The sequence below is a fragment of the Ruegeria sp. BHSC276 genome (assembly GCF_059612945.1).
The window spans coordinates 344,120-397,324 of record NZ_JBXWRP010000004.1; the positions used below are offsets into that span (position 1 = coordinate 344,120).

Sequence of the window (53,205 nt, forward strand, 5' to 3'; positions counted from 1 at the left end):
GATTCGATCATGATCTTTATGGAGGATCATTTTTCCCACCCCGAGGCCTATGACCTGTATCTCGAGATCAAGGACGGGCGCATTGACGGGGTTTCTCGGGCGGCCCTGCCGGTCGAGGAAGGCGCTTCGGATGACTTCACCCGCAAGCTGAAGGTGATTGCCGCCACCGAACTGTTCTCACGGCTGGATGGCCGCAACCAGCGGCTCTTGGCCTTTTCGGCAAAATGGTACGACGCGGCGGCCGGGCAGGTCATCTTCTCGCGCGGGCAGACGCCCGATGCGGCCTATCTGTGCGTGTCCGGCCAGGCCAGCCTGGAATGGTCGATGCCCGACGGCGAAAAGCGCCGCATCTCGACCGTCGAGCCCGGCCGCCTGATTGGAGATCTGTCGATCATTACCGGCGCGCCTCGGCAACTGGATCTTGTCGCCCTGACCGATTGTTCGTTCCTGCGCATCGGCGCCGAGGAACTGAGGGCTGTCATCGAAAGCGATCCCACGGTTGCGGTCAGCCTGCTGGAAACGGTTGCGGGCTATCTGACCTCGGTATCCGAACGGTTCCTGGCGGCGAATATCGAGCTTCCCCCCGAGGTCGAAACCGGGGCTGGCGGATGACCGAGCCCGGCGAAGTGACACGCGCCTATGCGGCACACGAGGCGCTGGTCGCCCCGGTGCGCGCCCATGCGGCCTTGTGGCGGCTGTTCGGCGGGGTGGCCCTGGTGGTCGCGACCGTCGTCGCGTTGAACCTAGTGCTGTTCGCCGCCGTGGTCGGCCTGGCCCCGCCAGACCAGGTGGCCGGGTTCCAAAGCGGCGCGTCGCCGATGGCGGTGTTGATCCTGCTGTTCAGTTTCGGCTTTGTCACGCTGGCCGTGGCGCTTGCCGTCCGCCAGTTCCAGAATCGCAGCCTGTGGTCCGTCATCGGGCCCCGGCGCAAGGCGGTGGCGCAGTTCTGGCGCGTTCTGCGCGCGCTGCTGGTCCTGGGGGTCGTGCTGTTCCTGCTGCCACCCTATGGCATGGGCGTTTCGTTCGAACCCAACCTGCCGGTCGGTCTGTGGCTGGGTCTGCTGCCGCTGTCTCTGGCCGCAGTACTGATCCAGACCAGCGCCGAGGAGATTCTGTTCCGCGGCTACCTGCAACAGTCATTGGCGGCACGGTTTCGTTCACCCGTGATCTGGATCGGCGTTCCCGCGGTTCTGTTCGCGGCCGGCCACTATGCGCCCAATGCCGCCGGCGAAAACGCGGCGCTGGTTGCGGTCTGGGCCTGCGTGTTCGGTGTGCTCAGCGCCGATCTGACCGCCCGCGCCGGAACCTTGGGGCCGGCCATCGCCCTGCATTTCGCCAACAATGTCACGGCATTGCTGATCGTGTCCCTGCCCGACAGCCTTGGGGGGCTGGCGTTGTTTCACCTGCCGTTCGACATGTCCGATACCGGGTTTCTCCGGCAATGGCTGTTTGTCGACTTCGGCGTGATGATCGTCGGGTGGCTGACGGCTCGACTTGCGCTCAGGCGCTGATTGCATTTCCTTCCGTAGCGTCTTATTTGACTGCAACCCGCATCAGCAAGGTTCCGACATGAACTGGATCACGAACTACGTCCGCCCCCGGATCAACTCGATTTTCTCCCGCCGTGAGGTGCCCGAGAATCTCTGGCACAAATGCGACGAGTGCGGAACGATGCTGTTCCACCGCGAACTGGCGGACAACCAGAATGTCTGTACCCAGTGTGGACACCATATGCTGATCACCCCGCGCGAACGGTTCAAGCATCTGTTCGACGGTGGCATTTTCTCCGAGGTCGCGGTGCCCGCGCCCAAGGATGACCCGCTGCAGTTCCGCGATCAGAAGAAATACCCCGACCGCATGAAGGCGGCGCAGAAAAAGACCGGCGAGAAAGAAGCGATGCTGGTCGCCACCGGCGAGATCGGCCGCACCCCCATCGTGGCCGCGGCGCAGGATTTCTCGTTCATGGGCGGGTCGATGGGGATGTATGTCGGCAACGCCATCATCGCTGCCGCGCAAGAGGCGGTAAAGCTCAAGCGCCCGCTGATCCTGTTTTCCGCCGCCGGCGGCGCCCGGATGCAGGAGGGCATCCTCAGCCTGATGCAGATGCCGCGCACCACGGTCGCGGTAGAGATGCTGAAAGAAGCCGACCTGCCCTACATCGTGGTTCTGACCCATCCCACCACCGGCGGCGTGACGGCCTCCTACGCGATGCTGGGTGACGTGCATATTGCCGAGCCGAACGCGTTGATCTGTTTCGCCGGCCCCCGCGTGATCGAGCAGACGATCCGCGAGAAACTGCCCGAAGGCTTCCAGCGCGCCGAATACCTGCTGGATCACGGCATGCTGGACCGCGTCACCAAACGGACCGAGCTGCGGGACGAGCTGATCACGATCACCCGGATGCTGATGGGGCTTCCCCCGGCGGTCAAAGGCGATCTGCCCGCACCGAAAGAGGGCGCAACCGAACAGCCCGATGCGCAGGCAAAGCCTGCCGAAGACAAGCCCAAGAAATGACCGCGCCCACATCCGACGTCATCCTCGACCGGATGATGGCGCTGCACCCCAAGATCATCGACCTGACCCTGGACCGCGTCTGGCGTCTGCTCGAGGCCTTGGGCAACCCGCAGGACAGGCTGCCGCCGGTGATCCACATCGCCGGCACCAACGGCAAGGGCTCGACCCAGGCGATGATACGCGCCGGGCTGGAAGGGGCCGGGCTGACGGCCCATGCCTATACCTCGCCGCACTTGGCGCGCTTTCACGAGCGCATCCGCTTGGCGGGCGAGCTGATCTCGGAGCCCGACCTGACCGCCGTTCTGGATGAGTGCTACACCGCGAATGGCGGCGAGAACATCACCTATTTCGAGATCACCACCTGCGCAGCCCTGCTGGCGTTTTCCCGCGTACCCGCCGACTACACGCTGCTCGAAGTCGGGCTTGGCGGACGGCTCGACGCCACCAACGTGATCGAAAATCCCGCCGTCACGGTCATCACCCCAGTCTCGATCGACCACGAACAGTTCCTGGGCAACACGCTGGCCAAGATCGCCGCCGAAAAGGCCGGCATCATCAAACGTGGCGTGCCCTGCATCGTCGGCCCGCAGCCGGACGAAGCGATGGAGGTCATCGAGGCTACTGCCGCCCGCCTCGGCGCACCGCTTCTGGCTTACGGACAGCACTGGCACGCTCACGAGGAACATGGCCGCCTGATCTATCAGGACGAAACCGGGCTGCGCGACCTGCCGCTGCCGAACCTGCTGGGTGCCCACCAGATCCAGAACGCCGGCGCCGCACTGGCGGTCCTGCGCCACCTCGACCTGGGCGACGAGGCCTACGAGGCAGCGGTCACCCGGGCCGAATGGCCGGCCCGGATGCAGCGCCTGAAGACCGGCCCGCTGGTGGAACAGGCGCCCCGGGCCGAACTCTGGCTAGACGGCGGCCATAACGCCGCCGCCGGGCAAGCGCTGGCGGATGTCCTGGCCAAACTGCCGCCGCGCCCGACGCACCTGATCTGCGGCATGCTCAACACCAAGGACGTAACCGGCTACCTCGCGCCTCTGGCCGAAAGGGCAAGCTCCCTGACGGCCGTGTCCATCCCCGGCGAAGCCAATACGCTCCCTGCCGCGGAAACCGCCGCCGCCGCGACTGCCGTGAACCTGCCCGCCACCACCGCCGACAGCGTGGCCGAGGCGCTGGCCGCGATCACCGCCCGCGATCCACAGGCCCGGGTTTTGATCTGCGGCTCGCTCTATCTCGCGGGGAACATCCTGCGCGAAAACGGCTAAGGCTTCATCTGGCTGAAAATATCCCGGGGGAGTCGCGGCCCCGCCGCGACGGGGGCAGCGCCCCTATTTCCCCCAATCCTTGTCTTGCATTTCCCGCAGACGCGAAGCCGTGCGCTCGAACTCGAACGTTCCCTCGCCCTCGACGTACAGCATCTCGGGCTCCGCCGCCGCGGAACAGATCAACCGCACTTCCGCCTCGTACAGCGCGTCGATCAGCGTCACGAACCGCTTGGCCTCGTTGAAATTGTTGCGCGACAGGCGTGGAATGTCCTCGAGCACCAGCACCTTGACCGCCTCGGCAACTGCCAGGTAATCCCCCGGCCCCAGCATCCGACCGCACAGATCATAGAATGAGGCGCGTGCCACACCATTGCGAAACGCGGGCAACACCACCTCGCGCCCCTTGACGTGCAGGGTCAATGGTTCGGCCGGTCCACCTGACAGGTCGGCCCATACGGCCCGGATCTTCTCCCGCGCCTCGGGTCCGATGGGTGTGAAATAGACCGGCGAGCCTTCGAGCCGGTTTTGCCGGTAATCCGTGGGCGACGTCAGCTCCCACACTTCGAGCTGCTGCTTGATGTGGTGGATGAAAGGCAGGAACAGCTGCCGGTTCAGGCCATCCTTGTACAGATCGTCGGGATGACGGTTCGAGGTGGTCACAACGACGACGCCCCCCGCATGCAGCAGGTCGAACAGCCGCCCGACGATCATCGCGTCGGTGATGTCGGTGATCTGCATCTCGTCAAAGGCCAGCAGCCGCACGGATTTCACGACCGAAGCCGCCACCGGCGCCAGCGCATCCTGCACGCCGGTTTCGCGCGCCTGGTGCATGCCGGCGTGGATTTCCTGCATGAAGGCATGGAAATGGACGCGCCGGGCCGGAACATCGCCCAGCGTTTCGACGAACATGTCCATCAACATGGACTTGCCGCGCCCCACCCCGCCCCACAGGTACAAGCCCTTGGGCGCCGGCAGTGCCTTGCGGAACAGCCCGCGTTTCACCGGCGCGGCCAGTGCTGCCCGGATACGCTCGAACTGAGGCAGAACGGCCTCTTGCGCGTCGTCGCGATTCAGGGTGCCATCGGCAACGCGGGCCTCGTACAACGAGATCATGTCGGTCATGGCCCGAGCCATAGCGCCCGCCCGCGCCGTTGAAAAGAAGGCATCCTCCGGCACGCATCAATTTTGGTTTATCGTGACCGCAAAACTCCTGAATTGACGAGCGGGCCCAAGCGGATACTGTCGGCGGGTTGAACCCGGAGGCCCCATGACCCCAACCGCCCGTCTGCTCAACCCGGTGCTGATCGTCGGATGCGTGATCATCACGGTCAGCTTTGCCGTGCGCGCTTCGTTCGGCGTGTTCCAGATTCCGATCGCCGAGGAGTTCGGCTGGCTGCGCACCGATTTCTCGCTGGCCATCGCGATCCAGAACCTGGCCTGGGGCATCGGCCAGCCGATTTTTGCCGCCATCGCAGAGAAGACTGGCGACCGGCGGGCGATCATTCTTGGTGCGCTGACCTATGCGGCGGGGATGGTCCTGTCGGCCTGGTCCGTCACGCCCTTCGGGCATCAACTCTATGCCTGGCTGGTGGGCTTCGGTATCGCGGGCACAGGCTTTGGCGTCGTGCTGGCGGTGGTCGGGCGGGCCTCGACGGACCAGAACCGCTCGATGTCGCTGGCGATCGTGACCGCGGCGGGCAGCTTCGGGCAGGTGATCGGCGCGCCCACGGCTGAATGGATGCTGACCTTCCTGCCCTGGCAGCAGGTGTTCATCATCTTTGCCATTGCAATTCTGGCCCTTGTGCTGACGCTGCCTTTCATGCGCGCGCCCGCGCAGGTCAGCAAGGCCGAATTGGAAGAAAGCATGGGCCAGATCCTGGGCCGTGCCTTCCGCGATCCGTCCTATGCGCTGATATTCCTGGGTTTTTTCAGCTGCGGGTATCAGCTGGCCTTCATCACCGCGCATTTCCCGGCCTTCGTGACCGAGATGTGCGGCCCGATCCAGCCCGGTGGCGTGCTGCATTCGATGGGCATCACCACCACCTCGGCGTTGGGGGCGGTGGCGATCTCGCTGGTCGGGTTGGCCAATATCGGCGGCACCCTGTTGGCCGGGTGGGCGGGTAACCACTTCCCCAAGAAATACCTGCTGGCTGCGATCTATTCGGCGCGTACCGTCGCGGCCGCTGCTTTCATCCTGCTGCCGATCACGCCCATGTCGGTGATCGTGTTCTCGATCGTGATGGGCTCGCTTTGGCTGGCGACGGTGCCGCTGACATCGGGGCTGGTGGCGCATCTTTACGGCCTGCGTTACATGGGCACGCTTTACGGCGTGGTGTTCCTCAGCCATCAGATCGGAGGCTTCCTGGGCGTGTGGCTGGGCGGCCGGATGTATGACATCTACGGCGATTACACCGTCGTCTGGTGGATCGGGGTCGCGGTCGGCGCCTTCAGCGCGATCGTGCACCTGCCGATCCGCGAAAACCGCCCCGCGCAGCCCGCGGCCGCCTAGGATCAGGCGGCCTCGTCCGGGGTCAGCAGACCTTCGGCCACCAGCCTTTCGGCCCAGCCCTGCGGGCCGTTGAAATGGTGGGTCTGCCATCCACGGCCACGGGCGGTTTCGATGTTGTCAATCCGGTCGTCCGTGAACAGCAGCGTCTCGGGCGGCAGGCCGCAATCCTGTTCGACCATCTGGTAGATCGGGACATGCGGTTTCACCATCTTCATCCGCCCCGAGACATAGTGCCGGTCGAACTCGTTCAGGAACGGATAGACGGTGGTGGCATAGTCGAAATTCTGCACCCCGAAATTGGTCAGCGCAAAGACCGGCACGCCTTTGGCCCGCAGCGCGCGCTGCAGCCGGACCGAATGCGGGATCTCGGGCGCGGCCAGTTCGATCCAGTTGTCGTGCCACATGCGGATCTCGTCGCGCCATTCTGGGTGTTTCTCGGCCCAGGCATAGATCGTTTCGGTGAAATGATGCCCCTGATCGACCAGGTCGTTCATCTCGTGCAGGTCGACGGCCGAGAACATCTCGCGGCGCCGGTCCTCGCCGATCACGCGGTCATAATACCGCTCGGGCTGCCATTCGATCAGAACGTTGCCGATGTCAAAAACGACCGCTTCTACGGGCATGGGATTTCCTGTTCGCTTGTGTTGCGCTTTCGGCCGACTGAACCAACCCGCCGGGCGGGATGCAAGGCCAAACTCAGCCGCGCAGGGCGGCGCGCATCTCGCGCTCGAGTGCGTCCAGAAACCGCGACCGGTCGGTTTTGGAAAACGGTTTGCCACCGCCCCCGGCCCCCAGCGGGTTGGCGGCGCGCAGATCCGCCATCAGATCGCGCATCGCCAGTTGCTGGCCGATATTGGCGGCGGTGAAGGCTTCGCCATTGGGGCGCAGCACCCGCGCGCCGGCCTCGACGCATTTGGCGGCCAACGGGATGTCCGAGGTGATGACGATGTCGCCCGCGCCGCACCGCTCGGCGATCCACTTGTCGGCCTCGTCCGCGCCTTGCGCCACGGTGACGATCTGAATCAGCGGGTTGGCCGACGGGCGCAGCCCGCCATTCGCAACCACGACCATCGGCACCTTGTGCCGCGTAGCGACGCGCTCGGCCTCGGCCTTCACCGGGCAGGCGTCGCCATCGACATACAAGGTCGTCACGCCTGCTTGGCCTTTTTGGGCGCCAACTTTGCGGGTTCGGGCGTGTCCGATTTGCGGACCTTGAACTCGTCCGGGATCGGCATCCGGTTGAAGGCGTCGAGCCCGGCGATCTTGTAGGCCTCGGCCAGGGTCGGATAGTTGAAGGTGTTCTGCACGAAATAGTCCACCGTGCCCTTCAGGTTCAGCACCGCTTGGGCGATGTGGATCAGCTCGGTCGCGCCCTCGCCGACGATCTGCACGCCCAGCACCCGGCGGGTTTTCAGCGAGAACAGCATCTTCAGCATCCCGTGCTCGAGCCCCATGATATGCCCGCGCGAGGTTTCGCGGAATCGGGCGACGCCCACCTCGTAGGGAATGCCGCGTTCCTGCAGCTCTTCCTCGGACATGCCGCAGGTCGAGATTTCGGGCACCGAGTAGATGCCATAGGGGAACCACGGGCTTTCGGGCAGGGTGGGGGTGTCCAGCGCGTGGCATGCGGCCACGCGGCCCTGCTGCATCGAGGTCGAGGCCAGCGAGGGATGGCCGATCACGTCACCGGTGGCATAGATATGCGGCACCGAGGTCTGATAGGTCTTGCGGTCGACCGAAATGCGGTTGCGGTGATCGGTCTCGATTCCAACCGCTTCGAGGTTCAGCGCTGAGGTGTTGCCCATGCGGCCCGCCGCAAACAGCAGCATCTCGGCCCGGACATGGCGGCCATTGGCCATGGTGACCTCGACATGCTTGCCGGCGTCCTCGATCTTCTCCACGGCCGAGCCCAGGCGCAGGTCCACCCCGTTTTCGCGGATCTGGTGGGTGAATTCTTGGATGAGGGTCTTGTCGATGAAATCCAGGAAGGTCTCGCGCGGTTCGATCAACGTCACCCGCACGTCGAGCGCCGAGAACATCGTGGCGTATTCCACCCCGATGACGCCTGCGCCGATCACGCAGAGCGAGCGCGGGATCTCGGCCATTTCCAGGAACTCGTCGCCATCAACGATGGTCTTGCCGTTGAAGGGCACGTAATCGGGGCGATAGGTCTTGGTGCCGGTGGCGATCAGGAATTTCGCGGCCGTCAGGCGGGTGGTGTCGCCCGCATCGGCGGTGACCTCGATCTCGTGCGGGCCGACAAAACGGGCCACGCCGTCCATGGTTTCAACGTGGTTGCGGTTGAACTGGTGTTCCAGCACGTCAACCTCGTAGTCCAACGTCATGTGCAGCCGGGCCTTGAGGTCCTCGGCGCGGATCTGGTCCTTGACCCGGTACGAACGGCCGTAAAAGCTGCGCTCGCGCCAGCCAGACAGGTTCAGTACCGTTTCGCGGAGTGTCTTCGACGGGATCGTGCCCGTGTGAACCGACACGCCGCCCAAACGGTCACGACGGTCAACCACCAGAACCTTGCGTTTCAGCTTGCCCGCCTGAATCGCCGCCGCGCGGCCCGATGGGCCCGAGCCGATGATGATCAGATCATAGTCGTATTCGCTCATCCCTTAGTCTCCGTACAGGGCTTCGGCGTGGAAGGTGACGTGGTCCTCCATGAAGGTGGACACGAAAAAGTAGGAATGATCATAGCCCGGCTGCAGCCGGACCGTCGCCTGTTGACGGCGTTCGGCGATGGCTTGGGCCAGGGCCTCGGGGCGCAGCAGGTCGATGAACTGGTCGTGGGTGCCGGTGTCGATCAGGATTGGGCCGTCAAAGCCCTTTTCCTTCATCATCAGCGCCGCGTCATGTTTGGCCCAGGCGGCCGGGTCGTCGCCCAGATAGGCGCTCAACTGCTTGCGGCCCCAGTCGCTGGCCGTGGGGTTCGAGATCGGCGCGAAGGCCGAGACCGACCGAAACCGGCCCGGCAGGTTCATCGCCAGCGTCAGCGCGCCGTGGCCGCCCATGGAATGTCCGGTGATGGCCTGGCGGTCGCCGTCTATGGCGAAGTTTTCGACCAGCAGCGCGGGCAACTCTTCGGCCACATAGCCCCACATGTTGAAATGCGGGGCCCAGGGGGTCTGGGTGGCGTTCACATAGAACCCGGCACCCTGGCCCAGATCGTAATCCTCGTGGTCGGCGACCCCCTCGCCGCGCGGCGAGGTGTCGGGGAAGACCAGTGCGATGCCCTGTTCTGCGGCCCAGCCCTGCGCGCCCGCCTTGACCATCGCGTTTTCATGGGTGCAGGTCAGGCCCGACAGATACCACAGGACCGGAACCGGGCCGTCCTTGGCCTCGGCCGGTAGGAACAGGCCAAAAGTCATGTCGCACTGGCACGCCGCTGAGGCGTGGCGGTACACACCCTGCACGCCACCGAAACAGGCGTTTTCGGAAAGGGTTTCCATCTGGCATCATCCTTACGTTGGCTTTGCGCCATGGCTAACGGGCAAGGGACGCCGCGTAAAGTGCAGCGGGCCGGGAACGCGGCTTTTTTGTCCTGCTTCAGGGGGTCCCGACCCAGGCGATCACCAAGGGAATGGTCAAAATGCTGACCAGGGTCGACAAGAAGATTGCCGCCGAGGCCCGGTGCGGCGCCACCCCGTAGTGCGCTGCCAGCATGTAGACGTTCCCGGCCACGGGCAGGGCGGCAGCGGAAATGGCCACGGCGGCGGCAAAAGGATCGGTCGGCAGCAGCCACAGCAGCACCACGGCCACACAGGCCGGATGCACGGCCAGTTTGCAAACGCTGAGCCATAACGCGATTTGAACCCGCTCGGCCGATTTGGTGGCCAGCGAGGCGCCGATGGCGAACAGCGCGCCCGGCGTGGCGGCGCCGCCCAGAATGGTCAGAAAATCGTTCAATGGGGCCGGCACCGGCATCTGCAGGGCCGACCAGATCAACCCGGCCGAGATCGAGACGATCATGGGGTTCTTCAGCAAACCGAGCCCGATCAATCGCAATGTCCCGACGCTCAGCCGACCATCCCGCCCGCCATTGATCAGGATCACGATCAGCGAGGAAAACACCACCAGATCGACCGTCAGAACCAGCATGACCGGCCCGATGGCGGCCTCGGAAAACAGCATGGCCAGCATCGGCAGACCCAGAAAGCCCACATTGCCGATGGCCGCGCATTGCGCTTCGACCGCCGCGGTGGGGATGTCGAGCCCGCGCAGCCAGGCCACCAGCGTCGCCAGCGCGTAAACGCCCGCCGTGCCTATCAGATAGCCCAGCATCAGCCGCGCATTGAAGATTTCGGCAAAGGGCAGCGTGGCGGCAAAGCGGAACAGCATCGCCGACAGCGCGAAGTAGAACACGAACTTGGTCAGATAGGCCGTGGCGTCCTCGGTGAAGAACCGGCTTCGCCCGGCCCAGTATCCCAGGCCGATGATCGCAAAGAAGGGCAGGGTGCGCAGAAAGATATCGACCATGGGCGAAGTGGTAACATGATTTGACCGCTTCGCAAGTCGCGTGTCACCCGCTGCCGATCAATATCCCCGCCGCCAGTACCATCGCCCCGCCTAGAACCACTTGGAAGGCCGCACGGAAGAACGGCGTTTCCATGTACCGGTTCTGAATCCATGCGATGGCCCACAATTCGACGAACACGATGAAGAAGGCGATGATCGTCGCGGTCCAGAAGTCCGGAATCAGATAGGGCAGGGCATGGCCCAGCCCGCCCAGCGTGGTCATCACCCCCGAGGCCAGCCCGCGCTTGACCGGCGAGCCACGGCCCGACAACTCGCCATCGTCCGAGGCGGCCTCGGTGAAGCCCATCGAGATGCCCGCCCCGACCGAGGCGGCAAGACCCACCAGAAAGGTCGTCCACGGATCATGGGTGGCAAAGGCGGTGGCAAAGATTGGCGCCAGGGTCGACACCGATCCGTCCATCAGCCCCGCCAGCCCCGGCTGCACCCAGGTCAGAATGAATTGCCGATGCGCGATGGCCTTCTCGGCCTCTTTCTCGTCATGGCCCAGATGGGCCTGTTCCAATTCGTTTGCCGTGGCCTGATGCCCGGCCTCGGCCGCCGCCAGATCGCCCAGCAACTGACGGGTCGCGGCGTCGGTCGTGCGCGCGGCGGCGGCCAGATAGAACCGCTCGGCGTCGCGCTCCATCATCTCGGCCTCTTCGCGGATGCGCTCGATACCGAGGTTCTCGACCAGCCATATGGGGCGGCGGGCATAGAACCCGGCGACGTGTTCGCGACGGATCAGGGGAATGACCGGGCCGAATCGCTTTTCATGCAACGCGATCAGGCGACGGCGGTGCTCGTCCTCTTCGGCGGCCATGCCGTCGAAGATCTTCGCCGTCGCCGGATAGTCCTGGCGCAGCATTTCCGCATAGGACCGATAGATTCGCGCGTCGTCCTCTTCGGACGAAATCGCAAGCGCGAGGATTTCCTGCTCGGTCAGATCCTTGAAGTGTTTGCGTTGGGTGAAAAACCGCATCTCTGCCCCATTTTTAGAATGGTTCTAATATATCCGGTGCGATCGGGCATTCAACCCTTGTCGAAAACCGTTGAAACTGAACTGTACGGTTTATAGATTTGCAGCACCACCCAGCCAAGGAGACACCATGACCCAAGCCGCCACCATCGTGCGTACCGGACGGAAATTCGACCAGGTTCTGAAAGGCGCCCGTGAGGTTTTCATGGCGGACGGGTTCGAAGGCGCCAGCGTCGATGACATCGCACGCGCGGCGGGCGTATCGAAGGCCACGCTCTACAGCTATTTCCCCGACAAGCGGCTTCTGTTTTCCGAGGTGGCGCAGACCGAGTGCTGCCGTATGGCTGAAAACGTGTTGGCCATGATCGATGAGACCAAGCCCGTGCGCGAGGCGTTGATGATCACGGCAACCCATCTGACCCGGTTTCTGGTGTCGGATTTCGCGCAGCAGGTGTTCCGCATCTGCGTGGCCGAGCGCGACCGGTTTCCCGAACTGGGCAAGGCGTTCTACGAGGCAGGCCCCGCCAACGGCCAGCGCCAGATGGCCGAATACCTGGAAAAAGCCGTGGCCAAGGGCGAACTGGCGATTGATGACGTGCATTTTGCCGCCGAACAATTCGCCGAACTGTGCAAGGTGCGCCTGTGGACGCTGGCGGCCTTGGGGATCCAGACCCGGTTCTCGGACGAGGAAATCGACGAAGTGGCCAGGAACGCGGTCGAGATGTTCATGGCGCGGTACGGCACCTGACGGATCGGCTCAACCCGACAGCCCAACCAGCGCCACACCGCCCGCCATCAGAACTGCGGCCCCCAGCCTGCGCACCCAATAGCCTTCGTGCAGGAAGACGAAGCCGATCAGGGCCGCAAAAATCACCGAGGTTTCCCGCAACGCCGAGACCGCCCCCAGCGGTGCGAAATTCTTGGCATAGAGCACCAGCCCATAGGCCAGCATCGATACGAAACCGCCCAGGATGCCGATCGCCCAGGTGCGCACCGGAAGCTGTGCCAGAACCTGGCGCCGTCGAAGGCCCACAAATCCGGCGATGAACAGATGAAAAAACGCTCCCCAAGCCCAGTAGCTGAGCGTGTTTCCAGACAGCCGCACCCCGATGCCATCCACAACCGAATAGACCGAGATGCAAAGTCCGGTACCCACCGCAAACCCCAGCGCTGCGCCGCCGACCCCTTGCCGGAGCGAGCTCCAACTGCTGAGCTGGATGCCGACCGCGATCAGGCCGATGCCGATCCAGGCTTGCAGGGGCAGAACCTCATCCAGCAAAAGATAGGCCCACAGCGCCACCAACGCAGGAACGATGCCCCGCGCGATCGGGTAGACGACGCTGAGGTCCCCATGCTGATAGGCTTTGCCCAGCATGTAGTAATAGCCGAAATGCACCACCGTGGACAAAAGGATGTAGACAAAGCTTTCGCCGCCCGGAAAGGGCAGGATAAGGATCATGACGCTGGCCGGGATCACATGCCCGAAGGCCACAAGGCCCAGCGTGGTCGTCCGGTCGCCCGCGGTTTTGACGATGGCGTTCCAGACGGCGTGCAGGATGGCAGCCGACAGAATGATTGCAACGACGAATGGGCTCACCGGCGGTCCTCAGGTGATGGGGCGGCCCCAAGCAGGATCGGCCCGGCTGCAACTTTCTCCCACCGGGCTGTCAGCGGGGCCGCGCCGGTGGTCGATTCCGGTTACATCGGATTGGCCTTCGCGCGCAAGGTTCCTAAGTCTGGAACAGCAAGAGTCCAAAGGCGCGTTGCTGGTCTTAAGCCGTTGCACGCCGTCCGGCGTCGATGCCGGCGATCTTGTCCAACAGGTCGATGATTTCACTCGTTCCGCTACCGCTCCGCAGGTTGGTGAATACGAATGGCCGATCACCGCGCATCCGGGCCGCATCGCGCTGCATCACCGACAGATCCGCTCCGACATGCGGGGCAAGGTCGATCTTGTTGATGATCAGGATGTCCGACCGGGTGATCGCGGGGCCACCCTTGCGGGGGATCTCTTCGCCCGCGGCCACATCGATCACATAGATCGTCACATCGGCCAGTTCCGGGCTGAAGGTGGCCGACAGGTTGTCACCGCCGGATTCGATCAGGACGATCTCGACCTCGGGGTGACGGCGCACCATCTCGGACACCGCGGCCAGATTGATCGAGGCATCCTCGCGGATCGCCGTATGCGGGCAGCCTCCGGTTTCCACCCCGATCACCCGGTCCTGCGGCAGGATCTGCATGCGCATCAGCGCCTCGGCGTCTTCTTGCGTGTAGATGTCATTGGTGATCACCCCGATCGAGTGGGTGTCGCGCAGCGCGCGGGCGAGGGCGGCGGTCAGGCTGGTCTTGCCCGCACCGACCGGGCCGCCGATGCCCACCCGCAGAGGGCCGTTCATGCTGCTCATGTGCGGAATATCCTCGGTTGTTGAGTTTCATGTTGCATGGCCGCGATCTCGGCCAGAAAGGCGGTGCCGGACAGGGCGGACAGATCGGCCTCCATCGCCGCGTGCGCCTGATGTGCGCACAAGGGCGCCATGTCTCGGACTACCCCTTGCGCAGCGGTCTGGCCGAGGGGCATCAGCCGCTGCGCGGCCGAAACAAGATTGCTGATGAACGCATGCAAATACAGCCGCGCGGTCGGTTCCACCGGCAAACCGGCGTAGCGCGCGGCGCAGCCGACGGCGACGGGATAGGTCAGATCCGTCAGTTCGATGTCCCAGACCGCTGCCGTCACACCGCAGAAGGCAGCGCCCTGTTGCGCGGTCTCGAACCTGCGCTCGAAGGGGCCGGCGAAGGCGCGGGCCATATCGTCAAGTTCGGCCACGGCCAGCTCGGATTTGGCGCGCCAAGCGGCGGTCAGAAACAGGGCATCCGACCATCCGGCACCGTATTCCAGCACGTCGTGCAGCCAATCCCGCAGGCTGGCCGCATCGTGCACCGCGCCCGATTGAACCAGACGTTCCAGACCGTGCGAATAGGCAAAAGCCCCGACTGGGTAGGCGGGTGACAGCCACTGCGTCAGCGTCAGCAGATCAAGGTCAGTGGCTGTGGCCATGCGTCCGCCCGTGCCCATATGCGCCGCCTTCGGGGCTGAAGGGTGCGCGGATGTCCTGGACCGTCGCGCCAAGCTTCAGCAGCATGTCGCGGATCACGTGGTCGCGGCGGATCATGAGGCGGTCGGGCTCGATCTGGCAAGGGGTGTGGCGGTTACCGATATGCCAGGCAAGCCGAGTCAGATCGGGGCCGGTGACGGCGAACAGGTCCTCTTCGGCGGCAACCACCTCGATCAGGCGGCCATCGGCCAGTTCGAACGCGTCCCCCCCGTCCAGCGAGGTCGTCTGCGACAGATCCACCAGGAACTCCTCGTTCTGGGTGGTGCGTAGCATCCGGCGGCGCAGAAAGCGGTCTTCGTAGTTCAGCGTCACGGTGCCATGGGTTTCGTCCCACTGACCGTTGCGGCGGATTTTCTGTGATGTGGCAAGCATCGAGGGCATCCCTTTTCAGAACAGGAAATAGCGTTGCGCCATGGGCAGGGTTTCGGCGGGTTGGCAAGTCAGCAATTCACCGTCGGCGCGTACCTCGTAGGTTTCGGGGTTCACGTCGATTTCGGGCAAGGCATCGTTCAGTCGCAGATCGCGCTTGCCGATCGCGCGGGTGTTGCGCACGGCGACGGTCTGCTTGGCTAGGCCCAGACGCGCGGCGATGCCGTCCTCTTGCGCGGCTTCCGACACGAAGGTCACCGCGCCCTGCTCGACCGAGCGGCCATAAGCCCCCCACATCGGCCGGGAATAGACCGGCTGAGGCGTGGGGATCGAGGCGTTCGGATCGCCCATCTGCGCACAGGCGATGGTGCCGCCCAGCAAAACCATCTCGGGCTTCACGCCGAAAAAGGCGGGGTTCCACAGCACCAGATCGGCGCGTTTGCCCTCCTCGATGCTGCCGATATGGGTACCCAGCCCGTGCGCGATGGCCGGGTTGATCGTGTATTTCGCGATATAGCGGCGCACGCGGAAATTGTCGTTTTCGCCCGTTTCTTCAGGCAGGCGCCCGCGTTGTTTCTTCATCTTGTCGGCGGTCTGCCATGTGCGGATCAGCACCTCACCCACGCGGCCCATCGCCTGACTGTCGGACGCGATGATGCTGAAGGCGCCCATGTCGTGCAGAATGTCCTCGGCCGCGATGGTCTCGCGCCGGATGCGGCTCTCGGCAAAGGCCACGTCCTCGGGGATGGATTTGTCGAGGTGATGGCAGACCATCAGCATGTCCAAATGCTCTTCGACCGTGTTCACCGTAAAGGGCCGGGTCGGGTTGGTCGAGGAGGGCAGCACATGCGTTTCGCCGCAGATCTTGATGATGTCGGGGGCGTGGCCACCGCCCGCGCCCTCGGTGTGGAAGGCGTGGATCGTGCGGCCTTTCATGGCGGCCACGGTGTTTTCGACGAATCCGCTTTCGTTCAGCGTATCGGTGTGGATCATCACCTGCACGTCCATCTCGTCGGCCACCGACAGGCAGCAATCGATGGCCGCAGGGGTGGTGCCCCAGTCCTCGTGCAGCTTCAGGGCGCAGGCCCCGGCCAGGACCTGTTCGCGCAGAGCAGCCGGCTGCGAGGCGTTGCCCTTGCCCGCAAAGGCCAGGTTCATCGGAAAAGCATCGGCCGCCTGCAACATGCGTCCGATATGCCAGGGGCCGGGTGTGCAGGTGGTGGCCAGCGTGCCATGCGCCGGGCCGGTGCCGCCGCCCAGCATGGTGGTCAGGCCGGAATGCAGCGCATCCTCGATCTGTTGCGGGCAGATGAAATGAATGTGGCTGTCGAACCCGCCGGCGGTCAGGATGCGGCCCTCGCCGGCGATGGCCTCGGTGCCGGGGCCGACGATGATATCGACGCCGGGCTGCGTGTCGGGGTTGCCCGCCTTCCCGATCCGGGCGATGCGTCCGTCCTTCAGGCCCACATCCGCCTTGTAGATGCCCGTCCAGTCAACGATCAGCGCATTGGTGATCACGGTGTCCACCGCCCCTTCGGCGCGGGTTGCCTGAGACTGGCCCATGCCATCGCGGATCACCTTGCCGCCGCCGAACTTTACCTCTTCGCCATATGTGGTCAGGTCGCGCTCGACCTCGATGATCAGGTCGGTATCCGCCAGCCGCACCTTGTCGCCCTTGGTGGGGCCGTACATGGCGGCATAGTCGGAACGTTTGATCTGGGCTGGCATCAGAGGTCTCCCATGACTGCGCCGTTGAACCCGAACACGCGCCGCGCGCCGCCGATCGGGATCAGCTGCACTTCGCGCCGCTGGCCGGGTTCGAAACGCACGGCGGTTCCGGCGGCGATGTCCAGCCGCATGCCGTGGGCAGCGGCCCGGTCGAAGTCCAGCGCCGGATTGGTTTCGGCGAAATGATAGTGCGAGCCCACCTGTACAGGCCGGTCACCGGTATTGGCCACCATCAGTGTGATCGCCGTCGCGCCCGCGTTCAGCTCGATTTCGCCGGGGGCAGTGATGACCTCACCGGGGATCATTTGCGCGCCTTCAGCCAGAATGCGACGCCGCCGATCGCCAGCAGCAGGACCAGCACCAGCCAAGTGCCCGAGTCATGCGGGTGCAGGTGCGGCCCGTCATGCGCCAGCGCGGGTGCGGCCATCAGGGCGAAGGGCAGGAAACCCAGGTATTTCATCGTCATCTCCTTCAGCGGATGGGGTTGTGCACGGTGACCAGCTTGGTGCCGTCGGGAAACGTCGCCTCGACCTGCACCTCGTGGATCATCTCGGGGATGCCGTCCATGCACTGGTCGCGGGTGAGGACCTGCGCGCCGGCCTCCATCATGTCGGCGACCGAGCGGCCGTCGCGGGCGCCCTCGACCACGGCATCGGTGATCAGCGCGATGGCCTCGGGGTAGTTCAGACGCACGCCCCGGGCCAGGCGCTTGCGCGCCACCTCGGCGGCCATGGCGATCAGCAGTTTGTCTTTTTCACGCGGCGAGAGTTGCATGTCAGATCATCCAGGGTCTTGGCAGGGAATTGCGGGTCAGGCGGTTCAGGATCGGCACAAGGGTCTGGCGCAGCGCGAAACCGTCGGGCGCCAGCAGGCGCATCAACAGCATGTCATCACCCACGAGGCTGACGCCGCCGGTGTCAGGCAAGGCCGCGCGGATCGGGTCCAGATGCGCAGCGGCATCCGGGCGGATCAGTATCAGGCTGCTGAGTGCGCCGGCGCCGTCGCCAACGCCCGGCCGGGCCATTTCCGCCGCCAGATCACCGGTCAAACGCAGCGCGTCCAGATGCGCCAGTCGGCCCGCGCGCCAGATTTCGATGCGGTCTTGGAAGTGGGCCGATGTGACCTGCTCGCCCATCGCCGCGCGGCCGAAGATCAGGGATTCCACCAGCAGTATGCTGGCATCGGGGGCCAGATCGACACGCAGGCGGCGGTCGATCGCGCAACCATCGAACAGGATGGTTTCCTGCGGCAGCCAGTTCAACTGGCCGCCCGTAGCCACGGTCAGATGTGTCCGAATCTGGCCCGGAGCTGCTCCGGACGCGCGATAAGCGCGCTCGGCCGCCTGCGTGGTTATGGTCAGACGCGAACCTGCCCCTGCGGTGGCAGACAGGTCAAATCTGTCTCCGCCGGTGACGCCGCCGGCGGTATTGACCAGCACGGCCTGCATGTCAGCGCCATCGCGCCGTGGAAACAGCAACTTCAGCGACCCTTGCTGGCGCAGGTCCTGCAACTCGGTCCGGCCAGCGCGCCCAACCACGGACACCACGCCCCGCCCGACGGCACGGGGAGGCGCGGCGATCGCTTGCGCGGGCGTTATTGCGGACAAAGAAGTAATTGGAAACTCCGGGCGAGAGGACTGTCGGATGCGAAAGCACCACAGCCATTTCCTCGAGTCAGCGCAGCCCGGCAGAGGCAATTGGGCCAGAATACTCGTTAGCCCATTTTCTGGGCACTATTTCCCCTGTCGCCCGAAGAATAATCACTTCGCCAATGCGGGTGATAATCCGGTCCTCGGCCTCAAACCAAAAGAAAAGGGCGGCCAGTTTGGCCGCCCGATCCGGTGTCTGTCGCCGGTCAGAGCGTGATGCGGAAGGCCGCGAAACCGTCGGCCCCGTCGCCTGCGTCTTCCAGCGCCAACCCTTTGACGTCGCTGATGTAATCACGCGCTTTGGGGCCGGTTTCAAACAGAACTGTGGTGTCGCCCAGCGGTGCGAAGGACCAGTTGCCGTCGGCCTTGGGGTCGATCGTGCCTTGCTCGACGATATAGCGCACGATCACGTCGCGGTTGGTGTCGGGGGCCTCGAACACGATGGTGTCGCCCATCGCGCCCGGGAAGGATCCGCCGCCCGAAGCGCGGTAGTTGTTGGTGGCAATGATGAACTCCATGTCGTCGGTCACCGGAGCACCGTTGAACTGCAAGTTCACGACGCGCGCTGCGTCGGGGTTGACCTCTTCGCCCTTTGGGCCAAAGCGCGAGGGCTGAGACAGGTCGATCTGATAGGTCACACCGTCGATCACGTCGAAATTGTAGGACGGGAATTCGGGGTTCAGCAGCAGCGCATCCTTGGCACCCGGCTCGATCTGGTTGAACATCCCGGCCGAACGCTCCAGCCAGCCGCGCAATTGCGCGCCGTTCACGCGAACCGCGCGCACGGTGTTGGGATAGAGATACAGATCGGCCACGTTCTTGATCGCCACATCGCCCACCGGGACGTCGGTATAGTATTCGGGGCCGCCCCGGCCACCGGCCTTGAAAGGTGCCGCGGCCGACAGGATCGGCAGGCCCTCATGCTCGGTGCCTTTCAGCATCTCTTCGATATACCATTTTTGCGCGATCGACACGATCTGGACCGAGGGGTCGTCGGCCACCAGCGCGAAATAGCTGTGCAGCGGGGCCGAGGTCTTGCCCACCGCGCGGCGCACATAGGCCAGCGTTTCATCGTGATCCTGCGCGACCGAGGCCAGCACCTTGGGGTCGTCCTTGACCAGCGCGGTGATCGAGCGGTCTTCGTTGCGCTTCGAAATCGGCCGGGCCTCGGAGGTGGTGGTGACCACGCGCCATTCGTTTCCGTCGCGTTGCAGCAGCAGGTCAAGCACGCCCAGATGCGACCCCCAGAACCCGCCCATGACGGCCGGCTTGCCCATCAGCGTGCCCTTGTCCACGTCAACGCCGGCACGGTCGGCGAAGGTGGGCGAGGGGAAGACCAGGTGGTTGTGCCCGGTCACCAGCGCATCGATGCCATCGACGCCGGCCAGCGGGACCGAGGCGTTCTCCATCCCGTCCGCGTGATCGGCCGCGCCGATGCCCGAATGCGACAGGGCCAGGATCAGATCGCAGCCCTGCTCTTTCATCTCGGGCACAAAGGCTTTGGCGGTCTCGACGATGTCGCGGGCCTGCACGTTGCCTTCCAGGTGGCGGCGGTCCCAGTTCATGACCTGCGGCGGGGTGAAGCCGATGACGCCGATGCGGATCGGCTGCTTGCTGCCATCGCCCAGCTCGATCTCGCGGTCGAGGATGACATAGGGCTGCACCAGCGTCTTGTCTGCGCGCGGATTTGCACCCTGTTCCTTGGCGATATTTGCCAGCACGATCGGGAACTGCGCCCCGGCCAGCGATTTTTCCAGAAAGCTCAGGCCATAGTTGAACTCGTGGTTGCCCAGCGTCGCGGCATCATAACCCAACGTGTTGAACGCGTTGATGATCGGGTGGGTGTCGCCATCGTTCATGCCACGCTCGTAGGCGATGTAGTCGCCCATCGGGTTGCCCTGAAGAAAGTCGCCATTGTCGACCAGCATCGAGTTTGTGGCCTCGGCCCGGATCTGGTTGATGATCGAGGCCGCGCGCGACAGACCTACCGTATCGCGCGGCTTGTCGGCGTAGTAGTCATAGGGAAAGACGTGAACGTGAATGTCGGTCGTTTCCATGATCCGCAGATGCGCCTGATTGCTTGCGGCGGCGGCGGAAAACGGGTGCAGGGAAACCATGGCGACGCCAGCCGTGGTGGTGGCCAGGAATTGACGCCGCGACATCGCGAATTTGCTGGATAGGGTCATGAAGCACCTCTCGAAATAAATTGGTCGACGCATCATCTGAACGTTAATGACGACAATGACGTGACAGCGCGATCCGCGGGGATCACCCGGCGCGCCGATGGTTCAGACTGACCGCTTTTGACAACCGAGTAAAGCGTCCACGCAGCCATCGAGCTGCGCTCGGGCGGTGCGGGCCTAACGCGCCGTGGTGCGGGCCCAGGCTGGGGCGCCCGGGCCGCGGCCTCAGTCTTTTTTCACGTCGCCAGCAAACCGCGCGGCGTTTTCCCGCGCAAAGGCACTGGCATCAGCCGAGGCATCCCAGAACTGAGGATTGGCCTTGGGAATGGTCAGCGCCTTCTGAACTGCGGGCCGGGCGTCGATGCGGTCGAACCATGCGTTCAGATGCGGAAGGTCATCGACCTGAACCCTTGCCCAGACATAGGCCCGCGCCCAGGGGTACAGCATCATGTCCGCGATCGTATATTGCCCCGCCGCGATCCAGTCGCGCCCATTCAGGCGATCATTCATCACCTCCATCAGGCGGCGGCTTTCGTCCACGTAGCGGCGGATCGAGAACGGTTCGGTATGGCCGTTGGGGGCGGCAATATGCTGGAAATACATCGCCTGGCCCATCATCGGACCCACATGTCCGACCTGGAACAGCATCCATTGCATCACCTCGGACTGCTGCACGGGGTCAGAGGGCAGGAATCGACCGTATTTCTGCGCGAGGTGCCACAGGATTGCGCCGCTTTCGAAAATCGCCCGTCCTTCTTCTCGGTCCTCGATCACAGGAATCTTGCCGTTGGGGTTCAGCGACAAGAACGCCGGCGTCTTTTGTTCCTGTTTGGAAAAGTCGATGGGGGTTAGGTCGTAGGGCACGCCTGCCTCTTCCAAGAAGATCACCGGTTTGTAGCCATTCATCGTGGCCGCGGTGTACAGGTGAATGTCAGGCCGCGACATGCGCAATCTCCTCGAAATGCTCTTTCAGATGCGCGTCGAACCTCTGGAAATCCTGTTCTATCCGGGGGTTCTTCATCACGTCGAAGGCCGCGAAGGTGGGCAAAGGCTGCATCGCCAGAAACTTGGCGTTCAGGTGCATGGGCCACAGCAGGTCGTCGACGCTGGCCCCGGCAAAGAACGGCTCGGCCGGTTTGTCGAACGCCTCACGCGGGGCGTTGAAGGTGACCGACAGCATGTATTTCGTTCCGTGCAGCAGGCCACCGGTGCCATAGTTGGCCTTGGGCGCCTCGGCGGTCCGGCCGTCGCCGGCCAGCAACCGGCCGTCCATGCCCGCGGTGTAGACCTCGTCGATGTATTTCTTGAACACCCACGGTACACCCATCCAGTTCACCGGAAACTGCATGATGACCACATCCGCCCAGACATGCGCGTCGATCTCGGTGTTGATGTCGTACCCTTCGGCAACCGTGGTCATACGCACCTCGTGGCCCATACCGGCCAGTGCGTCCTGCGCCCGTTGCACCAGCGACGCATTCAGGCGGCCAGGTGCGAACTCGTAAGGCTGCGTACCGTTCACGATCAGGATCTTGCTCATCTTCATATCCTTGGTTTTGAAACTGCTTGCCCCTTGACTTCGGCCGGGGTGAAACCGAACTTGAGAACGGTAGTGAGGAATTGCAACCAGTTTACTTTTTGTAACCTACTGGATTGGAGGAGGCGATGCGTGCCCGTATCGAACAGGATGACCAAGGCAAGCGGCAAGCGGTGGATGCGTGCCGCGAACCATGCCCCATCGAACGCGGCATGCGGATCATCGGCGGCAAGTGGACCGGGTCAATCTTATGGCACCTCAAAGACGAGCCGGTGCGGTTCAATGACCTTTCGCGGATGATCGGTGGGGCCAGCAAAAAGATGATCGCCGAACGCCTGCGGCAATTGGAGCAACAAGGGCTGGTTCACCGCCAAGTGCTCGAAACCTCGCCGGTTTCGGTGCAATATTCCGTTACGGATTTGGGGCGCACTGCACTCGGTTTTCTAGACGAGCTGCGGAAATGGACCGAAACATTACCAGGCGGTGAAACCTGACTGGCGCTATGCCTCGGGGGATTGTTGCAAACCGTTGGAGATCTGGGCTGCGGCGCGCGTGACGCGAGCAGCCATCGCCTCAAGCTGGGCGTCCGAAAAACGGGTTGTGGGCCCGGAAATGGACAGGCCGGCAATCACGCGCCCCAAAACATCGAAAATGGGTGCCGCAATACAACGCATACCCAGAAAGCGCTCTTCATCGTCAATCGCCCAGCCTTGTGCCCTGCATCTTTGCAGTTCGTGCTTCAATTGCGCGACATCGGTGATTGATTTCGGTGTCTGGGCCTCGAGTTTCGACTTGCGCAGTAGGGTCTCAAGACGACCGGGGTCCATGTGTGCCATTATTATTTTGCCAACACCCGATGTGTGAAACTTGGTGGTGGTACCGTTCTTTATCGAGGCGCGGATCGGGTTGTCCGATTCGACTTGAACCAGGTACAGCAACGCTCCTCCGTTCTCGATGGCCAGATTGGCGGTTTCGCCTGTCTCCGCCGCGAGGGTGCGCATGACGGGCGGTGCGATTTCAAGAAGGTTCGAGCCGGGCTCAAACGCGTTGCCGATCCGGTATGCCTGTGGCCCGATGCGCCACATTCCGTCTGTCCCGTCCTGGGACACCAAACCCCGATTTTGGAGTGTTGCCAAAGCCCTGTGCACAGTTGGCGCCGGAATTCCGGTCTCGGTCGAAATCGCCGAAAGCGACGCCCGGCGCATGTCCGCCAAACACGAAAAGATACGCAGTCCGCGGTCCAGCGCCATCACCGGCGAGACATCGTTCGTTTCCATCGGAGATTTCCTGCGCGGACGTCCTCGGCGCGCGGCGGGCGTTTGTTCGGTCATGGAAATCCAAGCATCAATTCGTCAAATTCGTGTCCCTTTAACTTAGCGGCCAGAGCACATTAAAAAAATGAAAAATATAATAGTGTTCAAAAACATAATGTTATGCGATTTTTTCTGCCTTTTTTTCAGGTATTTCCAAAATCTTTTGAAAAAATGGGATTCTGGCTTATCGTTGAGGCATCCGCAGGAGGGCGGATCGGAGCCAGCACCGCGCAAACGGTCAGTGCCCAACCAAGGGAGGAAACATGACAAAATCTTTGAACCGCAGAAATTTTCTGCGCGGGTCGGCCGTTGTGGGCGCAGGTGCGCTTGCGGCACCCGCCGTACACGCGCAGGAGGGAACCACACTCAAGATGCAGGCGGCCTGGGGCGGCGGTATCTTTCTTGAAAATGCTCAATCCTATGTGAACCGTGTCAACGAGATGACGGGAGGCCGCCTGACAATCGAACTGCTGCCCGTGAACTCGGTCGTGAAGACCAGCCAGATGCAGGACGCGGTTCACCGCGGTGTTCTGGACGCGGCCCATTACGTGCCGGCCTATTGGTATTCGAAATCCAAAACGGCCTCGCTGTTTGGGACTGGCCCCTGTTTTGGCTGGTCCAGCCAAGAAGTTCTGGGCTGGGTCTATTACGGCGGCGGTCAGGAACTGTTCGACGAATTGATGGCCAACTTGGGTCTGAACGTCGTGTCGTTCTTCAACTCGCCCATGCCGGCGCAGCCGCTGGGGTGGTTCAAAGAGCAGATCACCAGCGCCGACCAGATGAACGGTCTGAAATACCGGACCGTCGGATTGGCGGCGGATGTTCTGTTGGAAATGGGCATGTCTGTGGTGCAGTTGCCGGGTGGCGAGATTCAGCCTGCGATGAAGTCGGGCCTGATCGACGCGGCCGAGTTCAACAACCCGACATCAGACCGCGACTTTGGCATGCAGGACGTCTCGAAGCATTACCATCTGGCCTCGTTCCACCAGAGCCAGGAATTCTTTGAGGTCACGTTCAACAAGGACAAGTACAACGCCCTGTCGCCCGAGCTTCAGGCAATTCTGAAATACGCCTCCGAGGCCGAGAACTCGAACTTCTATTGGCACAACACCAAGCGCTACTCGGAAGATCTGGTAAAGCTGGCCGAAGAGCAGGGCGTGAACGTCTATCGTACGCCCGACAGCGTCATGCAGGCGCAGCTGGATGCGTGGGACGTGGTGGTCGAGCGGATTTCAGGCGAGGACCCGTTCTTTGCCAAGGTCATCGAAAGCCAGAAGGCCTATGCCAAGACGGTCATGAACTATCTGAACCTGAACCAGCCCGACTACAAGCTGGCCTACAAGCACTACTTCAGCTGACCAACGACGTCAGTAGCACCAAAGGAGGTCGCGCCCCGCGCGCGGCATCCTAATACGGGGTAGAACAGGCGAGGGACGGACCTTGATCAAGACAATCCACGCCATCGAAGGGCTGAGCCAATGGGTCGGCAAGGCCTTCGGGTGGTGCATTCTGATATTGACGCTTTCTGTATCGTACGAAGTCTTCGTGCGCTATGTGCTCAACAGCCCGACCGTATGGGCGTTCGACATGATGGTACAGATGTATGGCGCGCTGTTTCTGATGGCAGGCGCCTATGCGTTGGCCCAGGACGCGCATGTCCGGGGCGACGTCCTTTACAGACTGTTTTCCGTCCGCTGGCAGGCGCGGGTCGATTTCGTTCTGTACATCCTGTTCTTTTTCCCGGGTATGTTTGCCCTGTTCTGGTACGGCTGGGAAATCGCAGCCGACAGCTGGCGCTACAAGGAAGTGAGCTGGAACAGCCCCGCGCGGATTCAGATCTATTTCTTCAAAACCCTGATCCCGCTTGCGGGCTTTTTGCTGATGGTCCAGGGCCTGGCCGAGATGGGCCGGTGTTGGTTGGCCATGCGCGATGGCGAATGGCTGCCGCGTCTGGATGATGTCCGTGAAACCGAAGACATGCTGATGGACGAAACCATCGACCGTCTGAATGCGACCCGTACCGAGAAAGGAGGGCGCAGCGATGACTGATCCTCAAGTCGCCATCCTGATGCTCAGCCTGTTCATCGTACTGGTACTGCTGGGCTTTCCGATCGCGTTCACGCTTTTGGCGATGGGCGTGGGTTTTGGGTACTATGCATACTACCAATCCGCCCCCGAAACCATTTCGGACATCTTCAACAACAACATATTCTACTTGCTGAACCAGAACACCTATTCGGTGATGGAAAATGACACGCTGGTCGCCATCCCTTTGTTCCTGTTCATGGGATACGTGGTTGAACGGGCCAATATCGTCGACCGATTGTTCTTCTCGCTGTATATGGCGGCTCGAAACCTGCCGGGGTCGCTGGCAATCGCTGCTCTGATGACTTGCGCGGTGTTTTCGACCGCGTCGGGGATCGTTGGGGCAGTGGTCACGCTGATGGGTCTTTTGGCCTATCCGGCGATGGCCAATGCCGGATACCAGCGCAGCTTTGCGGCCGGCGTCATTTGTGCCGGCGGAACGCTCGGAATTCTGATCCCGCCATCGATCATGTTGATCGTCTATGCGGCAATCGCAGAGTTGTCACCACTGCGCCTCTATGCCGCCGCCGTATTTCCCGGCCTGATGCTGGCAGGATTGTACATCGTTTACGTGATGGTGCGGGTATGGCTGAACCCGTCGCTGGCCCCAAAGCCGGCCGAGAGGGACATCCCGCCCAAACGTCAGATCTATATGGATCTCTTGGTTTCCTTCGTGCCGCTGACCGTGCTGATATTGCTGGTCCTCGGCTCGATCCTGGGCGGGCTTGCAACTCCAGCCGAGGCGGCTGCGATGGGTGCGCTCGGCGGGTTGGTTCTGGCCATGATCTATCGGTCCCTGACCTGGGATAAAGTCAAGCAAAGCGTCTTTCTGACCGCCAAGGCGACGGCGATGGTCTGTTGGCTGTTCGTCGGATCGTGGACTTTCGCGTCCGTGTTTTCCTATCTCGGGGGGCATGACGTCATCGAACACTGGGTCGTTGGCATGAACCTGCAGCCTTGGCAGTTCCTGGTTCTGGCGCAGTTGATCATCTTTCTGCTCGGCTGGCCGCTGGAGTGGTCCGAGATCCTGATCATCTTCGTGCCGATTTTCCTGCCGATGCTCGAGACCTTTGGGGTGAACCCGTATTTCTTTGCGATGCTCGTTGCCCTGAACCTTCAAACCTCTTTCTTGACCCCGCCAATGGCGATGTCAGCCTATTACCTGAAGGGGGTTCTGAAGTCGCAGATCGAACTGATGGAGATCTTCCGCGGGCTGATGCCCTATCTGGCGATCGTGATCCTGTGCATGGTGCTGATGTACCAGTTTCCGGGCATTGCGTTGTGGTTCCCGGACTATCTGTTCGGTGTGTGGGTGCCATGACGAAACACGACCTGACCCTGCTTTCGGCGGTTCACGCCGCCGATGCCATCCGAGCAGGCCGGATCACGTCACAGGCATTGGTCGAGGCCTGCCTTGAAAGGATCGAACAGACTGAGCCGGCGATCCGCGCCTGGGCTTATCTGGATGCGGGATCGGCGCTGGATCAGGCGCGGGAATTGGACCGCATTCGCAAAGCCGGGCGACCGACTGGAAAACTGCATGGCGTTCCGGTTGGCCTGAAGGATATCGTGGACACCCGCGACATGCCGACCCAACGGGGCAGCGCGGTGTTCGCCGGTCGCCAACCTGATGCCGACGCGCGGTTGGTCGAACGTCTGCGCGACTCCGGTGCGGTGATCTTGGGCAAAACAAAAACCACTGAATTTGCCTTCATGCACCCGACCGACACGACCAACCCGTTTGATCCCACCCGTTCACCGGGCGGTTCATCCAGCGGTTCGGCCGCCGCCGTGGCTGCGCGGCATGTGCCGCTGGCGATTGGAACGCAGACAGGTGGATCGGTGATTCGTCCCGCCTCGTTCTGCGGGGTCTTCGGCATCAAGCCCACCCGTGGCACGATCTCGCGTAGCGGTGTGTTCCGCACCTCGGTCTCGCTCGATCAGATCGGCGGCTTTGCCAACTCGCTCGAAGATGCAGCGCTGTTGATCGACGCGGTGTCCGGCTATGACCAGACCGACCCCGCCAGCTTTGCCCGACCGCGCGGCGAGATGCTGGCCGGCGCGAGGGCCGAAGCCCCGGTCGAGCCTGATTTTGTGTGGCTGGACTTTCCCTTCAACGACCGTCTTGACGAAGATGCGGCCGAAGGCCTGAACGCCGTCGTCGACGCCCTCGACGGGCGCGTCGAACGCATTTCGGCCTCGGCACAGCTGGCTGATCTGGTAAACGTTCATAAAGTGATCTACGACCATGAGATCAGCCAGAACATGGCCGAGATTGCCGCAAGCGATCCCGACAGGATCAGCGCCGAGATGCACGAGGCCATCATCCGGGGCCAGAAGATCAGTGCGGCGCAATACGAAGATGCCTTGGGCATCATGGCCTCGGCTCAGGAGTTTTTCGCAAACTTTTTCAACGATTACGATGCGGTCATCGCACCGGCGGCAACGGGGCAGGCGCCCCTGCTCAGCGCCGGCCATACCGGCGATTCCGTGTTTTGCCTGACGTGGACGCTGGCCGGCCTGCCCTGTCTGAGCCTTCCCTTGCTGGTTGGTGAAAATGACCTCCCGGTCGGGGTCCAGTTGGTTGGGGCCGCCGAAGAGGATGACAGGCTTCTGCGCACAGCCGCTTGGTTGCAGCGCCAACTCGCCGCCGGGCCAGAAACAGGAGTATGAAATCATGTCGCGCTTGACGAACATAATCATGGCCGTGATCGGAACCGGGTTGATGATGGCCTTTGTTCTGGGCCTTGCCCACAGCATCTCGACCGGGTTTGCCGGGTTTTGGGGCGGGTTTCCGTTTCTGGTGATCGCGATCTTCGTGATCGCGCTGGCGCTGTACAACTTCTGGGAAGATGCCATCAAGAAGGACTGACGCCATGAGCGACAAACCCGTCCTGTGGCTTCCGCGCCGTGTGTCTGATGCAACGATCGCTCGGGCGCGACGCGACTATGAGGTGGTGCTGAACGACGCGGACACACCCGGCACAGCCGACGATATCATCAGGATGAGTGCGCAGGTCGATGCGATGATGCCCTGCCATTCCGAGCATTTCACTGCCGAGGTAGTGGCCCAGTTGGATCCGCGGCTGAAGATCATCGCCAACCACTCGGTGGGTGTCGATCATTGCGATCTGGCAGCGCTGGCCGCCCGTGGAATCGTGGTGACCAACACCCCGGACGTTCTCTCGGACGCCACGGCCGAGCTGGCGATGCTGTTGATGCTTGGGGCTGCCCGCCGTGCGGTAGAGGGGGACCGGTTGGTTCGTAGCGGCGGATGGAACAACTGGAGCCCGTCGTTCATGGTGGGCAAACAGGTGACCGGGGCCCGCCTGGGGATCATCGGTATGGGGCGCGTTGGGCGGGCTTTTGCAGCCAAGGCCCGCGGATTCGACATGCAAATCCACTATTTCAACCGCACGCGCTTGTCACCGGACCTGGAGCAGGGCGCAATCTATCATGCCAGCCTCGACAGCTTGCTACCTGTTGCGGATTTCCTGTCCTTGCATTGCCCCGCGACGCCGGACACCACGAACCTGATGAACGCCGAGCGGGTTGCCGCTTTGCCGGATGGCGCCGTGCTTGTGAATTCGGCGCGCGGCGCGCTGGTGGATGAGGATGCCCTGCTGAACGCGATCAAAAGCGGCAAGCTGGCGGCGGCCGGACTTGATTGCTTTGCAACCGAACCGTGCGGAAACCCGGGTTTTGCGCCGTACGAAAACATCTTCATGCTCCCGCATATCGGAAGCGCCACGACCACGACGCGCGATGCGATGGGGTTTCGTGCTCTCGACAATCTGGACGCTTTCTTTGCCGGCAAAACCCCTCGGGATCTGGTGTAAGGCGACCTGAAGGCTGCGGATGTCTCGATCATTGCTGCAGTTCAAAGCCGGGAAGTGTTCGCGTTCGGATCGGTCTAATGCTTCTAGGCGACCGGCCCGGTGGTTTCGCGGGCGATGAAGCGGGCCGAGACCTCGGAAACGGTGGCAGGCATGTCCGGATCATTGATCCGGTCCAGCAAGGTTCGTGCCAGTCTGCGGCCCAGCTTTTTGGGCGAAACCGCCATGGTGCTGAGGGCCGGGATCGCGACCGAGGCATCCTCGGTATCGTCAAATCCGATGATCGACACGTCGCGCCCGGGCTCCAGGCCGGCGCGCATCAACCCGTAACAGGCACCTAGGGCGACCATGTCGCCGTTGCAGACGATGGCGGTCACCTCGGGATGGGCGTCGCGCAGCTTCAGCATCTGCTCCATCCCCGCGCGCTTAGTATCGGGCGAGGGCCAGATGACAGGCGCGGCCAGCGATCTGGCCTGAACGGCGCGTTGATACCCGGCGATCCGGTCCTTGCGGACCGGGTTCATGCCGGTGCCGCCGAAAAACGCGATGTGCCTGTGGCCCAGGTCGGCCAGATGATGCGTGGCCGTTTCGGTCGCCTCAGCATTGCGGATGCCGACATGGTCGAAATCGGGGCTGATGTGACGCAGAAAGGTCACCGTGGGAACCCGATGGGTGCGCAGCAGGTCCAGCGTCTGCGCGCTGGTTTCCAGCGCAGGTACCCACAGCAGGGCGCCGCGCCCGTTGCGGATGAAATCCCGAAGTTGCCTGCCCTGACGGTCCGCGTCGTCGCGTGTATCCAGGATAGAAACCAGATACCCCTCGGCCTCCAGCAACTCGACCGCACCACTGACCACTTCGGCGTTGAACGGGTTTGCGAACTGGTTCAGAACGAACCCGATTTCCCGGTTCTCGCCCGACCGCATCGACGCCGCGCGCGAGTCAGTGACATAGTGCAAGGCCTCGGCCGCCTGCAGCACTTTCTTGCGGGTCTGCTCGGAAATCCGTCCGGTGCCGCGCATCACCTGGCTGACTGTCGGAATCGAAACTCCGGCAGCTTTGGCGACACTGGCGAGGGTAGGTTTGGCGGGCATTTCTCGGACTTCGGGTATAACGTTGCATCATCAAAATGCCCAACCCGCATGGGTATTGCAACGTGCAATTCCTGCGAACTTCAAAACATCGGGTCAACCGATTGGAAAAAATTCGTTGACGTAAGATATATCGTTATACCATGCTGACTGCATCGCTTGGGGTGAGTCGCTGCTCGACACGCACAGCAAACCGACCCCACCAGGCAGAACGGGCGAAAGGCCCAATCGAAACTCTGGGAGGAGTCCATGTCAATTCAATCCAAGCTGGTCGGTGCCGCATCCGGCCTTGTTCTGGCCCTGGCCACAAACGTGGCGCAGGCCGAGGTTCTGTTCTGGTCGACGCAGGCCAAGCCGGTCGAAGAGGCGCAGGCCATGCGCGAACAGGTTCTTTCAGGCTTCGAGGGTGGCGTGGACTACCAGCCCAATGACGGCGGCCCCTGGCTGACGCGTCTGCAGGCCGAATTGCAGGCCGGCTCGGGCACGATCGGCGTGCTGGGCGCGCTGCATGGCGACTTCTCGGCAATGAACCCCGATGATCTGGTCGATCTGGATAATCTGGGTATCGCTTCGGCCTCGGACACGTTCAACGAACTGGCCAAGCTGGGTACTAACAGCCTGCAATACATCCCCTGGATGCAGGCCAGCTATATCATGGCGGCCAACAAGGAGGCGCTGCAGTACCTGCCCGAAGGTGCCGACATCAATGCGCTGACCTATGACCAGTTGATCGAATGGGCCGCCAACGCGCATGAGGCTGCGGGCGAGCCGAAATTCGGCTTTCCGGCCGGACCCAAGGGCCTGAAGCACCGCTTCTTCCAGGGTTATCTGTACCCGTCCTATACGAACGGCGTGGTGCGGACCTTTGCCAGCGATGAAGCCGTAACCGCGTGGGAAAAATTCCGCGAGCTTTGGGCACATACCAACCCGGCCTCGACCAATTTCTCGTTCATGCAGGAACAGCTGCTTTCGGGCGATGCCTGGATCGTGTTCGACCACACCTCGCGTCTGGCGCAGGCCTTCAACGAGCGGCCTGATGACTTCGTGGCCTTCCCGGCCCCGGCGGGCCCGACCGGGCGCGGCTTCATGCCGGTTCTGGCTGGTGTTGCGATCCCCAAAACCGCACCGGACATGGAAGCGTCCAAAGCTCTGGTCGCCTACATGATGAAGCCGGAAACCCAGATCGCCACACTGCGTGCGACGAACTTTTTTCCGGTCGTCGCGGTTGACCTGCCCGCGGACCTGCCGCCGGCCGTCAAGGCCGCAGGCGACGCGGTTGCCAAGATGAGCGGCTCGGCCGATGCCAACCCCGGTCTGCTGCCCGCGGGACTGGGCGACAAGGGCGGTGACTTCAACCGTGTCTATACCGATGCGTTCGAGCGGATCGTGCTGGCCGGTCAGGACATCCGCACCGTGCTGGACGATCAGAAAGGCGCGCTGGAGGCGATCATGCAGGAAACCGGCGCGCCCTGCTGGGCTCCGGATGCGCCTTCGGACGGTCCATGCCCCGTCGAATAAGGGTCTGACCTGATCCCGACACCGGGCTTGACGCGGGCCCGGTGTCCCCCGAACTCTCTGCCCGAAACCACCGGAACTTCCGCAAGGAAAGGAGCGATCAGATGAACGCTCGTGTGTTGCCCTATGTGCTGATCCTGCCCGTGACGGCGTTTCTGTGTCTGTTCTTCCTGTATCCTTTCGTTCTGGTCGCCAAACAGGCCTTCAACACCGGGGACGGATTCACGCTGGACAATTTCCGGCAGGTGGTCGGGTACTGGAAATTCCCGATCTCGTTGCAGAACACGCTGCTGCTGGCGGCGGCGGTGGTTCCAGTGCAACTGGCGCTGGCGTTGCTGATGGCCACCATGGTCAACAAGATGCAGCGCGGGCGCGATCTGGTGCTGTATGTGTGGACCATCCCGCTGGGTATCTCGGATCTGGCAGCGGGCATCATCTGGCTGGCAATCTTCGAACAGTCGGGTTTTTTGAACTCCATGCTTGCTGGGCTGGGCGTGGTGGACCGGCCGGTGAATTTCCTCAGCTATCAGCACCCCGGCGTGGTGTTCCTGGCCATCGCCCTGGCCGAGATCTGGCGCGCCACCGCGATCATGCTGGTGATCCTGGTGGCCGGGATCGGTCTGATCCCCAAGGAATATTACGAGGCGGCCGAGGTCTTTGGCGCCTCACCCTGGAAACGCTTCACCCGCATCACCCTGCCGCTGCTGCGCCCGTCGTTGCAGACGGCACTGGTGCTGCGCGTGATCCTGGCCTTCGAGGTGTTCGCCGTGGTGCTGGCCCTGGGCGGCACCCTGTTCCCCGTCCTCATGAGCGAAACCTACGCCTATCAGTTCGACCTGCTTGACAGCGGCGCGGCGGCGGCGATGGCGCTGATCATCCTCGCCATCTCGATCGGGTTCACCCTGATCATCCTGCGCGCCCTGCGTGTCCCGAAAGGAGCCACGATATGACGACCGTCACGACCGATGTCTCCGCGCCCGATACGCGCCGGGCCGGACGCTATGTCTACATCGCCGCGGTGGTGCTGCTGTGCGCCTGGGTGCTGGTGCCGCTATATTTCCTGCTGATCAACACGCTGTCCTCGCCGGAAACGGTGAACAGTTTCCCCAAGCCCTTCATCCCCGAATTCGACTTGGGCAGCCTGGGGTTCTTTGCGGGTTTCGCGGGCATCCTGACCGCGCTCAAAAACTCGATCCTGGTGGCCGGGCTGACGATGATCATGTCGATCCTGATCGGCGCGCCGGCAGGCTATGCCCTGTCGCGGTTCGACTTTCGCGGGAAAGAGGCGTTCCGCCTGCTGATCCTGCTGACCCGTGCCTTTCCGCTGCCGCTGCTGGCGCTGCCCTTGGCGGTGATGTTCATCCAGACGGGGCTGGATGACACGGTATTCGGCCTGTCCCTTGTGCACACCACGCTGGCGCTCCCATTTGCGGTGCTGATCACCTTTTCGCTGTTTTCCGGCATCCCGCTGGAACTGGAAGAGGCCGCTTGGACGCTGGGTTGCACCCGGCTGACCGCCTTCACCAAGGTGGTGCTGCCGCTGATCCTGCCGGGGATCACGGCCTCGGCCATCTTCGCCTTCGTGATCTCTTGGAACGAGGTGTTTGCCGCCGCCGTCCTGACGATCGAGAACCGGACCCTGACGGCCTTTCTGCTTCAGAACCTCGACACCTCCCCGCTGCATCTGAAATTCGCGGGTGGTTTCATCTTGGTCGTGCCGGCACTGATCTTCATCTTCGCCGTGCGCAAATACCTGTTCGCCATGTGGGGCATCGCCAACCGCTGACAGCCCCAAGGAGTTGGAATAATGGCAGAAATTCAAATAAAAAATGTCGCGAAACGCTTTGGCAGCTATCAGGCGCTGCACGACATCAACCTGACCATCAAAGACCAGGAATTCATGGTTCTGCTGGGGGCCTCGGGCTGCGGCAAGACCACTTTGCTACGGATCATCGCCGGGCTGGAAACCGCGACCGAGGGCGAGGTTTGGATCGGCGGGCGCCGGGTGGATCACCAGCCGCCCAAGGATCGGGGCATCGCCATGGTGTTCCAGAACTATGCCGTATTCCCGCACCTGACCGTGTTCGAAAACATCGGGTTCGGCTTGCGGATGCAGAAACTGCCCAATGACGAGGTCAAGCGCCGGGTCGAGCGCACTGCGGGCCTGATGCATATCGACCAGCTGCTGGGGCGCTATTCGGGCGAGCTGTCCGGCGGTCAGCGCCAGCGCGTCGCCGTGGCCCGCGCCCTGGCGATGGAGCCCGACGTGATCCTGATGGACGAGCCCCTGTCGAACCTGGACGCGCTGCTGCGGATGGAGATGCGGGCCGAGCTCAAAGGCGTTCTGGCCGAAAGCAACACCACCGCCATCTATGTCACCCACGACCAGGTCGAAGCCATGAGCATGGCCGACCGGATCAGCGTGATGCATCAGGGCAAGATCGTTCAGGCGGCCTCGCCGATCGAAGTCTACCGCAACCCGGCGGCCGAGTTCGTGGCCGGGTTCATCGGCAATCCGCCGATGAACTTCTTGCCCGCCACTCCGACCGGAGACGGTAAATGGACAGTCGCGGGCCAGATCCTCGACGGGCCGTCCCGGACCACGCCGCTGCATTTCGCCATCCGCCCCGAGGATCTGCGCCCGGCCGACACGGGCCTGGCCGCCACGGTCAAGGTGGTCGAACCGTTGGGCGCGCACCTTCTGGTCACCTGCAGCGTGGATGGCGCCTTGTTCCGCGCGGTTCTGGACAGCGATCTGAAAGTCCGCCGCGGCGACACCCTGACCCTGGCCCCGCAGCCAGACCGGGTGCGCTGGTTCGACCCCGAAACAACCCTGGCCGTAGCCTGAGGAGCGCGAAATGAAACAGGATCTGATCGAACAGGCCCGCGCCGTTCTGGCCCGTAATGACCGGGGCGACTACACGGTGCCCACCCACGGCCTCTATCCGTTCCAGTGGAACTGGGACAGCGCGCTCAGCGCCCTTGGGTTCTCGCATTTCGACGAAGCCCGCGCCTGGCGCGAGATCGAGACCTTGTTCCGGCATCAGTGGGATGACGGCATGGTGCCGCACATCATCTTTCACGAGATGAATGACGGCTATTTCCCGGGGCCGGACGTCTGGGCCACGGGCCACGCGGTTCCCACCTCGGGCATCACGCAACCGGCGGTGGCTGGGTTCGCCGTGCGGCGGATCCATGCGCGGGCGAAGAACCGGGCGCTGGCCGATGCGCAGGCCCGCGCCCTACTGCCCAAGATTCATGCCTGGCACCAATGGTTCTACACGAACCGCGACCCGCAGGGCACCGGACTGGTCGCCATCATCCACCCGTGGGAATCGGGGCGCGACAATTCGGTCGATTGGGACGCGGCGCTGGCCCGGGTCCCGACCGAGGGCGTGGCCCCGTTCCAGCGTCGTGATGTGGCCCACGCCAACCCGGCGCACAGGCCGACTGATGAAGAATACCGCCGCTATATCTGGCTGGTACAACATTTCCGCGACCTTGGCTGGGATAATTCCAAGCTGCATGACGCCTCGCCGTTCCGGGTTGTTGATCCGGGATTCAACGCGATCCTGATCCGCTCGTGCCTGGACTTGGCGGCGCTGGCCGACGACCTGGGCGAGGCCGAGATCGCAAACGCTTCGCGCGCCTATGCGCAAGCGGGCATCGCGGCGATGGACGCCCTGTGGAGTGAGACCCGCGGGCAATATCTGTGCTTTGACCGTGTCACCGGGGAGCTGATTGACAGCCCTTCGATCGGCGGCTTGTTGGCGGCGTTCTGCCCCGTCCCCGAGCACCGCGCGCAGGCCATCGCCCAGCGGTTGGACGCCATCGGTGCCACAGTCCCGTTTCTGGTGCCCAGCCACGACCCGGCGGCCCCGGAGTTCGACGGTCTGAGGTACTGGCGAGGCCCGGTCTGGCTGATCGTGAACTACATGATCGCCGATGGGCTCAAACGCGCGGGCCAGACCCGGATCGTGCAGCGGATCGTCGACGACAGCCTGCGCCTGATCGAGCAAAGCGGCTTTGCCGAGTATTACGACCCGGTCACCGCCGAACCCTGCGGCGGCAGCAGCTTTACCTGGACGGCCGCGATGGTGATCGAGATCCTGAACGCGGAAACCACCCCGGCATGAGCGGCGCGCCACCGGTCCCCACCCAACGGGCATGGGCCTGACCGATGGTGGGCCCGTCCATTGTTTCCGCCCCCGGGCAGGAGGACTGGGTAGAGCAAGCCCTTCTTGCGGAATTGCGGACAACCGCGCCGCAAGGGGTCAATGACAGCGTCACGCTGATTGCGCAGGACGGCTCCAAACGGGTGGGCGGCCTGCATGGCGCAGCCTCCTATGGGTGGCTGCTGATCAAGACCTTATGGATCGATCCGTCCCACCGACGCCGCGGTTTGGGCCGGCAGTTGATAGACCAAGCCTTCGCCGAGGCGCGCCAGATCGGGTGTCATTCTGCATGGCTGGACACATCCAACCCGGCCGCCGCGCGGTTCTATGAGGCTTCGGGATTCGAGCCCTTTGGTCGCCTGACCAACACGCCCACGCAAAGCCCGCCCGGACATTGCCGTTGGTTCTTGTGGCGCGCCTTGCCGTAGCCGTGGCCACGCCGCCCTCACAACCGTTTTGCCGGATCGAACACCTGTTGCCACCGCTGTGCATAGCGGGATTTATCAGCCTTAGGCGCAAGGGCGGGAACCACCGGAGGCGTACCCGCCAGAACTGCCTCGATCGATTTGCGCCACGCCTTGGGATCGGATCCGCACGGAATCACACCGCTTGCCCCGATCCGGTCTCGCAGACCGTCGACCATGCTGACGATGACCGGACGCCGCGCCGCGCGCGCCTCATCCGCCACCAGCCCATAGGCCTCCCACCGCGAGGGCATCGCCACCACGTCCACGGTCCGATAGGCTTCGGCTGGGTCGTCGGCGTGGCCACGAAACTCAATCCGCTGGTCGCCTGCGGCCAAGGCCACAAGGCGGTCGCGCTGGCTGCCCTCACCAAAGATCACAAGCCGCGCATCGGGGTTGGGGCACATACGAAACCCTTCGATCAGAAGATCGAAGCCTTTCTGCGGCTCGAGCCGTCCGATCGCACCGATGACCCGGGCCACCTCGACCGGCCCGGCTGCGCGGGCAACCGCGCTTAGGTCAACCTGGGGCGAAATCACACTCAGCTTGGATGCGGGGGTCAACCGCCGTTCAGCCATCCAACCGGCCTGCGCCTTGCTGACGGCGATGACCTGATCGAACAACGAATAGGTCACGCGCAGCATCGCAAAGAACCGCCGCTTGTGCGGCACGTTCAAGGCGGTGAAAGACCGGGTATAGCTGTGCTCGACATGCACCAGCCGCGTGGTGGGATGCATCGCCCGCAAGGCCGAGAAGGCCGGCAGGCAGCGCCAGCCGGGGGCGATGTGGCACACGATGACATTGGCGTCGAAACTGCCCCAGCTGAAGGCGGTCCGCTTGACCGGGCGAACCTCTTGGTGGACTTCGCCGGCCAGTTCGGGCAGCTGCGCAAGATGGTCGAGCATACGCATGACTCCGCCGGCCGTGGTGTCATCAACAAGGTGAAGAACGGTGATCTTGGACATTTGAAAACCTCGGTTCAGATGGAAGTCTGGCGGCGCATGAGGCGACCGGCTTGAACAACAGGCGCTGGCCCGACCGCGCGCAGGGCTGCGGCTGCGATGATGGTGGTCAACGTTTTGGCGGGTTCTTCGATCAGGGGTCGGGCGCTGGTTGAAACCGACCGCTGCGCAAGCTCCCAAGCCTTGTGCGGATCCAGATTGCTGACTGCGCGGCGCGCAAGATAGCGCAGCTGATAGGCGCGCGCCGCCGCCTCGTGCCGGGCAAAGAATTCGGGGTTCAGCGGACGCAGCTTGTCGACCATCCGCTCCCACGCCTGCAACTGCCGGTCCAAAGCCGCCGACAGGCCGGTCGCGTGGATCCGGTAGCGGGTCAGCAACCCTGGTACGCCTGCGATTTGCCAATCCGTCGTCAGCATCAGCCGCAGCCAGCATTCGATGTCTTCGGATTGGCGGAAGGTTTCGTCGAAGACCCAGTCGCGCTTGGACTCGAACGCCGGACGGTAGGCCAGATCGAGCAAGGCGGATTTGCGCATCACCGCTGCCGATCCATTGCCGATCGGGTTGCGTTTCAGGACATGTGCCGCCGTTACGTCCCGCAGGCGCGGCGACTGGCGGACGCGCATCAGCCGACCACCCTCGTCAATCATGGCACTGCCGGAATAGCTGATCGCAAGGTCGGGTTCGGCCTGCAGGTGGCGCACATGGGTGGCCAGCTTTTCGGGCAGCCACAAGTCGTCGGCGTCGCAGAAGCCAACGAACTCTCCCCGCGCGGCCGCGATGCCGGTATTGCGCGCCCCGGCCAAGCCACGGTTTTCCTGCCGGATCACCCGCACTTTTGGGTCGGTCGCATGGGCGCGGGCAATGGCCCGGGTTTCGTCTTGCGAACCGTCATCCACGATGATGATCTCGAAATCGTCATGGGTCTGCGACAGAAGCGAGGCCAGAGTCTCGGCGAGGGTCGCGGCGGTGTTGTAGGCGGGAACGATAATGGATGCCTTGGGCATTTTGGGTCTCCTGGTTGGGATCAGCGGGCAAACAGCGCCTGACGGATCGGGCGGGGCAGGGCGGGGGCCAGTGCCGCGCCAAGTGCAGTGGGCACACCGCGCCGAATGGGGTTGAGAAAGCTGCGCGCACTCAGCGCCAGACCGGCGCGGGCATAGGCGCGGGCCATCGACGGTTCTGCCCCCAGACGCAGCGCGCGGCGGGCCAGATACCGCATGTAAATCGCCTCAGATGCAGGCGATGGTGAAACGCCATAGCGGGCCGCTGTTGCAACCGCCCTTGCGCGCCCGGCCCGCATCGCCTCGAGGTCCGAAGACAGACCGCTGCCGCTGGTCCGGTACCAGACCTGCAGGCGATCGACGCCGATGATCACGTGGCCTTCGCCTGCCAAGCGGATCAGCAGCTCGAGATCCTCGTTGTGGACCGCAGCCGGGTTCAGTCCGCCGACAGCAGCGAACACCTGGCGGCGCACTGCAAGGTTCGACATCGTGCACACCGCATTTTCCGCCAGCAGGTCTGGAATGGTCAGGGGATCGGTGGGAACCGTTGAGCGCGTCGGACAATCGCCGGGGGTTTCGGAAAAGAACCCGATCTGGCCAAAGGCCGCATCAATGCTGGTATCTGCAAACAACCGGTCCAATTGGGCCAGCTTGTCGGTGACCCACAGGTCATCCGCGTCGCAGAACGCGAGGATGTCGCCGGTGGCCACTGCCGCACCATGGTTGCGCGCAGAGCTGGGGCCGCGATTGGGGTTGGCCTCAACCCGCACCCGGGCGTCGCGCGCGCAAAATTGCCGGACAACTTCGGTCGTCTGGCGCGAGGGCTTGTCGCCCACGCAGATGAGTTCGAAATCCGCAAAGCTCTGCCCCAGCAGGCTATTCAGGGTGGCGGCAATGGTTGCCGCGTCATTGTGGAAGGGAACGATGATGGAAAACCGGGTCATTGGGCGCGCGCCTCCTGAATGATAGCAGAACCCCGCGGCAGCAGCGCCCAGGAAGCGGCCAGCATGATGGCGCTGCAGGTGCAGACGTACCCGACGGCGACGGGCATCAGGCCGAGCGGCGCCATCAGGGTAGTGTTGGCGATCAGGCCCACGGCCAGAACCGTGCTGACCCGTAATTCGGTGACGGGGCGGTTTTCCGACCGCAGCCACCCGGCGACCGCCGACCAGATCACCGTCGGCAGGGCCGCAAGGCACAGAACCGATACCACCGGGGCGATTTCGGCCCAGCCCTGTCCCAGCAGCAGCGGCACATAGACCGGGGCCAGTGCCGCCTGCAGCAAAACCAGCGGCGTCAGGATCAGCAGCGACAGGCCCAGCCCGTGGCGCAGCGCCCCGTGCTTGTCCTCGGCCGCGCACAGATGCGGGAACAGAACGACCGAGAAGGCTTGCGTGAACGAAGTGGCCAGCCCAAGGCCCGCATTGAAGGCCATGAAATAAATGCCAAGTGCCTCGGCGCCCATCATTGCGCCCACCACCAGCTTGTCTGCCTGCAGGCGCAGAACCTTGACCAGTTCGACGCCCAGAACGGCCCAGCCGTAGACCGCGAAAGGTTTCAAGGCTGCAAACCCGGCCCGACGATCAGGCGACCACCGACGCAGGCGGCGCATCAGCACCAGCCAGACAGGTGCAGTCAGCAAGCGCGGCAGAACCAATGCCAGAGGCGAGGCCCAGACTACCGCAAGCAGCGCCGTCAGGGCATTGGCCCCCACGACTTGCCCGCCGGCGATCGCGGCGGTCTGCTGCAGCTTGCCCTCGCGCATTGCCAATGCGGCCTGAACCAGGCCCGCCGGCATGAACAGGTACTCCCCGGCCAGCACCGCCAGCAGCATCGCCAGCATTGCGTGCCCCATGACGAACAGCGCCGCCGCGACAGCCAGTTGCAGCAGGCACAGCCCCGCGCACCAGACCCAGAAGATGCGGTGCGCCGTGTTGCACCGCTGCGCCAGCTCCTCGGGCGGGGCCTGAATGATACGCTGGTTCACCCCAGTCTCGGTCAGCGCCTTGAGGATGTCGCCCGCCGCCAGAGCCGCTGCGGCCAGACCGATCGCTTCGGGGCTCAGGGTACGGGCAACGGCCACCACGACGACCAGCCGCGACGCCTTGGCCGCCACTTCGGAGGCGGTATAAGCCAACAGGTGCCGCAGAAAACCGGAATGTGCAAAGCTGTGCGTCATGACGCCGTGATCCCGTAAAACAGTTGTTGGTTCCGTTTTACGGGTGGCCAAGGTCTGTGTCCCGGACGCGGTCGGACGGGGCAGAGGACCGTTCGGAGAGGGACCTATCCGAATGGGACAAGCCGTCATCCCGATGCCGGACTGACGCAGGCCGCGCGGCGGGGTTTATCTTCTGTGACAGATCAGGAGATGAAAATGACCATGAGTTTCAAGATTTTCCTTATTACGGCGGTCAGCGCCTCGACCCTGCTGGGGTGCAGCAGCATGCAGACCCCCCGCAACATCGAAGCCGTATCACGCGGCGAAAGCTATCAGGCGCAATACCGCGAACCCGGACGTCGGCGGGGCGACACGCCATTGTTGCAAGCCGCCGCGATGAACGGCCAGACCTGCATGCCGCAGGCCGGCGACCAGGGCGCACGTGCCTATGCGAAATGGTCTCAACCAGCGCTCAGCCCCTTGTTGGGCGAGAAACTCTCGCGCAACGACATGGTCCAGATCACCATCGAAGGGGATGATCTGCTGAGCGACGCATATGTCGTTTCGCGTGACGGAGACCTCAAGCTGCCCTACCTGCCACCCGTGCGCGCCCAGGGCCGCACCACCGAGCAGGTCGAACAAGAGGTGGCCCGCGTTCTGGTTGCGGCCCAGTTCTATGACGCCGAACCCCGCGTAACCGTGAGGGTCAGCGATTTTGCCTCGGTGACCGTGGGTGTGCGCGGCGCGGTGTTCGAGCCGCACTCGGTCGAGATCGGCGGTGTTCCGGGCGATTCCCTCGACCGTCGGCGCCAGGGCGCGCTGGGGGCCTCGACCGAAGGGCGCAACCTGTCGGTGGCGCTGCGGGCCGCGGGCGGGGTGCGGCCGGATGCCTATCTTTCGGCGGTCGAGCTGCACCGTCAGGGGCGCATCTATCGCATGGATCTGCGCGGCGTGTTCGAAGGATCGGACCCGACCGACATCATGCTGCTGACCGGCGACCAGATCGTGGTCAACAGTCGCGGGTGCTTCCAGGACGCGCTGATGCGCCCCAGCCCGATCAGCCCGCCCGGCGTGACGCTTTACATGTCGAACCTGACCCAACCGGCCGCGGGCAACGCCCAGTCCGCCATCGGGCGCGACGTGCGCGAGGTGCCGTATGGCACCCGGTTCCTGCAAGCCGTGGTCGACAGCAACTGCGTCGGCGGGTCGAAGACGACAAACGCCAACCGCAGCGCAGTGCTGTTCACGCGCAACCCCGTGACCGGATCCTCGGTCGTGATCGAGCGCAATATCGAAAAGCTGCTGCGTCGCGGAGACCGCGACGACTACGATCCCTATGTTCTGCCGGGTGATGCCGTTGCCTGTTACGACAGCAAGGTCACCGGAGTTACCGAAATCGCCCGGTCGCTGGGCATCGTCGGGGCCGCGGTTCTGCTCAGCCCTTGACCGCACCGGGGGCGGGCAGCGCAGCTTTTGCCCGCTCCCATACTGTGGGCAGACCGCACAACAGGTCAGTGACTTGCTGACGGTCTGCGGATTTTGCGGCCATCTCGACTGCAATCAGCGCATCACGGAACCCAACCGCACCAAAGGTCGCCGCGCTTCCCGCCAGCCTGTGACACTCCTGCGCGACCTGGTGCAGATCGGCTTCACCGGCCTCCAACTGGGCAAGTTGCGCGACGATGGCATCCCCTTCGGACAGGTATTTGGCAAGCAGCTTATCAAACACGTCGGCGCCAAGGCTGGCGCGCAGATCGCCGATGTGATCCGCTTCGTCCTCGGGCTGGATCAAAGCGTCGGGTTCGGTGACCGCCCTCAGGGCCTTGCGCAAGGCATCCAGGGCAATCGGTTTGCCGACAAAGGCCGTCATCCCGGCGGAGCTAAACTCGTCGACCGCATCAGGCAGCACGTTGGCCGAAACGGCAATGATCGGTATGTCCGCCGAAGGCCCTCCCCCGCTGCGGATGTGGCGCGTCGCAGTCGGGCCGTCCATGACCGGCATACTGATATCCATCAGGATCACGTCGAATCGATGCGCTGCCGCCGCGTCCACGCCCAGTTGACCGTTCTGGGCAACCGTCACCCGGTGGCCGTCCAGTTTCAGCATGTTGCAGATCACCTCGCGGTTGATCTCGTTGTCCTCGACCACCAGCACGTCCAACGGCTGGGCGTGCTGAACCTCTGGCTGGTCGCTGTCAACGTTGGCGTCCAATTCCGCGTCCTGCAGCGGCAGGCGAACCCAGAACACGCTGCCCTCGCCGGGCGTGCTTTCGACGCCGATCTCTCCGCCCATGGCCTGAGCAAACCGACGTGCGATGCCCAGTCCCAGACCGCTGCCCCCGGTGGCTCGACCGATGGTTGGATCACTGGTGTGGAAATCATCAAAGATCACGTCGACCTCATCCGAGCCAATACCGTTGCCAGTGTCGATGATGCGGAATTCAAAGATGTTGACCCCCGCAGAGGGGCCAGGCTCGGTCACTTCGACCTCGATCGAGATCCGGCCGTTTTCGGTGAACTTGATGGCATTGCCGACAAGGTTCAGAAGAATCTGCCGCAACCTTTGGGCATCGGCGGCGACGCAGGGGCGCGCCTCGCCCACCCATTGCCAAGAGATAGAGTTCCCCCGCGATGCGGCGTTGCCGCTTTGACCGTCCACAATCTCTTGCAGGATGTCGTTCAGGTCGGTGGGCTGCAACGCGACCGACAGTTTCCCGGCCTCGAACCGGGCGATGTCCAGAACGGAGTCGACGTGGCTTAGGAGGATCTGGCCCGAGATTTCCATGGTCTCGACGAACCGCGCCTGTTCGCGGGTGGTGCGGGTGTTCTTCAACAGCGTGAGGTTGCCCAGCAGCCCGTTCAGCGGCGTGCGGATTTCGTGGCTCATCACGGTCAGGAAATCGGCCTTGGCCTTTTCACCGGCCAGGGCTTGGTCGCGGGCATGGATCAGTTCCTGCTGCGCCGCCACCCGCTGCGAGATGTCACGGACAAAGCCAATGATGATTTCCTGATCACCCGCCCGGGCCGATTGCAGCGCCAGTTCGACCTGGAACTGCTCGCCATCCGCGCGCATCGCCTCCAACTGGACCCGCCCCTTACCGACGACATGCCGTTCTCCACCAGCCTGCATACGTTCCATGCCGGCACGATGAGCCGCGCGCAGATGCGGCGGCACGATCAGGTCACCAATCGCGCGACCCCGTGCCTGATCTGCCGTATAGCCGAATATTGCCTCGGCAGCTGGGTTGAACTCGATCACGTCGCCCTTGGAATCGACCACGATCACCGCGTCCAACGAGGTGGAGAGGATCGTGTTCATCCGTTCATTCGCCTGCCGCAGCGCCCTGCCGCGGCGCGTGGCGCGCTGGTTGACCACCAGAAGATAGGCGCTGACGGCACCCAAGGTCAGAAGCAAGGCTCCCGACAGAATCGCCAATCGCAGAAGATTTGCGGCGGTCTGGGTGCGCTGCTGGTCCGACTCGGTGGCAAAATACGAGATGCCCGAAACGGCCAACGTGCGGACATGCGGACCGATCTCAAAGGCGGCGCGTTTCAGATCGTCCAGTTGTTCGGCCAGCTCCGCATCCGGCCCGTCGATCAACGGGATTGCGGCGTTCAGGTGCTGGGTCACCCGCTCCAACGGCAAGCGGAACCGGTCATCCTGGCGCAACGGTTGAAACACACGGGATTGTGCCAGCGTATCGACACGGCTGTAGAACAGGTCGAACCGCCGGCGCACCAGATCCAATGTGCCATGTTCCGCGTCCTGGGCCGCCGACGCAGTTTCCAGAGCGTTCAGGTAGGACAGATAGTCAACCTCGACCTGCGACAGCGTCCATTGGACATTGTCCGAAAGCGCCGCCCGCCGGTCGTTGAAATCTGTAAACACCTGCGCCGACAGCCACGCTACCGCGACCAGACCTAATAAAACGCCAAAGCCGATGAGCCCGAAGACCCATCGGCGTCGCAAAATGTGCGTGCCGGTACCGCTCAATCCGAGCCCCATCGATAGTTCACTGCGCTTTACTCATTACTGCACTCGGTCCGGTTGCAAGCTATTTAACGACCTCGAGGCGATCGAGTTGCCAAATGCTGCGCGAATAGGTCACCTCGGTCTGGTATTTCGGGTCGCTGTCATAGGGGTAGACGATCCACAGCGGGCCCTTCTGCCGGCGCGACATCTCGGCGCCGTCCATCTCATAAGCCACGATCGGGTCGCTTTCAGTAACTGAGTCTATCGGGATTTCAACCGCATAGTCGTTGATCGCCGTGGCGCGGATCATGCGGCCATCTGCACCGACAGCCTCCAGCAGGACCGACAACGGCACGCCGACAAAGGTGTTCTCACCTTCGGTCCAGATCGTCGAGGTCGCAAAAGTCCGCGCGGGCAGGGCTTTCAACATGTCCATGTCGAACCGCGCTCCGTCCTCGGCTCCGGGCCGAGTCAGGTTGCCGGTGATCGTCAGAACCACCTCTCCGGTGGGTTCGGCCAGATCCTTAGCCTGTGCCTGGTCCAAGGTCAGAACCATTGCCAGAGCTGCAAGTAAAATCCGCATGTCATTCTCCTAGTGTCCATCTGCACAAGATCAGAAAGCTTAGCAGGGCAACAGACGGGCATCGGGATAAGCACCTATCCGAACGGATAGGTGCCCTTCGTTACGCGGCCGGGCGCAGGTGGCCCATGCGCTGCGCCATGATCCGCTCAAACTCTTGGCGCAGCTCTGACCGCTGCAGGGCAAAGACCGCGGTGGCCTCAAGATACCCGGCGACCGAGCCGCAGTCGAAGCGTTCACCCGCGAAGGCATAGCCCGAGCAGCCAGCGGTTTTGATATCCGCAGCGATGGCGTCGGTCAGCTGAATTTCATTTCCCGCACCCGGTGCCTGGCCGGCCAGACGACCAAAGATCGACGGCTGTAGGATATACCGCCCGACGATGCCGAAATTTGACGGCGCCTGCTCGGGGTTGGGCTTTTCAACCAAGCCGCGCAGGCTCTGCACACGCCCGGCCTGCAGAGCGATATCGACCACCCCGTAGGACCCGATCCTGTCGGACGGCACGGATTGGGTCGCAACCATGTGGCCGTTTTGGTCACAATAGCTTTGGACCATCTGTGCCAAGGCTGGGCGTCGGGCGCTGATGACGTCATCGGGTAGGATCACGACAAACGGCTCGTTGCCCACACATTCGCGCGCCAGCGACACAGCATGGCCCAATCCACGGGGCGCGTCCTGCCGGACAAAGCAGTATTTGCCATCCTCCAGATCGGCGCAGCGCAGGTTGTTCAACAACTCGGTTTTACCACCATCCTTCAACTTGCGTTCAAGCGCCGTATTCCGCCCAAAATAGGCCTCCAGCGCGGTTTTCTCGGGCGACGTAATGAAGATGAACTCTTCAATCCCGGCCGCGCGCGCCTCGTCGACGGCATATTGGATCAGCGGGCGGTCGATCAGCGGCAGCATTTCCTTGGCCACGGTCTTGGTCGCGGGCAGAAACCTTGTGCCCAGTCCGGCGACGGGAAAGACGGCTTTGCGAATCTTGGTCATATCAATTCTCCTTGGGTTTTCTCAGTAGGCGCCGCGGCCGGACACGACGGCCCGCACGGTCATGGCAATCAGCATCAGATCCAGAAGGGCCGAGCGGGACCGCACATAGGCCGTGTCCAGGTCAATCATCCGGTCGAAGTCGATGGCGGCCCGGCCCGACACCTGCCACAGGCCGGTGATCCCGGGGCGGACGGCCAGGCGTTCAAGCGCGCGCGGCGGGTATTTGGCGACCTCCTCAGGCAGGGCAGGGCGCGGTCCGACGATCGACATGTCGCCCTGGAGGACGTTGAGGATCTGCGGCAGCTCATCCAGCGAGAAGCGGCGCAGAAGCTTGCCCACCCGTGTCACACGCGGATCGTGACGGGCCTTGAAGCACACGCCTGCGCGGTCGGACTGCGCCAGCAGGCTGGCCCGTTGTGCTTCGGCGTCGGTGGTCATCGAGCGGAACTTGTAGACGGTGAAGGGAACCCCGTTCCTGCCCACCCGCGTCTGCCGGAACAGGGCCGGGCCGCGGCTGTCCAACCGGACAAGCGCGGCAATGGCCAGCATTGGAAGGGCCAGAACCGTCATGGCCGCCAGCGCAACGGTCAGGTCAAGACTACGGCTGGGCGTCAGCCCGCCGAGAGCCTGGGCGACGCACCGTCCCAGAAATTCGAAATTTCCGATCAGATAGCGGCGGGCCATGCGGCGCGGCTCCATCGCCAGCCGCCACGCCCATTCCATCCGGGCCCGCCGCACGATCCCGGGGGCCCGCCGGACGTTGCCCGCCAGAAAGTCGAACAACGCGCCGACACCCAGCACCAGGTTTGGGTTCAGCCGTGCGCGGTGCCGCGTAATCCACAGTTCTTGCAGCGGAACGCCCATCGCCACCAGCAGGATATCTGCGCCGGACTGGTTGATCTCGTCCAAGGCTACGTCCGCCCGTTCGATGCCCCCAAACCCGTCGCGGGAACCGGCAATCCTAAGGCCGGGCGCCATGTCTTGCAGGCGCGCTGCTGCGGCCTGTGCGGTGCCGGGCGTTCCGCCCAGCAGATAGACCGACTGGCCCAGTTTGGCCGCGCGCCGGACCAGGCGCGGGACAAAGTCGGTTCCGTTCAGGTTCTCGGCCATGCGTTCGCCCTGCATCGAGGCGGCAAGCTCGACCCCGATCCCGTCGGGCAGGACGAGGTCGGCTTGCGTCAGGGCTGCTCGATATTGGTCATTCTTTGCCCGGACATTCGCGCAATGCGCATTCAGGAAAAAAACGGTTCGGCGGTGACCGTCCAAAAGCGTGTTGATGACCGGCCCGGATTCTGCATTCACCACCGGCTGCCCAAGGATTTCGGTGATCGGCAGCGCGGTGCCGGGCGTGGTGTGTGCGCCTTCGAAAAGGGCGTTTGCGGCTTGGAAGTGCATGGAACTCTCCGAACATGAATTGAACTGTTGCCCTAAACCTGTCCGCGGTGTCGGCACCGGTACAGACGAGCATCAGGAGAGTTGGCGGAGAAATCGGCTGATCGGCACGGCCCGGATGCGGCACCGCCCGGAAATCCGGCCAGTTGCTCCTATCCGATCGGGTATCTGCCTGTCCGTTCGGTAGGCTTCACCGCCGATCATCAATGCTTTATTAACCTTTTCAGGTCTGGGTGGAGGCACATGGAGTTCATTGATGAAAGTTCTTATCGCCGACGATCACGATCTGGTTCTGGACACGCTTGTCGCCTTCATTGAGGCCACGGGCGGGATCGAACCCACCACCGCGCCGGATTTTGCGACCGCAAAGGCCAAGATCGAATCCGAGGGTCCGTTTGATCTGGTTCTGCTGGATCTGAATATGCCGGGCATGAACGGGCTGAGCGGGCTGGAAACCTGCATTGGCATGGATCGGGCGCGGCATGTGGCGCTGTTCACCGGCGATGCCTCGCGCGGTCTGGCCGAACGTGCGCTCGAACTGGGGGCCGCCGGGTTCGTGCCCAAGACCCTTCCGGCCAAGTCGCTGGTAAACGCCATCCGTTTCATGGCCATGGGTGAGCAATATCTGCCCGTCGGTTTCATGAGCGCCGAGCAGCCGAACGACACCCATCCGATGGCCAAAAAACTGACCGAGCGCGAGCGCCAGGTCCTCAAGGGTCTGACCGAGGGCAAGTCGAACAAGGAGATCGCCCGCGATCTGGACTTGTCCGAGCCGACGATCAAGCTGCATGTGAAAACGCTGTACCGCAAAGTGGGTGTCAGCAACCGTACCCAGGCCGCAATGGCCGCGCGCGAGGCGGGCCTGTTCTGACCCACGCCCATCCTTTCGGATAGTGGGCCTGTCCCAACCCGCCCCAGTCTAACCCATTGCGCAGCGGACAGCCCATGCCGTCCCGGTCTATCACTTCTTTGAGAGAGGATGTGATATGCCGAACCAGATTTCCGACAACCATCAGCCCCTTGCGCCCAACCGTTGCTGGGACTGGGCGCGTATAAGCCGCAGCGACATCCGGTCTCTGGGTTGGCGGCGCGTCCTCAAGGGTGGGCGGTTGACCGATGCCGGACGATTGCCGCGATATGTTGCGCTTTTTCTTCTGGGGTCCAGCTGCATCTGGGCCCCGATCAGCGGGTATCTGGCAACCGCGCCGGTCAAATACGCATCCCACGCCTCGTTGATCCTGCCGGGATCGGGCGCGTCGGCCTCGGTCAATCTGGCAAATATCGGGCAGGCCTCGTCCTACGCCAATTCAGCCTTTGCCAACGGGTCGATCAGCCCCACCGAAACCTACAAGCGCCTGCTGTCTGCGGATCGCATCCTGGATGCGGCGGCGCGCGCCGTCGGCGCGGAACGCGATGCGTTCGGCAAGCCGCGCATCCGCCTGGTGGACCAGACCAGCCTGATCCATATCGAAATGGAGGCCGCCAGCCCGGGGGACGCGCAACGCCACGGCGATGCCCTTGTCGCTGCGTTTTTTGCCGAGATCGACGCCTTGCGCGCGGACGAAATCGCCACGCGCGAAGCCAGCAACAGCGGCGCAATCGAAGACTATCAGCGCTCGGTTCGTGAAACCCGCGCTGCGATCGAGCAGTTGCAGCGGCAGAGTGGGCTGCTCTCTGCCGCCCAATACCGTGAGCAGGTGGCCGCCACTGACCGTGCGCGCCAAACGCTGCGGGCCGAGGAAAGCACGCTGGCCCGCCAGGCCGAGCGCGTCGCGGCGCTTGAGGTCGCGCTGGATCTGCCTCCGGATGCCGCTGCGGTGACGCTAAAGCTGTACGCCGACGCGCAATACATGTCGCTGCTCAAGGATGTCTCGACCGGCGCGGCCAAGCTGGCGCAGGCCGATGCCAATTACGGGCCGCGCCATCCGGTCTATCGCACAGCGCGGGAGGAATATGAAGGCGCACGAAAGGTTGCCGTCCAACGCGCGGCCGAGGTGACCGGCCTGTCGGTCGAGCAGCTCTCGGGTCTGGACCGCGCCCCCGAGGGAGAGCGCGCGCAGTTGCTCAGCGAGCTTGTCCGCGAAAACGCCCTGCGCGCGGGGCAGGAGAAGCATGTAAAAACCCTCGCCGCACAGGTCGCGGCCGAAACTTCGCGCCTGTCCGCGCTGGCGCCGGTGGCCGCCGAACTTGAAGACCGTCAAAGGGATTTTGCCGTGGCCGAAGCCGTTTTTGCCTCGGCCATCGCCCGGTCGGAATCTAAAAAGACCGATGTCTATGCCTCGTACCCGCTGATCCAGGTGCTGGAAAATCCGTCGCTGCCGGACCGGCCGTCTTCACCCAACAAGAAGCTGTCGATCGCGGCCGGGATTGCCGCCACGTTGATGCTTCTGATCGGGCTGACGCTGGCATGGGTCCGTAACCCGCTGATCTCGCGGCTGTTGAAAACCACAGGCGAGAACAAGGCATGACCCGGGCCGAGCCGCAGAACCCGGCCGAGCGGCTTGTCTGGTGCGCGCTGGTCTGGACATGGCCGTTCTATGCCATCGGCGCGCTCTATGTCGTGGGGCCGGTGCTGGGATGGTGCTTGGCGGGGTTGGCGGCGCTGGCCTTGTATCTGGGGCCGGCGATCCGTCCGGATTTGCGGGCCACCGGGCCGGTTCCGGCGCTGGCTTGGCTATGGATGGCCGGCATGCTGTTGATGCTGTTTGCACTGTGGGCCGGCCATCTGGATTGGGGGCTGGGGCTGAGCAAGACCATCAAGTCCTCGATCGGCTGGGCCAAGGGCTGGGCGCTTATTCCATTGTTCATCCTGGCCGGGGCCGTGCTGCCGATCCGGCGCGAGGTTCTGGTGCGGGGCCAGTGCAGACTGGGGCTGTGGACCCTGTGCCTTGCGCCCCCGCTGTTGGCGGCACCTTATCTGGGCCTGCCCAGCCAGATCTTCACCTCACCGCTCAAGGCGGTAGGTGGGCCGGGGCCCGAGTATTTCTCAGTCTATCTCTACACGATCGACCCGGCCAGTTGGACGCCCCGGTGGCAGTTCTTCGCGCCCTGGTCGCCATTTGCCGCCCTGCTGGGGGTATGCATGGTCCTGTTCGCACTCGAAGAACGGCACCGGGGATGGATGGCCGTCGGGCTGAGCGCGGGTATTCTCATGATCTTTGCGTCGAAATCCCGCATGGGGCTGGTCGGGCTGGTGGCCTGCACGCTGGGGCCGCGCCTTTTGCCGCTGGTGGCGCGCAGCGTCGGATGGTTTCTGGTGTCGGCCGTGGCGACGGCGTCCGCTGCGTGGGGGGCCGCCGCGATCGATCTCGGCAATCAGGCGCTGCAGAATTTCAAATCGGCGCGCGCCGACAGCACACGCGTGCGCGAAACCCTGCAACGCATCGCCTATGAACGCTGGCAGTCCGACGCGGTGCTGTTTGGTCACGGAACGGTTCAGCCCGGTGCGCATTTGGTCGAATACATGCCCATCGGAAGCCACCACACCTGGTACGGCCTTCTGTTCGTTAAAGGCATCACCGGTTTCGTAGCGTTTCTTGTCCCCTTCGCCGTGCATTTCGGCGTGGTGATCACCGACGCGGTCCGCTCAGCGCGGGGACGGCTGCCGCTGGGCCTATTGACGACCCTTCTGCTGCTGACCTTCGGCGAAAACATCGAGATCGAGGCCTATCTGCTCTGGCCCGCGCTGCTGATGCTGGGGTGCCACCTGCGCGAAATGGCAGAGGTCCGGGCTCAGCCGAGCGCGTAACCGGCCCCGCGCACGGTGCGGATCGGGTCATCCCCCCCACGCACCGTCAAAGCTTTTCGCAAACGCCCGATATGCACATCGACGGTCCGGGTATCCACGTAGATATCGCGCCCCCAGACCCGGTCGAGCAATTGTTCGCGGCTCCAGACCCGGCCCGGCTTTTCCATGAAGGTCGACAGCAGCCGGAACTCGGTCGGACCCAGCTTGATGTCCTCGCCCGCGCGGGTCACACGGTGCGTTTCGCCATCCAGAACGATGTCATCGTATTCCAACCGCTCGCCCACGGCAGCGGGGCGGGTCCGCCGGAACTGGGATTTGACCCGGGCCATCAGCTCGATCACCGAATAAGGCTTGGTGACATAGTCGTCGGCACCGGTTTCCAGCCCCCGCACCTTGTCGACCTCGTCGGACCGGGCCGACAGCATGATCACGGGGATCGCACGGGTGGCCGCGGTCATCTTTAGCTGCCGGCAGATCTCGATCCCGGAAACGCCGGGCAGCATCCAGTCCAGCAAGATAAGGTCGGGCGGGGCCTCTTTGATCTGCAGCAGGGCTTCGTCGCCGTTCTCGGCCTGTACGACCGTGAACCCCTCGGCCTCAAGATTGTAGCGGATGATCTCGCGCTGGGACGGCTCGTCTTCGACGACAAGGATCGTAGGGGTGGGCATCACCGGACCTCGGTCATTTCCGTTGGTGTCTGATCCTGACGTGGACGATCATCATCCGGTAACTCGCCGGTGACCAAATAGATCGTCTGCTCGGCGATGCCGGTGGCGTGGTCGCCGATCCGCTCAAGATTTTTTGCGACAAAGTGCAAATGCATACCGACGGTGATATTGGCCGGTTTCTCCATCATGTGCGTCAGCAGGGTCCGGAACACGTTGTTGTAGATCGAATCCACCTCGGCATCGCGTTCACGGATGCTTTGCGCCGCGTCCAGATCACGCTGCATAAACGCATCCAGTGCGTCGGCCAGCATGGCCTGGACCAACTGGGCCTGGCGTGCGATCGCCGCGGTCACCTCGTCCAGGCTGGACGATGCCGCGATGGTGATGGCGCGCTTGGCGATGTTCTTGGCGTGGTCGCCGCTGCGTTCCAGTTGATTGGCGATGGTGAAGGTGGCCAGAACCACGCGCAGATCGACGGCGGTGGGGGCACGGCGCGCTATGATGTTGGCGGCCTCGGTCTTCACCAGCTCTTCCAACTCGTCGATGCTGCGGTCGGCCTTGACCGTCCGTTGGGCCAGATCCATATCCCGATCGCGCAACGCGTTGATTGCATCGGACAGCCCGGTTTCGACCAGCCCACCCATGCGCATCAGGTGTGCCTGGACGGCCTCCAATTCCGTGTCGAAGGACCGGACGATGTGCTTTTCCTTCATGGCTTCGTCGGTCATCCGATCCTCCCGGTGATATAGGATTCGGTGCGGGGATCTTCGGGGTTGGTGAAGATCTGGCCGGTGTCACCGTATTCGACAAGGCTGCCCAGGTGGAAAAACGCGGTTTTCTGGCTGACGCGGGCGGCCTGCTGCATCGAATGGGTCACGATCACA

The 53,205-nt window shown here is 63.3% G+C and carries 54 protein-coding genes and 1 pseudogene (1 of these 55 running past the window's edge); 23 read left to right on the forward strand and 32 right to left on the reverse strand.

Going from position 1 to position 53,205, the window contains the following annotated elements:
• The 4 genes in view from AC2FMD_RS08745 to AC2FMD_RS08760 are tightly spaced (at most 58 nt apart) and all read left to right on the forward strand, a layout consistent with a single transcriptional unit that may run on beyond the window.
• A protein-coding gene (locus AC2FMD_RS08745; RefSeq protein ID WP_496794931.1) for a cyclic nucleotide-binding domain-containing protein crosses the window boundary here: on the forward strand, positions 1 to 612 show its final stretch. It extends 2,469 nt beyond the left edge of the window; only the last 612 of its 3,081 coding nucleotides appear in the window; its start codon lies beyond the left edge, outside the window; the stop codon is at positions 610 to 612.
• The gene (locus tag AC2FMD_RS08750; protein ID WP_496685483.1) at positions 609 to 1,511 is read left to right on the forward strand and encodes a CPBP family intramembrane glutamic endopeptidase; all 903 of its coding nucleotides are present in this window, start codon (positions 609 to 611) and stop codon (positions 1,509 to 1,511) included. The genes AC2FMD_RS08745 and AC2FMD_RS08750 overlap by 4 nt, the downstream gene beginning before the upstream one ends.
• A 58-nt stretch (positions 1,512 to 1,569) precedes the next feature.
• A complete protein-coding gene (accD, locus tag AC2FMD_RS08755) occupies positions 1,570 to 2,514 on the forward strand; it encodes an acetyl-CoA carboxylase, carboxyltransferase subunit beta (RefSeq protein ID WP_496684051.1) in 945 nt (314 codons plus the stop codon).
• Positions 2,511 to 3,785, forward strand: a complete 1,275-nt coding sequence (locus AC2FMD_RS08760; protein WP_496794932.1) for a bifunctional folylpolyglutamate synthase/dihydrofolate synthase — start codon at positions 2,511 to 2,513, stop codon at positions 3,783 to 3,785. The genes accD and AC2FMD_RS08760 overlap by 4 nt, the downstream gene beginning before the upstream one ends.
• 63 nt (positions 3,786 to 3,848) lie before the next feature.
• Here AC2FMD_RS08760 and zapE read toward each other — a convergent pair whose 3' ends face one another.
• Positions 3,849 to 4,907 (reverse strand): cell division protein ZapE, encoded by a 1,059-nt coding sequence (zapE, locus tag AC2FMD_RS08765; RefSeq protein ID WP_496711963.1) that lies wholly within the window; start codon positions 4,905 to 4,907, stop codon positions 3,849 to 3,851.
• A 145-nt stretch (positions 4,908 to 5,052) separates the two neighbouring features.
• On the opposite strand from zapE, the gene AC2FMD_RS08770 reads away from it, so the two are divergent.
• The gene (locus AC2FMD_RS08770) at positions 5,053 to 6,294 is read left to right on the forward strand and encodes an MFS transporter (protein ID WP_496742550.1); all 1,242 of its coding nucleotides are present in this window, start codon (positions 5,053 to 5,055) and stop codon (positions 6,292 to 6,294) included.
• A gap of 2 nt (positions 6,295 to 6,296) precedes the next feature.
• Here the strand turns inward: AC2FMD_RS08770 and AC2FMD_RS08775 are convergent, their stop codons facing one another.
• From AC2FMD_RS08775 to mbfA, 6 genes are all read right to left on the reverse strand, one after another.
• Positions 6,297 to 6,917, reverse strand: a complete 621-nt coding sequence (locus tag AC2FMD_RS08775) for an HAD family hydrolase (RefSeq protein ID WP_496742549.1) — start codon at positions 6,915 to 6,917, stop codon at positions 6,297 to 6,299.
• A 73-nt stretch (positions 6,918 to 6,990) separates the two neighbouring features.
• On the reverse strand, positions 6,991 to 7,446 hold the full coding sequence (locus tag AC2FMD_RS08780; RefSeq protein WP_496742548.1) for a YaiI/YqxD family protein: 456 nt from the start codon (positions 7,444 to 7,446) through the stop codon (positions 6,991 to 6,993).
• Positions 7,443 to 8,912, reverse strand: a complete 1,470-nt coding sequence (gene sthA, locus AC2FMD_RS08785) for a Si-specific NAD(P)(+) transhydrogenase (protein ID WP_496684038.1) — start codon at positions 8,910 to 8,912, stop codon at positions 7,443 to 7,445. Before sthA ends, AC2FMD_RS08780 begins: the two co-directional genes overlap by 4 nt.
• 3 nt (positions 8,913 to 8,915) lie before the next feature.
• Positions 8,916 to 9,749, reverse strand: coding sequence for an S-formylglutathione hydrolase (fghA, locus tag AC2FMD_RS08790; RefSeq protein WP_496742547.1), 834 nt, complete (start codon positions 9,747 to 9,749; stop codon positions 8,916 to 8,918).
• Between the two features lie 97 nt (positions 9,750 to 9,846).
• On the reverse strand, positions 9,847 to 10,776 hold the full coding sequence (locus tag AC2FMD_RS08795) for an AEC family transporter (protein ID WP_496742546.1): 930 nt from the start codon (positions 10,774 to 10,776) through the stop codon (positions 9,847 to 9,849).
• A 43-nt stretch (positions 10,777 to 10,819) separates the two neighbouring features.
• On the reverse strand, positions 10,820 to 11,794 hold the full coding sequence (gene mbfA / locus AC2FMD_RS08800; protein ID WP_496711967.1) for an iron exporter MbfA: 975 nt from the start codon (positions 11,792 to 11,794) through the stop codon (positions 10,820 to 10,822).
• A gap of 127 nt (positions 11,795 to 11,921) precedes the next feature.
• On the opposite strand from mbfA, the gene AC2FMD_RS08805 reads away from it, so the two are divergent.
• Positions 11,922 to 12,539, forward strand: coding sequence for a TetR/AcrR family transcriptional regulator C-terminal domain-containing protein (locus AC2FMD_RS08805; RefSeq protein WP_490362398.1), 618 nt, complete (start codon positions 11,922 to 11,924; stop codon positions 12,537 to 12,539).
• A gap of 9 nt (positions 12,540 to 12,548) precedes the next feature.
• Here AC2FMD_RS08805 and AC2FMD_RS08810 read toward each other — a convergent pair whose 3' ends face one another.
• The 12 genes from AC2FMD_RS08810 to AC2FMD_RS08865 all read right to left on the reverse strand — a co-directional run bounded on the left by AC2FMD_RS08810 (position 12,549) and on the right by AC2FMD_RS08865 (position 22,375).
• Positions 12,549 to 13,388: an EamA family transporter gene (locus AC2FMD_RS08810; protein ID WP_496742545.1), complete on the reverse strand. Its 840-nt coding sequence runs from the start codon at positions 13,386 to 13,388 to the stop codon at positions 12,549 to 12,551.
• A 175-nt stretch (positions 13,389 to 13,563) separates the two neighbouring features.
• A complete protein-coding gene (gene ureG, locus AC2FMD_RS08815) occupies positions 13,564 to 14,199 on the reverse strand; it encodes an urease accessory protein UreG (RefSeq protein WP_496794933.1) in 636 nt (211 codons plus the stop codon).
• On the reverse strand, positions 14,196 to 14,849 hold the full coding sequence (locus AC2FMD_RS08820; RefSeq protein WP_496711969.1) for an urease accessory protein UreF: 654 nt from the start codon (positions 14,847 to 14,849) through the stop codon (positions 14,196 to 14,198). The genes ureG and AC2FMD_RS08820 overlap by 4 nt, the downstream gene beginning before the upstream one ends.
• A complete protein-coding gene (locus AC2FMD_RS08825) occupies positions 14,833 to 15,279 on the reverse strand; it encodes an urease accessory protein UreE (RefSeq protein WP_496711970.1) in 447 nt (148 codons plus the stop codon). The genes AC2FMD_RS08820 and AC2FMD_RS08825 overlap by 17 nt, the downstream gene beginning before the upstream one ends.
• 15 nt (positions 15,280 to 15,294) lie before the next feature.
• On the reverse strand, positions 15,295 to 17,004 hold the full coding sequence (gene ureC, locus AC2FMD_RS08830) for an urease subunit alpha (RefSeq protein WP_496711971.1): 1,710 nt from the start codon (positions 17,002 to 17,004) through the stop codon (positions 15,295 to 15,297).
• Positions 17,004 to 17,309 carry an urease subunit beta gene (locus AC2FMD_RS08835; RefSeq protein WP_170341542.1) on the reverse strand — a complete coding sequence of 102 codons (306 nt, stop codon included), beginning with the start codon at positions 17,307 to 17,309 and terminating at the stop codon, positions 17,004 to 17,006. The genes ureC and AC2FMD_RS08835 overlap by 1 nt, the downstream gene beginning before the upstream one ends.
• Positions 17,306 to 17,464 carry a hypothetical protein gene (locus AC2FMD_RS08840; protein ID WP_496685513.1) on the reverse strand — a complete coding sequence of 53 codons (159 nt, stop codon included), beginning with the start codon at positions 17,462 to 17,464 and terminating at the stop codon, positions 17,306 to 17,308. The genes AC2FMD_RS08835 and AC2FMD_RS08840 overlap by 4 nt, the downstream gene beginning before the upstream one ends.
• 11 nt (positions 17,465 to 17,475) lie before the next feature.
• Positions 17,476 to 17,778, reverse strand: coding sequence for an urease subunit gamma (locus AC2FMD_RS08845; protein ID WP_496742544.1), 303 nt, complete (start codon positions 17,776 to 17,778; stop codon positions 17,476 to 17,478).
• Position 17,779: 1 nt separating this feature from the next.
• Positions 17,780 to 18,547, reverse strand: coding sequence for an urease accessory protein UreD (locus AC2FMD_RS08850; RefSeq protein WP_496794934.1), 768 nt, complete (start codon positions 18,545 to 18,547; stop codon positions 17,780 to 17,782).
• Between the two features lie 311 nt (positions 18,548 to 18,858).
• A complete protein-coding gene (locus AC2FMD_RS08855) occupies positions 18,859 to 20,838 on the reverse strand; it encodes a bifunctional 2',3'-cyclic-nucleotide 2'-phosphodiesterase/3'-nucleotidase (RefSeq protein WP_496794935.1) in 1,980 nt (659 codons plus the stop codon).
• Between the two features lie 222 nt (positions 20,839 to 21,060).
• Positions 21,061 to 21,780 (reverse strand): glutathione S-transferase family protein, encoded by a 720-nt coding sequence (locus AC2FMD_RS08860; RefSeq protein WP_496711975.1) that lies wholly within the window; start codon positions 21,778 to 21,780, stop codon positions 21,061 to 21,063.
• Positions 21,767 to 22,375: an NAD(P)H-dependent oxidoreductase gene (locus tag AC2FMD_RS08865; protein ID WP_496742542.1), complete on the reverse strand. Its 609-nt coding sequence runs from the start codon at positions 22,373 to 22,375 to the stop codon at positions 21,767 to 21,769. The genes AC2FMD_RS08860 and AC2FMD_RS08865 overlap by 14 nt, the downstream gene beginning before the upstream one ends.
• A gap of 113 nt (positions 22,376 to 22,488) precedes the next feature.
• On the opposite strand from AC2FMD_RS08865, the gene AC2FMD_RS08870 reads away from it, so the two are divergent.
• Complete coding sequence (locus tag AC2FMD_RS08870; RefSeq protein WP_496742541.1) at positions 22,489 to 22,866, forward strand: winged helix-turn-helix transcriptional regulator; 378 nt, start codon at positions 22,489 to 22,491, stop codon at positions 22,864 to 22,866.
• 6 nt (positions 22,867 to 22,872) lie between these two features.
• Here the strand turns inward: AC2FMD_RS08870 and AC2FMD_RS08875 are convergent, their stop codons facing one another.
• Positions 22,873 to 23,703, reverse strand: a complete 831-nt coding sequence (locus AC2FMD_RS08875) for an IclR family transcriptional regulator (RefSeq protein ID WP_496685526.1) — start codon at positions 23,701 to 23,703, stop codon at positions 22,873 to 22,875.
• A gap of 245 nt (positions 23,704 to 23,948) precedes the next feature.
• Here AC2FMD_RS08875 and AC2FMD_RS08880 point away from each other — a divergent pair, with 245 nt between their 5' ends.
• The 6 genes from AC2FMD_RS08880 to AC2FMD_RS08905 all read left to right on the forward strand — a co-directional run bounded on the left by AC2FMD_RS08880 (position 23,949) and on the right by AC2FMD_RS08905 (position 29,609).
• Entirely contained in the window at positions 23,949 to 25,043 is a 1,095-nt protein-coding gene (locus AC2FMD_RS08880; RefSeq protein ID WP_496684525.1) for a TRAP transporter substrate-binding protein, read from the forward strand.
• Between the two features lie 82 nt (positions 25,044 to 25,125).
• On the forward strand, positions 25,126 to 25,734 hold the full coding sequence (locus AC2FMD_RS08885; protein ID WP_496685530.1) for a TRAP transporter small permease subunit: 609 nt from the start codon (positions 25,126 to 25,128) through the stop codon (positions 25,732 to 25,734).
• Complete coding sequence (locus AC2FMD_RS08890) at positions 25,727 to 27,091, forward strand: TRAP transporter large permease (protein ID WP_496742540.1); 1,365 nt, start codon at positions 25,727 to 25,729, stop codon at positions 27,089 to 27,091. The genes AC2FMD_RS08885 and AC2FMD_RS08890 overlap by 8 nt, the downstream gene beginning before the upstream one ends.
• Positions 27,088 to 28,443 (forward strand): amidase, encoded by a 1,356-nt coding sequence (locus tag AC2FMD_RS08895; protein WP_496742539.1) that lies wholly within the window; start codon positions 27,088 to 27,090, stop codon positions 28,441 to 28,443. Before AC2FMD_RS08890 ends, AC2FMD_RS08895 begins: the two co-directional genes overlap by 4 nt.
• Before the next feature lie 4 nt (positions 28,444 to 28,447).
• Positions 28,448 to 28,642, forward strand: a complete 195-nt coding sequence (locus tag AC2FMD_RS08900) for a hypothetical protein (RefSeq protein WP_496685534.1) — start codon at positions 28,448 to 28,450, stop codon at positions 28,640 to 28,642.
• Between the two features lie 4 nt (positions 28,643 to 28,646).
• Entirely contained in the window at positions 28,647 to 29,609 is a 963-nt protein-coding gene (locus AC2FMD_RS08905; protein WP_496742538.1) for a 2-hydroxyacid dehydrogenase, read from the forward strand.
• Positions 29,610 to 29,692: 83 nt separating this feature from the next.
• Here AC2FMD_RS08905 and AC2FMD_RS08910 read toward each other — a convergent pair whose 3' ends face one another.
• Positions 29,693 to 30,697: a LacI family DNA-binding transcriptional regulator gene (locus AC2FMD_RS08910; RefSeq protein ID WP_496685538.1), complete on the reverse strand. Its 1,005-nt coding sequence runs from the start codon at positions 30,695 to 30,697 to the stop codon at positions 29,693 to 29,695.
• Positions 30,698 to 30,943: 246 nt separating this feature from the next.
• Here AC2FMD_RS08910 and AC2FMD_RS08915 point away from each other — a divergent pair, with 246 nt between their 5' ends.
• The 6 genes from AC2FMD_RS08915 (at position 30,944) to AC2FMD_RS08940 (ending at position 36,812) form a co-directional block, all read left to right on the forward strand.
• Positions 30,944 to 32,212 carry an ABC transporter substrate-binding protein gene (locus tag AC2FMD_RS08915; protein WP_496794936.1) on the forward strand — a complete coding sequence of 423 codons (1,269 nt, stop codon included), beginning with the start codon at positions 30,944 to 30,946 and terminating at the stop codon, positions 32,210 to 32,212.
• A 101-nt stretch (positions 32,213 to 32,313) separates the two neighbouring features.
• Positions 32,314 to 33,159: a carbohydrate ABC transporter permease gene (locus tag AC2FMD_RS08920; RefSeq protein WP_496711985.1), complete on the forward strand. Its 846-nt coding sequence runs from the start codon at positions 32,314 to 32,316 to the stop codon at positions 33,157 to 33,159.
• Complete coding sequence (locus AC2FMD_RS08925; protein WP_496683710.1) at positions 33,156 to 33,995, forward strand: carbohydrate ABC transporter permease; 840 nt, start codon at positions 33,156 to 33,158, stop codon at positions 33,993 to 33,995. The genes AC2FMD_RS08920 and AC2FMD_RS08925 overlap by 4 nt, the downstream gene beginning before the upstream one ends.
• A 21-nt stretch (positions 33,996 to 34,016) precedes the next feature.
• Complete coding sequence (locus AC2FMD_RS08930; RefSeq protein ID WP_496794937.1) at positions 34,017 to 35,057, forward strand: ABC transporter ATP-binding protein; 1,041 nt, start codon at positions 34,017 to 34,019, stop codon at positions 35,055 to 35,057.
• A 10-nt stretch (positions 35,058 to 35,067) separates the two neighbouring features.
• A complete protein-coding gene (locus AC2FMD_RS08935) occupies positions 35,068 to 36,345 on the forward strand; it encodes an amylo-alpha-1,6-glucosidase (RefSeq protein ID WP_496794938.1) in 1,278 nt (425 codons plus the stop codon).
• Between the two features lie 113 nt (positions 36,346 to 36,458).
• Positions 36,459 to 36,812 carry a GNAT family N-acetyltransferase gene (locus AC2FMD_RS08940; protein WP_496685547.1) on the forward strand — a complete coding sequence of 118 codons (354 nt, stop codon included), beginning with the start codon at positions 36,459 to 36,461 and terminating at the stop codon, positions 36,810 to 36,812.
• A gap of 17 nt (positions 36,813 to 36,829) precedes the next feature.
• Here the strand turns inward: AC2FMD_RS08940 and AC2FMD_RS08945 are convergent, their stop codons facing one another.
• From AC2FMD_RS08945 to AC2FMD_RS08960, 4 genes are read right to left on the reverse strand one after another with little or no spacing between them, the layout of a single operon-like run.
• On the reverse strand, positions 36,830 to 37,813 hold the full coding sequence (locus tag AC2FMD_RS08945; protein WP_496742532.1) for a glycosyltransferase family 4 protein: 984 nt from the start codon (positions 37,811 to 37,813) through the stop codon (positions 36,830 to 36,832).
• Between the two features lie 14 nt (positions 37,814 to 37,827).
• A complete protein-coding gene (locus AC2FMD_RS08950) occupies positions 37,828 to 38,814 on the reverse strand; it encodes a glycosyltransferase family 2 protein (RefSeq protein WP_496794939.1) in 987 nt (328 codons plus the stop codon).
• Positions 38,815 to 38,834: 20 nt separating this feature from the next.
• The gene (locus AC2FMD_RS08955; RefSeq protein WP_496794940.1) at positions 38,835 to 39,755 is read right to left on the reverse strand and encodes a glycosyltransferase family 2 protein; all 921 of its coding nucleotides are present in this window, start codon (positions 39,753 to 39,755) and stop codon (positions 38,835 to 38,837) included.
• Positions 39,752 to 40,990, reverse strand: coding sequence for an oligosaccharide flippase family protein (locus tag AC2FMD_RS08960; RefSeq protein ID WP_496742529.1), 1,239 nt, complete (start codon positions 40,988 to 40,990; stop codon positions 39,752 to 39,754). Before AC2FMD_RS08960 ends, AC2FMD_RS08955 begins: the two co-directional genes overlap by 4 nt.
• 195 nt (positions 40,991 to 41,185) lie before the next feature.
• On the opposite strand from AC2FMD_RS08960, the gene AC2FMD_RS08965 reads away from it, so the two are divergent.
• Entirely contained in the window at positions 41,186 to 42,415 is a 1,230-nt protein-coding gene (locus tag AC2FMD_RS08965; RefSeq protein WP_496794941.1) for a polysaccharide biosynthesis/export family protein, read from the forward strand.
• Here AC2FMD_RS08965 and AC2FMD_RS08970 read toward each other — a convergent pair.
• From AC2FMD_RS08970 to AC2FMD_RS08985, 4 genes are all read right to left on the reverse strand, one after another.
• Positions 42,405 to 44,858, reverse strand: a complete 2,454-nt coding sequence (locus tag AC2FMD_RS08970) for a hybrid sensor histidine kinase/response regulator (protein ID WP_496794942.1) — start codon at positions 44,856 to 44,858, stop codon at positions 42,405 to 42,407. The genes AC2FMD_RS08965 and AC2FMD_RS08970 overlap by 11 nt on opposite strands.
• A 166-nt stretch (positions 44,859 to 45,024) precedes the next feature.
• A complete protein-coding gene (locus AC2FMD_RS08975) occupies positions 45,025 to 45,525 on the reverse strand; it encodes a putative pterin-binding protein (protein WP_496794943.1) in 501 nt (166 codons plus the stop codon).
• Positions 45,526 to 45,625: 100 nt separating this feature from the next.
• The gene (locus AC2FMD_RS08980) at positions 45,626 to 46,513 is read right to left on the reverse strand and encodes a UTP--glucose-1-phosphate uridylyltransferase (protein WP_496794944.1); all 888 of its coding nucleotides are present in this window, start codon (positions 46,511 to 46,513) and stop codon (positions 45,626 to 45,628) included.
• Between the two features lie 21 nt (positions 46,514 to 46,534).
• A complete protein-coding gene (locus AC2FMD_RS08985; RefSeq protein ID WP_496794945.1) occupies positions 46,535 to 47,908 on the reverse strand; it encodes a WecB/TagA/CpsF family glycosyltransferase in 1,374 nt (457 codons plus the stop codon).
• Between the two features lie 253 nt (positions 47,909 to 48,161).
• Here AC2FMD_RS08985 and AC2FMD_RS08990 point away from each other — a divergent pair, with 253 nt between their 5' ends.
• From AC2FMD_RS08990 to AC2FMD_RS09000, 3 genes are all read left to right on the forward strand, one after another.
• A complete protein-coding gene (locus tag AC2FMD_RS08990) occupies positions 48,162 to 48,776 on the forward strand; it encodes a response regulator transcription factor (protein ID WP_496742524.1) in 615 nt (204 codons plus the stop codon).
• 115 nt (positions 48,777 to 48,891) lie between these two features.
• The gene (locus tag AC2FMD_RS08995; RefSeq protein WP_496742523.1) at positions 48,892 to 50,373 is read left to right on the forward strand and encodes a GumC family protein; all 1,482 of its coding nucleotides are present in this window, start codon (positions 48,892 to 48,894) and stop codon (positions 50,371 to 50,373) included.
• Complete coding sequence (locus AC2FMD_RS09000) at positions 50,370 to 51,653, forward strand: O-antigen ligase domain-containing protein (RefSeq protein WP_496711994.1); 1,284 nt, start codon at positions 50,370 to 50,372, stop codon at positions 51,651 to 51,653. The genes AC2FMD_RS08995 and AC2FMD_RS09000 overlap by 4 nt, the downstream gene beginning before the upstream one ends.
• Here the strand turns inward: AC2FMD_RS09000 and phoB are convergent.
• The 3 genes and pseudogenes from phoB to AC2FMD_RS09015 all read right to left on the reverse strand — a co-directional run.
• Positions 51,638 to 52,321 carry a phosphate regulon transcriptional regulator PhoB gene (gene phoB, locus AC2FMD_RS09005; RefSeq protein ID WP_496684579.1) on the reverse strand — a complete coding sequence of 228 codons (684 nt, stop codon included), beginning with the start codon at positions 52,319 to 52,321 and terminating at the stop codon, positions 51,638 to 51,640. The two genes, AC2FMD_RS09000 and phoB, sit on opposite strands and share 16 nt — an antisense overlap.
• On the reverse strand, positions 52,321 to 53,049 hold the full coding sequence (phoU, locus tag AC2FMD_RS09010) for a phosphate signaling complex protein PhoU (protein WP_496742522.1): 729 nt from the start codon (positions 53,047 to 53,049) through the stop codon (positions 52,321 to 52,323). The genes phoB and phoU overlap by 1 nt, the downstream gene beginning before the upstream one ends.
• A pseudogene (locus tag AC2FMD_RS09015) lies at positions 53,046 to 53,205 on the reverse strand (phosphate ABC transporter ATP-binding protein); the annotation flags it as partial. The pseudogene AC2FMD_RS09015 and the gene phoU, both read right to left, overlap by 4 nt.

Bases quoted from the DNA above. Each gene is read 5' to 3' on its own strand.
- AC2FMD_RS08750 (WP_496685483.1), top strand. From the start codon at position 609: ATGACCGAGCCCGGCGAAGTGACACGCGCCTATGCGGCACACGAGGCG.
- accD (WP_496684051.1), top strand. From the start codon at position 1,570: ATGAACTGGATCACGAACTACGTCCGCCCCCGGATCAACTCGATTTTC.
- AC2FMD_RS08760 (WP_496794932.1), top strand. From the start codon at position 2,511: ATGACCGCGCCCACATCCGACGTCATCCTCGACCGGATGATGGCGCTG.
- zapE (WP_496711963.1), bottom strand. From the start codon at position 4,907: ATGACCGACATGATCTCGTTGTACGAGGCCCGCGTTGCCGATGGCACC.
- AC2FMD_RS08770 (WP_496742550.1), top strand. From the start codon at position 5,053: ATGACCCCAACCGCCCGTCTGCTCAACCCGGTGCTGATCGTCGGATGC.
- AC2FMD_RS08775 (WP_496742549.1), bottom strand. From the start codon at position 6,917: ATGCCCGTAGAAGCGGTCGTTTTTGACATCGGCAACGTTCTGATCGAA.
- sthA (WP_496684038.1), bottom strand. From the start codon at position 8,912: ATGAGCGAATACGACTATGATCTGATCATCATCGGCTCGGGCCCATCG.
- fghA (WP_496742547.1), bottom strand. From the start codon at position 9,749: ATGGAAACCCTTTCCGAAAACGCCTGTTTCGGTGGCGTGCAGGGTGTG.
- AC2FMD_RS08795 (WP_496742546.1), bottom strand. From the start codon at position 10,776: ATGGTCGATATCTTTCTGCGCACCCTGCCCTTCTTTGCGATCATCGGC.
- mbfA (WP_496711967.1), bottom strand. From the start codon at position 11,794: ATGCGGTTTTTCACCCAACGCAAACACTTCAAGGATCTGACCGAGCAG.
- AC2FMD_RS08805 (WP_490362398.1), top strand. From the start codon at position 11,922: ATGACCCAAGCCGCCACCATCGTGCGTACCGGACGGAAATTCGACCAG.
- ureG (WP_496794933.1), bottom strand. From the start codon at position 14,199: ATGAGCAGCATGAACGGCCCTCTGCGGGTGGGCATCGGCGGCCCGGTC.
- AC2FMD_RS08820 (WP_496711969.1), bottom strand. From the start codon at position 14,849: ATGGCCACAGCCACTGACCTTGATCTGCTGACGCTGACGCAGTGGCTG.
- AC2FMD_RS08825 (WP_496711970.1), bottom strand. From the start codon at position 15,279: ATGCTTGCCACATCACAGAAAATCCGCCGCAACGGTCAGTGGGACGAA.
- ureC (WP_496711971.1), bottom strand. From the start codon at position 17,004: ATGCCAGCCCAGATCAAACGTTCCGACTATGCCGCCATGTACGGCCCC.
- AC2FMD_RS08835 (WP_170341542.1), bottom strand. From the start codon at position 17,309: ATGATCCCCGGTGAGGTCATCACTGCCCCCGGCGAAATCGAGCTGAAC.
- AC2FMD_RS08840 (WP_496685513.1), bottom strand. From the start codon at position 17,464: ATGAAATACCTGGGTTTCCTGCCCTTCGCCCTGATGGCCGCACCCGCG.
- AC2FMD_RS08845 (WP_496742544.1), bottom strand. From the start codon at position 17,778: ATGCAACTCTCGCCGCGTGAAAAAGACAAACTGCTGATCGCCATGGCC.
- AC2FMD_RS08855 (WP_496794935.1), bottom strand. From the start codon at position 20,838: ATGACCCTATCCAGCAAATTCGCGATGTCGCGGCGTCAATTCCTGGCC.
- AC2FMD_RS08860 (WP_496711975.1), bottom strand. From the start codon at position 21,780: ATGTCGCGGCCTGACATTCACCTGTACACCGCGGCCACGATGAATGGC.
- AC2FMD_RS08865 (WP_496742542.1), bottom strand. From the start codon at position 22,375: ATGAGCAAGATCCTGATCGTGAACGGTACGCAGCCTTACGAGTTCGCA.
- AC2FMD_RS08875 (WP_496685526.1), bottom strand. From the start codon at position 23,703: ATGACCGAACAAACGCCCGCCGCGCGCCGAGGACGTCCGCGCAGGAAA.
- AC2FMD_RS08880 (WP_496684525.1), top strand. From the start codon at position 23,949: ATGACAAAATCTTTGAACCGCAGAAATTTTCTGCGCGGGTCGGCCGTT.
- AC2FMD_RS08890 (WP_496742540.1), top strand. From the start codon at position 25,727: ATGACTGATCCTCAAGTCGCCATCCTGATGCTCAGCCTGTTCATCGTA.
- AC2FMD_RS08895 (WP_496742539.1), top strand. From the start codon at position 27,088: ATGACGAAACACGACCTGACCCTGCTTTCGGCGGTTCACGCCGCCGAT.
- AC2FMD_RS08900 (WP_496685534.1), top strand. From the start codon at position 28,448: ATGTCGCGCTTGACGAACATAATCATGGCCGTGATCGGAACCGGGTTG.
- AC2FMD_RS08905 (WP_496742538.1), top strand. From the start codon at position 28,647: ATGAGCGACAAACCCGTCCTGTGGCTTCCGCGCCGTGTGTCTGATGCA.
- AC2FMD_RS08910 (WP_496685538.1), bottom strand. From the start codon at position 30,697: ATGCCCGCCAAACCTACCCTCGCCAGTGTCGCCAAAGCTGCCGGAGTT.
- AC2FMD_RS08915 (WP_496794936.1), top strand. From the start codon at position 30,944: ATGTCAATTCAATCCAAGCTGGTCGGTGCCGCATCCGGCCTTGTTCTG.
- AC2FMD_RS08920 (WP_496711985.1), top strand. From the start codon at position 32,314: ATGAACGCTCGTGTGTTGCCCTATGTGCTGATCCTGCCCGTGACGGCG.
- AC2FMD_RS08925 (WP_496683710.1), top strand. From the start codon at position 33,156: ATGACGACCGTCACGACCGATGTCTCCGCGCCCGATACGCGCCGGGCC.
- AC2FMD_RS08930 (WP_496794937.1), top strand. From the start codon at position 34,017: ATGGCAGAAATTCAAATAAAAAATGTCGCGAAACGCTTTGGCAGCTAT.
- AC2FMD_RS08935 (WP_496794938.1), top strand. From the start codon at position 35,068: ATGAAACAGGATCTGATCGAACAGGCCCGCGCCGTTCTGGCCCGTAAT.
- AC2FMD_RS08945 (WP_496742532.1), bottom strand. From the start codon at position 37,813: ATGTCCAAGATCACCGTTCTTCACCTTGTTGATGACACCACGGCCGGC.
- AC2FMD_RS08950 (WP_496794939.1), bottom strand. From the start codon at position 38,814: ATGCCCAAGGCATCCATTATCGTTCCCGCCTACAACACCGCCGCGACC.
- AC2FMD_RS08955 (WP_496794940.1), bottom strand. From the start codon at position 39,755: ATGACCCGGTTTTCCATCATCGTTCCCTTCCACAATGACGCGGCAACC.
- AC2FMD_RS08960 (WP_496742529.1), bottom strand. From the start codon at position 40,990: ATGACGCACAGCTTTGCACATTCCGGTTTTCTGCGGCACCTGTTGGCT.
- AC2FMD_RS08965 (WP_496794941.1), top strand. From the start codon at position 41,186: ATGACCATGAGTTTCAAGATTTTCCTTATTACGGCGGTCAGCGCCTCG.
- AC2FMD_RS08975 (WP_496794943.1), bottom strand. From the start codon at position 45,525: ATGCGGATTTTACTTGCAGCTCTGGCAATGGTTCTGACCTTGGACCAG.
- AC2FMD_RS08980 (WP_496794944.1), bottom strand. From the start codon at position 46,513: ATGACCAAGATTCGCAAAGCCGTCTTTCCCGTCGCCGGACTGGGCACA.
- AC2FMD_RS08985 (WP_496794945.1), bottom strand. From the start codon at position 47,908: ATGCACTTCCAAGCCGCAAACGCCCTTTTCGAAGGCGCACACACCACG.
- AC2FMD_RS08990 (WP_496742524.1), top strand. From the start codon at position 48,162: ATGAAAGTTCTTATCGCCGACGATCACGATCTGGTTCTGGACACGCTT.
- AC2FMD_RS08995 (WP_496742523.1), top strand. From the start codon at position 48,892: ATGCCGAACCAGATTTCCGACAACCATCAGCCCCTTGCGCCCAACCGT.
- AC2FMD_RS09000 (WP_496711994.1), top strand. From the start codon at position 50,370: ATGACCCGGGCCGAGCCGCAGAACCCGGCCGAGCGGCTTGTCTGGTGC.
- phoB (WP_496684579.1), bottom strand. From the start codon at position 52,321: ATGCCCACCCCTACGATCCTTGTCGTCGAAGACGAGCCGTCCCAGCGC.
- phoU (WP_496742522.1), bottom strand. From the start codon at position 53,049: ATGACCGACGAAGCCATGAAGGAAAAGCACATCGTCCGGTCCTTCGAC.